49 protein-coding genes, 4 tRNA genes and 1 pseudogene (2 of these 54 only partly in view) are annotated in these 57,671 nt (G+C 57.2%); 20 read left to right on the top strand and 34 right to left on the bottom strand.

The features are described 5' to 3' along the window. The 10 genes and pseudogenes from fliI to WA411_RS11890 all read right to left on the bottom strand — a co-directional run. Window positions 1-853, bottom strand: partial view of a flagellar protein export ATPase FliI gene (gene fliI / locus WA411_RS11935; RefSeq protein WP_209400990.1) — the 5' portion only. The gene continues 545 nt to the left of window position 1, outside the view; 853 of the gene's 1,398 nt are visible here — the first part of the coding sequence; it begins with the start codon at window positions 851-853; its stop codon lies off the left edge, out of view. Further along, the gene (locus tag WA411_RS11930) at window positions 834-1,727 is read right to left on the bottom strand and encodes a flagellar assembly protein FliH (protein ID WP_291906741.1); all 894 of its coding nucleotides are present in this window, start codon (window positions 1,725-1,727) and stop codon (window positions 834-836) included. Before WA411_RS11930 ends, fliI begins: the two co-directional genes overlap by 20 nt. After that, window positions 1,727-2,770, bottom strand: coding sequence for a flagellar motor switch protein FliG (fliG, locus tag WA411_RS11925; RefSeq protein ID WP_153633620.1), 1,044 nt, complete (start codon window positions 2,768-2,770; stop codon window positions 1,727-1,729). Before fliG ends, WA411_RS11930 begins: the two co-directional genes overlap by 1 nt. Beyond that, entirely contained in the window at window positions 2,763-4,466 is a 1,704-nt protein-coding gene (gene fliF, locus WA411_RS11920) for a flagellar basal-body MS-ring/collar protein FliF (RefSeq protein ID WP_136631529.1), read from the bottom strand. The genes fliG and fliF overlap by 8 nt, the downstream gene beginning before the upstream one ends. Before the next feature lie 15 nt (window positions 4,467-4,481). Next, the gene (fliE, locus tag WA411_RS11915; protein ID WP_069183179.1) at window positions 4,482-4,850 is read right to left on the bottom strand and encodes a flagellar hook-basal body complex protein FliE; all 369 of its coding nucleotides are present in this window, start codon (window positions 4,848-4,850) and stop codon (window positions 4,482-4,484) included. Window positions 4,851-5,068: 218 nt separating this feature from the next. Then, window positions 5,069-6,532: a sigma-54-dependent transcriptional regulator gene (locus WA411_RS11910; protein WP_222464867.1), complete on the bottom strand. Its 1,464-nt coding sequence runs from the start codon at window positions 6,530-6,532 to the stop codon at window positions 5,069-5,071. 12 nt (window positions 6,533-6,544) lie between these two features. Beyond that, complete coding sequence (locus WA411_RS11905; protein ID WP_291906733.1) at window positions 6,545-7,783, bottom strand: sensor histidine kinase; 1,239 nt, start codon at window positions 7,781-7,783, stop codon at window positions 6,545-6,547. Window positions 7,784-8,013: 230 nt separating this feature from the next. Next, window positions 8,014-9,397, bottom strand: a pseudogene (locus WA411_RS11900) (sigma-54 dependent transcriptional regulator). A 70-nt stretch (window positions 9,398-9,467) separates the two neighbouring features. Continuing rightward, on the bottom strand, window positions 9,468-9,797 hold the full coding sequence (locus WA411_RS11895; protein WP_153633624.1) for an SOS cell division inhibitor: 330 nt from the start codon (window positions 9,795-9,797) through the stop codon (window positions 9,468-9,470). 17 nt (window positions 9,798-9,814) lie between these two features. After that, on the bottom strand, window positions 9,815-11,173 hold the full coding sequence (locus WA411_RS11890; RefSeq protein ID WP_291906729.1) for a DUF1329 domain-containing protein: 1,359 nt from the start codon (window positions 11,171-11,173) through the stop codon (window positions 9,815-9,817). A gap of 224 nt (window positions 11,174-11,397) precedes the next feature. On the opposite strand from WA411_RS11890, the gene WA411_RS11885 reads away from it, so the two are divergent. Further along, window positions 11,398-11,910, top strand: a complete 513-nt coding sequence (locus WA411_RS11885; protein ID WP_291906727.1) for a DUF6586 family protein — start codon at window positions 11,398-11,400, stop codon at window positions 11,908-11,910. 51 nt (window positions 11,911-11,961) lie between these two features. Next, entirely contained in the window at window positions 11,962-12,222 is a 261-nt protein-coding gene (locus WA411_RS11880) for a hypothetical protein (RefSeq protein WP_008177453.1), read from the top strand. 4 nt (window positions 12,223-12,226) lie between these two features. Here WA411_RS11880 and WA411_RS11875 read toward each other — a convergent pair whose 3' ends face one another. Continuing rightward, window positions 12,227-12,718 carry a cell division inhibitor SulA gene (locus WA411_RS11875; protein WP_069183172.1) on the bottom strand — a complete coding sequence of 164 codons (492 nt, stop codon included), beginning with the start codon at window positions 12,716-12,718 and terminating at the stop codon, window positions 12,227-12,229. A 42-nt stretch (window positions 12,719-12,760) separates the two neighbouring features. Further along, the gene (gene lexA, locus WA411_RS11870) at window positions 12,761-13,372 is read right to left on the bottom strand and encodes a transcriptional repressor LexA (RefSeq protein WP_174805002.1); all 612 of its coding nucleotides are present in this window, start codon (window positions 13,370-13,372) and stop codon (window positions 12,761-12,763) included. Window positions 13,373-13,611: 239 nt separating this feature from the next. Between lexA and WA411_RS11865 the strand changes: the two genes are divergently transcribed. Genes WA411_RS11865 through WA411_RS11855 form a run of 3 tightly spaced genes read left to right on the top strand, consistent with a single transcriptional unit; the run spans window position 13,612 to window position 16,076 of the window. Continuing rightward, on the top strand, window positions 13,612-14,613 hold the full coding sequence (locus WA411_RS11865; RefSeq protein ID WP_291906720.1) for an amidoligase family protein: 1,002 nt from the start codon (window positions 13,612-13,614) through the stop codon (window positions 14,611-14,613). Beyond that, window positions 14,606-15,340 carry a gamma-glutamyl-gamma-aminobutyrate hydrolase family protein gene (locus WA411_RS11860; RefSeq protein ID WP_069183169.1) on the top strand — a complete coding sequence of 245 codons (735 nt, stop codon included), beginning with the start codon at window positions 14,606-14,608 and terminating at the stop codon, window positions 15,338-15,340. The genes WA411_RS11865 and WA411_RS11860 overlap by 8 nt, the downstream gene beginning before the upstream one ends. Window positions 15,341-15,371: 31 nt before the next feature. Next, window positions 15,372-16,076 (top strand): SIMPL domain-containing protein, encoded by a 705-nt coding sequence (locus WA411_RS11855; RefSeq protein ID WP_291906717.1) that lies wholly within the window; start codon window positions 15,372-15,374, stop codon window positions 16,074-16,076. 2 nt (window positions 16,077-16,078) lie between these two features. Here the strand turns inward: WA411_RS11855 and WA411_RS11850 are convergent, their stop codons facing one another. Continuing rightward, on the bottom strand, window positions 16,079-19,840 hold the full coding sequence (locus tag WA411_RS11850; protein WP_291906715.1) for a translocation/assembly module TamB domain-containing protein: 3,762 nt from the start codon (window positions 19,838-19,840) through the stop codon (window positions 16,079-16,081). Continuing rightward, window positions 19,837-21,486: an autotransporter assembly complex protein TamA gene (locus tag WA411_RS11845; RefSeq protein ID WP_291906713.1), complete on the bottom strand. Its 1,650-nt coding sequence runs from the start codon at window positions 21,484-21,486 to the stop codon at window positions 19,837-19,839. The genes WA411_RS11850 and WA411_RS11845 overlap by 4 nt, the downstream gene beginning before the upstream one ends. A 291-nt stretch (window positions 21,487-21,777) precedes the next feature. Here WA411_RS11845 and WA411_RS11840 point away from each other — a divergent pair, with 291 nt between their 5' ends. From WA411_RS11840 to WA411_RS11820, 5 genes are all read left to right on the top strand, one after another. Continuing rightward, window positions 21,778-22,785 carry a hypothetical protein gene (locus WA411_RS11840; RefSeq protein WP_209396857.1) on the top strand — a complete coding sequence of 336 codons (1,008 nt, stop codon included), beginning with the start codon at window positions 21,778-21,780 and terminating at the stop codon, window positions 22,783-22,785. A gap of 45 nt (window positions 22,786-22,830) precedes the next feature. Next, the gene (locus WA411_RS11835) at window positions 22,831-24,321 is read left to right on the top strand and encodes an amidase (protein ID WP_291906710.1); all 1,491 of its coding nucleotides are present in this window, start codon (window positions 22,831-22,833) and stop codon (window positions 24,319-24,321) included. Window positions 24,322-24,423: 102 nt separating this feature from the next. After that, complete coding sequence (locus WA411_RS11830) at window positions 24,424-24,879, top strand: hypothetical protein (protein ID WP_291906708.1); 456 nt, start codon at window positions 24,424-24,426, stop codon at window positions 24,877-24,879. Beyond that, window positions 24,876-26,126 (top strand): hypothetical protein, encoded by a 1,251-nt coding sequence (locus tag WA411_RS11825; protein WP_291906706.1) that lies wholly within the window; start codon window positions 24,876-24,878, stop codon window positions 26,124-26,126. The genes WA411_RS11830 and WA411_RS11825 overlap by 4 nt, the downstream gene beginning before the upstream one ends. An 18-nt stretch (window positions 26,127-26,144) precedes the next feature. Continuing rightward, window positions 26,145-28,988, top strand: coding sequence for a bifunctional diguanylate cyclase/phosphodiesterase (locus tag WA411_RS11820; protein ID WP_291906704.1), 2,844 nt, complete (start codon window positions 26,145-26,147; stop codon window positions 28,986-28,988). An 85-nt stretch (window positions 28,989-29,073) separates the two neighbouring features. Here the strand turns inward: WA411_RS11820 and WA411_RS11815 are convergent. Then, window positions 29,074-29,150 (bottom strand) — tRNA-Met (locus WA411_RS11815). Between the two features lie 99 nt (window positions 29,151-29,249). Beyond that, a complete protein-coding gene (locus tag WA411_RS11810; protein ID WP_264766260.1) occupies window positions 29,250-30,587 on the bottom strand; it encodes an acetyl-CoA C-acetyltransferase in 1,338 nt (445 codons plus the stop codon). Between the two features lie 322 nt (window positions 30,588-30,909). Here WA411_RS11810 and WA411_RS11805 point away from each other — a divergent pair, with 322 nt between their 5' ends. Then, window positions 30,910-32,316, top strand: coding sequence for a 3-oxoacyl-ACP reductase (locus WA411_RS11805; RefSeq protein ID WP_291906700.1), 1,407 nt, complete (start codon window positions 30,910-30,912; stop codon window positions 32,314-32,316). 41 nt (window positions 32,317-32,357) lie between these two features. Here WA411_RS11805 and WA411_RS11800 read toward each other — a convergent pair. From WA411_RS11800 to WA411_RS11775, 6 genes are all read right to left on the bottom strand, one after another. Next, a tRNA-Val gene (locus WA411_RS11800) sits at window positions 32,358-32,433 on the bottom strand. A gap of 23 nt (window positions 32,434-32,456) precedes the next feature. Next, window positions 32,457-32,533, bottom strand: a tRNA-Asp gene (locus WA411_RS11795). A gap of 66 nt (window positions 32,534-32,599) precedes the next feature. Beyond that, a tRNA-Val gene (locus tag WA411_RS11790) sits at window positions 32,600-32,675 on the bottom strand. Window positions 32,676-32,837: 162 nt separating this feature from the next. After that, on the bottom strand, window positions 32,838-33,083 hold the full coding sequence (locus WA411_RS11785) for a hypothetical protein (protein WP_069183164.1): 246 nt from the start codon (window positions 33,081-33,083) through the stop codon (window positions 32,838-32,840). A 49-nt stretch (window positions 33,084-33,132) separates the two neighbouring features. After that, the gene (locus WA411_RS11780; protein ID WP_291905836.1) at window positions 33,133-34,005 is read right to left on the bottom strand and encodes a DUF2846 domain-containing protein; all 873 of its coding nucleotides are present in this window, start codon (window positions 34,003-34,005) and stop codon (window positions 33,133-33,135) included. 139 nt (window positions 34,006-34,144) lie between these two features. Further along, window positions 34,145-35,116, bottom strand: a complete 972-nt coding sequence (locus WA411_RS11775; RefSeq protein ID WP_291905837.1) for a hypothetical protein — start codon at window positions 35,114-35,116, stop codon at window positions 34,145-34,147. 296 nt (window positions 35,117-35,412) lie between these two features. Between WA411_RS11775 and purE the strand changes: the two genes are divergently transcribed. The 6 genes from purE (at window position 35,413) to WA411_RS11745 (ending at window position 42,809) form a co-directional block, all read left to right on the top strand. Beyond that, complete coding sequence (gene purE / locus WA411_RS11770; RefSeq protein WP_153633634.1) at window positions 35,413-35,904, top strand: 5-(carboxyamino)imidazole ribonucleotide mutase; 492 nt, start codon at window positions 35,413-35,415, stop codon at window positions 35,902-35,904. A gap of 168 nt (window positions 35,905-36,072) precedes the next feature. Then, entirely contained in the window at window positions 36,073-37,191 is a 1,119-nt protein-coding gene (locus WA411_RS11765) for a 5-(carboxyamino)imidazole ribonucleotide synthase (protein WP_136631544.1), read from the top strand. A 71-nt stretch (window positions 37,192-37,262) separates the two neighbouring features. Continuing rightward, complete coding sequence (gene sodB, locus WA411_RS11760; protein WP_136631545.1) at window positions 37,263-37,841, top strand: superoxide dismutase [Fe]; 579 nt, start codon at window positions 37,263-37,265, stop codon at window positions 37,839-37,841. A 288-nt stretch (window positions 37,842-38,129) separates the two neighbouring features. Continuing rightward, entirely contained in the window at window positions 38,130-40,190 is a 2,061-nt protein-coding gene (locus tag WA411_RS11755; RefSeq protein WP_291905844.1) for a putative bifunctional diguanylate cyclase/phosphodiesterase, read from the top strand. 22 nt (window positions 40,191-40,212) lie between these two features. Beyond that, on the top strand, window positions 40,213-40,800 hold the full coding sequence (locus tag WA411_RS11750) for a LemA family protein (RefSeq protein WP_069183158.1): 588 nt from the start codon (window positions 40,213-40,215) through the stop codon (window positions 40,798-40,800). Window positions 40,801-40,811: 11 nt separating this feature from the next. After that, a complete protein-coding gene (locus tag WA411_RS11745) occupies window positions 40,812-42,809 on the top strand; it encodes a M48 family metallopeptidase (RefSeq protein ID WP_291905846.1) in 1,998 nt (665 codons plus the stop codon). A gap of 4 nt (window positions 42,810-42,813) precedes the next feature. Here WA411_RS11745 and gspD read toward each other — a convergent pair whose 3' ends face one another. The 6 genes from gspD to WA411_RS11715 all read right to left on the bottom strand — a co-directional run bounded on the left by gspD (window position 42,814) and on the right by WA411_RS11715 (window position 49,371). After that, the gene (gspD, locus tag WA411_RS11740) at window positions 42,814-44,766 is read right to left on the bottom strand and encodes a type II secretion system secretin GspD (protein ID WP_291905848.1); all 1,953 of its coding nucleotides are present in this window, start codon (window positions 44,764-44,766) and stop codon (window positions 42,814-42,816) included. Between the two features lie 32 nt (window positions 44,767-44,798). Continuing rightward, window positions 44,799-45,653, bottom strand: a complete 855-nt coding sequence (locus WA411_RS11735) for a type II secretion system protein N (protein WP_291905850.1) — start codon at window positions 45,651-45,653, stop codon at window positions 44,799-44,801. A 1-nt stretch (window position 45,654) separates the two neighbouring features. Beyond that, complete coding sequence (gene gspN / locus WA411_RS11730) at window positions 45,655-46,446, bottom strand: type II secretion system protein N (RefSeq protein ID WP_291905852.1); 792 nt, start codon at window positions 46,444-46,446, stop codon at window positions 45,655-45,657. Window positions 46,447-46,610: 164 nt separating this feature from the next. Continuing rightward, window positions 46,611-48,263 (bottom strand): chaperonin GroEL, encoded by a 1,653-nt coding sequence (groL, locus tag WA411_RS11725; protein ID WP_153633641.1) that lies wholly within the window; start codon window positions 48,261-48,263, stop codon window positions 46,611-46,613. A 78-nt stretch (window positions 48,264-48,341) separates the two neighbouring features. Then, the gene (gene groES, locus WA411_RS11720) at window positions 48,342-48,629 is read right to left on the bottom strand and encodes a co-chaperone GroES (RefSeq protein WP_008171363.1); all 288 of its coding nucleotides are present in this window, start codon (window positions 48,627-48,629) and stop codon (window positions 48,342-48,344) included. A gap of 193 nt (window positions 48,630-48,822) precedes the next feature. Then, on the bottom strand, window positions 48,823-49,371 hold the full coding sequence (locus WA411_RS11715; RefSeq protein ID WP_291905861.1) for an FxsA family protein: 549 nt from the start codon (window positions 49,369-49,371) through the stop codon (window positions 48,823-48,825). Between the two features lie 161 nt (window positions 49,372-49,532). On the opposite strand from WA411_RS11715, the gene WA411_RS11710 reads away from it, so the two are divergent. Then, complete coding sequence (locus WA411_RS11710) at window positions 49,533-50,294, top strand: SDR family oxidoreductase (protein ID WP_291905863.1); 762 nt, start codon at window positions 49,533-49,535, stop codon at window positions 50,292-50,294. Window positions 50,295-50,335: 41 nt separating this feature from the next. Here WA411_RS11710 and WA411_RS11705 read toward each other — a convergent pair whose 3' ends face one another. From WA411_RS11705 to WA411_RS11695, 3 genes are all read right to left on the bottom strand, one after another. Beyond that, window positions 50,336-50,641 carry an MGMT family protein gene (locus tag WA411_RS11705; RefSeq protein WP_291905865.1) on the bottom strand — a complete coding sequence of 102 codons (306 nt, stop codon included), beginning with the start codon at window positions 50,639-50,641 and terminating at the stop codon, window positions 50,336-50,338. Further along, window positions 50,641-51,978: an AmpG family muropeptide MFS transporter gene (locus tag WA411_RS11700; RefSeq protein ID WP_291905867.1), complete on the bottom strand. Its 1,338-nt coding sequence runs from the start codon at window positions 51,976-51,978 to the stop codon at window positions 50,641-50,643. Before WA411_RS11700 ends, WA411_RS11705 begins: the two co-directional genes overlap by 1 nt. Before the next feature lie 78 nt (window positions 51,979-52,056). After that, window positions 52,057-52,539 carry a YajQ family cyclic di-GMP-binding protein gene (locus WA411_RS11695; RefSeq protein ID WP_069183150.1) on the bottom strand — a complete coding sequence of 161 codons (483 nt, stop codon included), beginning with the start codon at window positions 52,537-52,539 and terminating at the stop codon, window positions 52,057-52,059. Window positions 52,540-52,650: 111 nt separating this feature from the next. On the opposite strand from WA411_RS11695, the gene WA411_RS11690 reads away from it, so the two are divergent. Both WA411_RS11690 and WA411_RS11685 read left to right on the top strand, forming a co-directional pair. Continuing rightward, window positions 52,651-53,622, top strand: a complete 972-nt coding sequence (locus WA411_RS11690) for a response regulator (protein WP_291905869.1) — start codon at window positions 52,651-52,653, stop codon at window positions 53,620-53,622. Window positions 53,623-53,920: 298 nt separating this feature from the next. Then, window positions 53,921-54,946 carry an AraC family transcriptional regulator gene (locus tag WA411_RS11685; RefSeq protein WP_291905871.1) on the top strand — a complete coding sequence of 342 codons (1,026 nt, stop codon included), beginning with the start codon at window positions 53,921-53,923 and terminating at the stop codon, window positions 54,944-54,946. On the opposite strand, the gene WA411_RS11680 is transcribed toward WA411_RS11685, so the two are convergent. From WA411_RS11680 to fliD, 3 genes are all read right to left on the bottom strand, one after another. Continuing rightward, complete coding sequence (locus WA411_RS11680; RefSeq protein ID WP_291905873.1) at window positions 54,943-56,154, bottom strand: argininosuccinate synthase; 1,212 nt, start codon at window positions 56,152-56,154, stop codon at window positions 54,943-54,945. The genes WA411_RS11685 and WA411_RS11680 overlap by 4 nt on opposite strands. Before the next feature lie 173 nt (window positions 56,155-56,327). Continuing rightward, the gene (gene fliS, locus WA411_RS11675; RefSeq protein WP_291905875.1) at window positions 56,328-56,726 is read right to left on the bottom strand and encodes a flagellar export chaperone FliS; all 399 of its coding nucleotides are present in this window, start codon (window positions 56,724-56,726) and stop codon (window positions 56,328-56,330) included. A 36-nt stretch (window positions 56,727-56,762) separates the two neighbouring features. Then, window positions 56,763-57,671, bottom strand: the 3' end of a protein-coding gene (gene fliD / locus WA411_RS11670; protein ID WP_291905877.1) for a flagellar filament capping protein FliD. 1,083 nt of this gene lie beyond the right edge of the window; the window shows 909 of its 1,992 coding nt (coding positions 1,084-1,992); its start codon lies beyond the right edge, outside the window; the stop codon is at window positions 56,763-56,765.

The raw sequence follows: 57,671 nt of genomic DNA, 5'->3' as shown, positions 1-57,671 counted from the left end.
GGTAGCCTTTGGTCGCCGGAGGCTCGCCCACAGCAAGCGCGATCTCCCGCTGGGCCTGGGCGTAACGGGTCAGGGAATCCATGAGCAGGAGCACTCGCTTGCCCTGGTCCCGGTAATATTCGGCAATCCGGGTGGTCAGCATGGCGGCGCGCAGCCGCATCAGGGGGGAGTCATCGGCGGGCGCGGCCACCACCACCGAGCGTGAAAGCCCCTCCTCGCCCAGGATATCCTCGATAAATTCCTTTACCTCGCGGCCCCGTTCACCAATCAGGCCCACGACCGTAATGTCGGCATCGGTAAAGCGGGTCATCATGCCCAGGAGCATACTTTTACCCACGCCGCTGCCGGCGAACAGACCCAGGCGCTGACCCTGGCCGACGGTCATCAACGCGTTAATTGCCCGAATACCTACATCCATCGATTGGCGCACCGGCGCACGATTCAGGGGATTAATGATATCGCCTGTGAGCGCTACGCGGGCTTCGGCCTGCAAGGGCCCTTTTCCGTCCAGAGGCTCACCACTGCCATCCACAACCCGACCGAGCAACTGGGGCCCGACCGGAACTCGGCTGGCGGCGGATAGCGGCACGACCCTGGCACCGGGCTTGAGCCCTTCAATGGCAGTGAGCGGCATCAGGTAAACCCGGTCATCCTCGAAACCCACCACCTCTGCTTCAACATTGCCGGTGTTCTGGCCGAAGATCACGCAGCGGTCACCGACAACCATGGGGCAGCCGACACATTCCAGTGTCAGACCGACCATTCGGGTCAATCGGCCCGAGAGTTCCGGCTCCGGTTCGTTGCCCAGAAAGCCCTGAAAGCGGTTCAGACGGTCAGCGAGGTTCGAGGTCATCACCGTCACCTTCATCTTGCGCCGGCTTCGAATCACCCGAGGAATCCCCGGCATCCTGAGAATCCAGGACGTCCCGGTGGAAACCGGTCAGGTCTTCCATCATCGAATCCAGCTCTTCGGTTTCTCCGCCCTCGCTGTCGTTCATCTGCTGGTCCAGCATGCTCTGAACCGCCCGCTGGAAGCGTTTTTCGACGGTGAAGTCCACAAGGCTGTGACGGGTCTCTACCTTGCAACCACCAGGTAGAATGCTGGCGTCTTCAATGACTGAAGCAGAGGCATCCAGACGCGCGGTCACCTCGCGGACCATCTCACAGTCTTCGGGATTTATATGGATCCGGATATTCTCGGCAGTGGAGGGCAAGGCTTCCATGGCACGGCGAACGACATGCCGGATCTGGGAGGAGTCGATGGTCAGTTCGCGGTAGACCACGGCCCTCGCCAGAACCGTAGTCAGGTTCACCAGCGAGGTTTCCAGCTCGTCTTCGTGCCGCTTGATTGGCTGCAGCAGCTCACCCAGCAAATGCTCAAGCCGGTCGAGCTTGGCGTCGATCTCCTTGCGGGTGTCATCGTACCCCTTGGTCTGGCCCTGTTCCCTACCCTCTGCCAGGCCGGTTTCCAGTCCTTCCCGGTGCCCTTCTTCCTTCCCGGCCTTCAGACCGTCCTCGTAACCCTGATCCCGCCCCTCTTTAAAACCGTCTTCACGGGCGGCCTGACGAATCTCATCGATGTCCGCTGCCGTCAGGGGTTTGACCTCGCGCTCCTCCTCCCGGGGCACTTCATTGCCACGGGCATCGAGTAAGGGCAACTCCCAGCGCTCATAGGCGGTCAGCTGCTCCTTGGGAATACGATTGACGTCTCGGCTGGAATCTTTCATTACATCATTTCTTCGCCGGCCCCGCCGAGGGAGATTTCACCGGCCTCGGCCATACGGCGGGCAATGGTAATAATGTCCTTCTGGGCCGACTCGACTTCGCTGACCTTGACCGGCCCCTTGGCCTCAAGATCATCCTGCAGCAACTCCGCAGCACGTTTGGACATGTTCTTGAAGATCTTCTCCTGGACCTCTTCGTCGGCACCCTTGAGGGCCACCACCAGCACTTCCGAGGATACTTCCCGCAACAACGCCTGAATACCGCGATCGTCCACTTCCTTGAGGTTGTCGAACACAAACATCAGATCCTCAATGGTGCTGGCAAGATCCGGATCCATATCCTTGATGGAATCCATCAGATTGCCTTCAATGCTGCGATCCATGAAGTTCATAATGTCGGCTGCGCGTTTGACACCACCGATACGGCTGGTCTGTGAAGCGGCACCGCCGGAGAACTGCTTCTCCAGAATATCGTTGAGCTCCTGTAACGCCTGGGGCTGGATACTCTCGAGAGACGCCACCCGCATCATGACGTCAAGGCGCACTTTTTCGTCGAGGGTACCAAGAATTTCGGCCGCCTGATCCGGATCCAGATAGGAAATGACAATGGCCTGAATCTGCGGATGCTCGTAGCGGATGATGTCACCCACCGCACGGGGCTCCATCCATTTGAGGGTATCAAGGCCCGTGGTGTTGCCTCCAATGAGTATACGATCGATCAGGCTCGATGCCTTGTCGTCTCCCAGCGCCTGGGTCAGCATCGTGCGGATGTACTCATCATTGCCAACACCCAGACCGGTCTGGCCGCCCACGGCGTCAACGAATTGATTCATCACATAGGTAACTTCGTCCTTGCTGACGTCCTTCATCTGGGCCATGGCCACGCCCACACGCTGAACTTCCTTCGGCCCCATGTGCTTGAGGATCTCGGCAGCGTCCGCTTCGCCCAGTGACATCAGCAGAATCGCAGCCTGTTCCACACGCGGAATCTTCCGCTGTGGCTTCTTCGCCTCACCGCCACCCTGTTGATTGGTTTGCTCAGTCATCGACATTCACCCACTGGCGCATTACCTGTGCGACCCTCGCAGGATCCTCGGCAATCAGACCTTTCAATGCGTTCAGCTGCCTATCATAGCCGTCTGTGGCACCCGGCAAAAGCAGATCATCCTGAGCAGACATGGCCTTGCGTAACTCATCTCCGCCCTCGATATCGTCAAGACCACCGTAACCGCCACCGCTGCCAGAATCCAGACCGCGCTCGCGCTGGCCACCACCCGACAGGCTCTTGAGCGTGGGGCGCAACAAGCCAAGCACCAGCACCAGAATGACCAGACCTGCCAGCACCTGCTTCATCAGGTCCCAGAACCAGGGCTGCTCCCAGAAGGCCGGGGCCTCAAACTCGACCGCTTCTTCCGGTGCAAACGCGGTATTCATCACCGTAACGCTGTCTCCGCGGGCGGCGGAGTACCCCACCGCATCCCGCACCAGCATGCTCAGACGCTGCAGTTCCTGCTCCGGCCAGGGTTCGTAGCTGACTTCGCCGGTCTGGGGATCAACCACTTTCATATCATCCACCGCCAGAGCAACAGTGACGCGCTTCACTCGTCCCAGTTCCTGGCGTCTGTAGCTGACAGTGCGATCCATTTCGTAGTTCCGCGTTGACTCTCGACGCACGTTCACCGGTTGGGGCGCAGCCTCTTCGCCATCAGCACCGGCGGCCTGTTCCGGAACAGTGGCATCGGCCGGGGGCTGATTCGCCAGCGCTCCGGGGATGCCGCCCTGGGCACCAGCTGCACGCTGTTCGGTGAGTTCCCGCTCGCTGCGCACCGCCTGCTGTTCGGGGTTGAACAGTTCTTCCGCCTGCTCCACCGAGGAAAAGTCCAGATCTGCCGAAACTTCCGCGCGGTAACGGCCGTCTCCTACAATCGGTGCAATCAATGACGCCACACGCCGGGTCAGACGCTCCTCGACCTTGGCGGTGTATTCATATTGATCCGCCATCTGGTCGGCGGTGCTCTGACTCTCCTTGCCAGTCAGCAGATTGCCGTTCTGGTCGACGACGGTGACATGCTCTTTGCTCATCATGGGAACGCTGCCGGCAACCAGATTCACAATGGCGTTGATCTGCTCCTGCTCCGGCCGGCGGCCGGCAAACACTTCGAGGAATACCGAAGCCGACGGATCGCGTGCATCACGGACAAAGACCGAGCGCTCCGGAATTGCCAGGTGCACCCGGGCATTCCGCACGCCGCGCATACTGGCGACTGTTCGGGCAAGCTCCCCCTCAAGCCCGCGGCGGTATGAAATGGTTTCCATGAACTGGGAGGTGCCAAGACCGCGTTCCTGATCCAGCAACTCGTAGCCCATGGTTTGACGATCGGTAACACCCTCCGCCGCCAGTTTCAGACGAGCGTCGTAAACCTGCTCGGACGGCACCAGCAATGCGCCGGTACGCGGATCCATCTTGTAGTCGATGCCGCTGTTGTCGAGGATGCTGGTCACGTCCTGAGGGTTGTAGGAGGAAAGGTCGCCAACTACCGGCTGATAGTTCGGTTCCTGGGCCCAAAGCACGACCGCCAATCCCAGCGCTACGCTGGCGGCAAGCCCCACCATCAAACCGATCTGACGCAGCAGATTGAGCCGGTTGAAACCCATGAACAGGTCGCTACGGCTCTCTGGTGCGTCGCCCTCGCGAGCTGCCGGCATGTTGGAGGGGTTGGATTCTGCAGGTACGCTGGCCATGACTCTGCTCCGTTATCAGATCGGCATGTTCATAATGTCTTCGTAGGCCCGAACCACCCGGTTACGTACCTGGGTCAGCGCTTCGAAGGAGACAGAGGATTTCTGGGCGGCGATCATCACGCGGGTGATGTCGACATTCGGATCGCCCATGTCGTACGCGGTTCTTAGATCCCCCGCGGTTTTCTGGAGGTCGTTCACGGTGTTCACGGCATTGCTCAGCATGTCATTAAAACTGGGCGTTTCCTGGGTTTCCTGAACCTGGCGGGGACCGTCTATCCGGCCACGAACCGATTGATCCTGTTCGATTCGCTGGTTCTGCATCATCTGGGAACGCAGGGACCGGATATCGGACAAAACACTGTTGATGTCGGCACGCTGAACCATAACTCTCTCCTGGCTCCGCCCTCCCCGGGACGGATTTGCTCTTGGGGTGCTGTTATCCCCAATTAAGCAATTGGCAGGCCAAGTAACTTTCTATATTTATTATCAGACACTTACGAAGAACATCCGTCGTACAGGAGAAATCACTGACGGACTTTTGACGACAGATAAAAAAATGGCACCCTGACGGGTGCCAATGAAGGAGTTCGTTTTGCAGGGGGTCAGACCAAGGCCATTTCGGCGTCCAGATCGATACCGGCGTCGCGCATCTGGGCCAATTTGTACCTCAGCGTCCTGGGACTGATGCCCAGCTGCTCGGCGGCCCGGTTGCGACGTCCACGCTCTTTCCGAAGTGTCTGGATAATAATACGGAATTCCTGCTGCCTCAGATCATCTCCGAGCGAAACCGCGCCTTCCGGCTCTCCAGCCTGCCCATGAGGCGGCTGATTGATGGCAGAAACGGCGGGCTCTGACATCTCCGCGTCACCCGCCGGGTTGGCGACAGGTTCAGGATACGAAACCGGCTCCAGGCTGCGAAGGTCCGGTCGCCCGGTAATGCCCAGCTCCAGACACAGGTCCCCGGCGTGAATAACATTGCCCTGGTGCAGCACCAGGGCTCGCTGGATTGCGTTGTCCAGCTCCCGGACATTCCCAGGCCACTGATGATTCATAAGCGCGCTCTTTGCGTCCTGGGCGAAGGCAATTCCTGTCAGCTTCATTTTTCGGCAGTGCTTTTTAAGCAGTGACGTGGCGAGCGGCATGATGTCCAGCGGACGCTCCCTGAGCGGCTGCCAGTGCATCGGGAAAACCGTCAGGCGGTAATAGAGATCCTCCCGGAACTTGCCTTCGCGCACGTAATCTGCGAGATCGCGGTTGGTGGTCGCCACCACCCGGACATCGAGACTGATGGTCTTGCGACCTCCAACCCGCTCCACTTCGCGCTCCTGCAGAACCCGCAACAGCTTGGACTGAAGCCCAAGATCCATCTCAGAAATTTCGTCCAGAAGGATAGTGCCACCGTTGGCCTGCTCGAATTTACCGGGCGACGAGGCAACAGCCCCGGTAAAGGCACCTTTCTCGTGACCAAACAGAATGGCTTCCAGCATGTTCTCGGGGATGGCGGCACAGTTTATGGCCACGAAGGGCTGATCCGCCCGTGGGGACTGCTGATGGATATACCGGGCGAGCACTTCCTTGCCAGTTCCACTTTCCCCGGAGATCATGACGGTCGAGTCGCTGCCGGCCACTTTGGTCGCCAGCTGGAACATGCGCTTGCTGATCGGATCCTCGGCCACCGGCTCATCGCTGGCTTTTTCGCGGCCGCCACCCACAATTTTACTGACAGCGTCGACCAGGAACCGTGGCTCGAAGGGCTTCACAAGGTAATCGATAGCGCCGGCCTGCATGGCCGAGACCGCATCGCTGATCTGGCCATAGGCCGTGATCAGCATCATTGGCAAGCCCGGATACAGCCGCTGGACCTCGGACAGCAACTCATGCCCAGACAGGCCCGGCATATTGACATCGCTGACCACCATATCAACCGGGGACTCTGCCAGTCGCTGAAGTGCCTCGTTGGCATTTGACGCTTCCCGCACCCGGAATTTTGCCAGTTCAAGGGTGGTAACCAGCGCTTCCCGCAGGTCATGGTCGTCCTCAACAATCAGAATCTGGGCCTTTGCCATGGTTGCCTCCGATCAGTTTCTGTTACGTAATTGCGGCAGGCGCAAGGTAGCGATGGCGCCGCCCTGCTCTGGCGATTCAATGGAAAACCGCCCCTGATGCGCCTTGATGACGGCTTGCACCACCGCAAGGCCGAGCCCCGTACCATGGGACTTGGTTGTGTAAAAGGCTTCGGTTAACCGGGCCGCGTCCGAGTGCTCGAACCCCGGTCCGTTGTCCACAACGCGAATAACCAGCTCGCTGTTCTCCTCGGTTACCCGAACTGCAACCTGGGTCGCTCCGGCCTCAAGACTGTTATTCACAAGATTGGTGCAGGCGCCGACAAGGGCGTCCCGGTTACACATGAGACGGCAGTCGCCGGAAATTTCGTTCTCGAGAGTCACCTCTGCGCCGGGAGCCGGCTTCAGCCCCTCCATTGCGGACGCCAGAGCCGAGACCAGCTTGCCGGCAGACAGCTCCTCTGCCAGCCGGGTTTCGCCCCGGGCGAATATGAGCATATCCCGCACCTGCTGCTCCAGGTGAGTCAGTCGAGACATCAGACGCGAAGCGCAGCGTTGACGCATTTCTTCATCGAGGTCGTCCTGGCTCAGGTGGCCACCATAGAGAATTGCCGCAGACAAAGGCGTACGGATCTGGTGTGCAAGGGATGCCACCATCTTGCCCATGGCAGACAGCCGCTGGGCGTGTGCCAGCTGCGCCTGGAGATGTCGGGTTTCAGTGAGGTCGGTCAGAAGGATCAGCTGGCCGGGCTGGTTTTCCATGGTCCGGATCTCAATGCTGACCCTGCGACCATCTTTCAGGGAGACTTCGTGGCCATCGTCCCGCCGGGGGGCAAAACAGCGATGGATGACATCCACCCACCGGGTGCCGTCCAGGGGTTCCCCGAGAAGCGCAATGGCGGCGGGATTGGTCTGCGTCACCACGCCCTGGCTGTCCAGCACCACCACGCCCGCAGGCAGTGCGTTCAACAAGGTCGACAGACGGTCTGCCAATCGCTCTTTCTCCTCCAACTCCTGCTGACGCTGGAGCGATTCCTGGTTCAACTCGCCGGAAAGCTGGTTCACCCGGGACTCAAGGGTTCGGTAGGAGTCGGTAATCTGTCGCGACATACGGTTGAACAGCTCGAGGGCGGAATCCACCGCCGCGTCGTCCTGCTGCGGGAACAGGGCCGTAACCTTGTCGTTTACATCCGCCGCCGCGTTGGCTTTCGCGCTGCCTGCGCCGGACTGAAGAACAAACTGTGCCTGACTCATAACCTGACTCCCCGATCGGTCCGTCGGATCGGACCTCCTGATTCGGATACTTCGTTTACAGGTCACTAAGCCAGCACCGTGCCAACTTAATTTTTCCTTTATATATCAGCAGGAAAGAGAATCCAGAAAGAGGCGAATGACAATTTTACGTCGGTCAAAAACAGAAACGGCGCCTCAGGTTACGAACCTTTGACACCGTCTCAAAAACTCGAAAATGCGAACTATCCAGTTCACGAATCCTCGGATTCCTCTTCTCTCAGCCCGTACTTACGCACCTTCTCTACCAGTGTGGTTCGACGAATACGCAGCTTTTCGGCAGCCCTGGCCACGACACCGCCAGCCTCGTCGAGCGCCTGCTGGATCAACTGCTTCTCGAGGTTCGAGAGGTAATCCTTCAGATCGATGCCGTTCACCGGCAGCAACGCAGGGGCATCCAGCCCGACCAGTCCCGGAATACCGGAAGGCATGCCGGTGTCCTCGACCGGACGGGTGCATGATCGAGAGGCGTTCGACGAGATTGGCCAGTTCACGCACGTTGCCAGGCCAGTCGTGGCGGCAAAGACTCATGATTGCGGCCGAATTCATCCTCAGCGAGCCGCGCTTCTCTTTTTCCATCCGGGAAATAAGCTCGTTGATCAGCAAGGGAATGTCTTCCACCCGATCACGCAAAGCAGGCATCTCAATGGGAAATACATTCAGGCGGTAATAGAGATCTTCCCGGAAATCCCCGGACTCGATCATGTCTTCCAGATGCTTGTGGGTTGCAGCAATCACACGGACATCGGCCGATTGGGTCCGGTTACTACCCACCCGTTCGAAGGTACGCTCCTGCAGAACCCGAAGAATCTTTACCTGCATATTGAGAGGCATGTCGCCTATTTCATCCAGAAACAGGGTACCGCCCTCAGCCATTTCGAAGCGCCCTACCCGGGCTGTGATAGCACCGGTAAAGGCGCCTTTCTCATGGCCAAAAAGTTCGCTTTCCAGCAGTTCGGCGGGGATGGCGCCACAATTTACAGGCACAAACGGCTTATCCCGTCGGGAAGAGTGATAGTGCAGGTTTCGGGCAACCACTTCCTTGCCAGTACCGGATTCGCCGGTGATCAGAACGCTGACGTCCTTATCGGCTACCTGTTCCATCAACTGACGGACCTGCTGGACCTTGCGACTGGTTCCCACGAGGCTACGGAAGAGTTGAAGACCGCGCTGTTGGCCTCGCTCCCGGGATCGACTGAACTGATCGCGGAAGACCTGGGCGCGGTAGAGCGAATCAACAAACTTCGTGTAATTAAGCGGCCACTCCATGCGGGCAATAATGCGAGCGCCGGCATCTTCGGAAAGGCCTGAGAGTTCGGGGTGTCCAACCAGCAGTAACGGAACGCCCTTAACCGCATTGCAGACTGTGGTGATGGTCTCCGTGACTCCGGCATCTTCGCCATTTACCACCGCGACCGCGATGTCCGAAAGGCTTTCCTCGTCGCCACTACTCAAAAGTGCCCTGGCTTCATCGCCTGCAAGGATCTGTTCCTCGCCGATGAACTCAAGAATGGTGACCATGTCCCGCAGTCTTGAATCATCCTCGCTCAGCACCAGCACTTTGTTATTTTTAGACATTCAACCGAATCTCTTGGGGGATTTGTGCGGTATTTAAGACTGTAAGGGCGGCAGAGTCAATTTTATGACGCTATTTCGGTCGATTTGAAGAAACGTTCTGATAGGCCTTCGCTGCGCTGCGATTACGGTTAACACCTTTGAGGCCGTCCTCCGCTTCCTTGCGGGCAATACGCGCGGATTCGTCCGCGGCGTCAATAAACTGCTGCAATTCCTGCAAGCGGAGCCGCACCGGCTCCGCCTCGATCTCACCCGCTTCCAGGGCAGCCATCAGCGGCTCGACTGCCGGCTTCACCTTCTCGTTGAGACTGGCCATCGCTTCCCAGTCTTTATCTGCCAAAGCGCGACCAAGCCTGGCCATCAACTGGTCGAGATGATCAAGGTGCGCTTGCGGGTCTGCCATATCGGCCTCCTTGGTGATCAACGGCGAGCGGCTCTACGGGCAGCGGAAGCAGTAAATTCATTACCCCGGAACCCCGGGCTGAAATCGTACGCCGGGAAGCCATCATCCAGCCCATCAATGTAGTAACGCTCCGCTTTCAGGTCGTAGGTCATCTCCATGGTAGTCCAGAATACGGGCTCACTGTAATAGCTGATATTATGGGCCTCCGACACTCGCCACAGGTTCCCTTCCGCATCGTACTCCTCGGATGCCAGAATCTGCCAGCTGTCTTCGTCCACGTAGAACACGCGGCGATCGTAGATGTGACTGATCCCGGTCCTGCGTTTCGACTCAACCACCCAGACCCGGTGCAGCTCATAGCGGGTCAGTGCCTGATTGATGTGGCCCGGACGAATCACATCATCGGCCTCCACCTGCGGCCCGTGTAGCTTGTAGGCATTGTAGGGTACGAACAGCTCCCGCTTGCCTTTCAATTCCCAGTCGTACTGATTGGGTGCGCCGTTGTACATATCTTTCTGGTCAACCGAACGCAGTGACGATGAGTTCGGCAAGTCCGTCTCATAGGCCAGGTTTGGGGACCTGCGAAGCCGGCGCGAGCCGGAATCATACCGCCAGGCCAGCCTCGGCGAGCGCACCTGATCCAGGGTTTCGTGGACCAGTGTGATGGTGCCGGCCAGCGAAGAGGGTGCAATGGTGTCAGTCTTCAGGTAGAAAATCTTGTTATCGATTTCCGCCAGTTCCGCCCCTTTCTGACTATAGGCAAAGAAATAGTCGTAATCGTTTACCACCGGATTGTACGAACCGTCCCTTTGGGGCGTTGCGGACGCACTACGCAGGGAAATCTCTTCGCCGCGGTAGCGAAGAATGTGGTTCCAGATGACCTCCAGACCGTCTTTGGGGATCGGGAATGGGCTGGTCATAATGGTGTCACGAACACCGTTACCGTTGTCCAGCAACTGAGCTGTCAGGGCATTTTCACGAAACTTGTCGTAAACGTGCTCGGGAAACGCTGCCGTTCGGCGAGTCTGATAGACCGGCATGAAAAAGTCCGGCCCGTACTTTTCCAGCATGGCAATATGGCCATCAGAAAGCTTGTCGCGGTATAGATGGACATTATCGGCGGTTATGACGAAGAGCGCCTCGTCTTCAGGAAAGGGATCAATCTCAACCTGCCCCTCGCGCCAGCCGTCCGGGGGCGTTGCAAGACCACCGGTCCACTCGGGTATGCTGCCTGACCTGTTGCCGGCCCGTTCGGCTCCAACTGGAGTGAGATCATCACCCAACCGCTGCGCTTCGGCGGTCGTGACTTTGGACAGAGCCTGTCCGGAAAAACCGAGAAAAACCAGGGCGACACCTGCAACGATGTGGCTTCGCATCCCTTACACCTCCAGAAGTTCATGCTGTTGGGCAGCCGCAACGATCAGAACTCGCACAGCCGGGCGCCTTTTTGCCAAATTCAAACGGTCGTTTCAAGTGAATGTTTGTATTTAATTGTGAAACCTCCCCTGGCAGACAGTTGAAGAAATTTGCCGCCGAAAATGGTATGCTGTCGTATTAATTTTCCGGGGTTGCACCCGCGCTGGGGGATTGAAGGTATTCCATGGCCTCGCAATGGCACTCGCAGGTTTCGCAAAAACTCTTTCTCGCCCGCACTCTGCTGGGGCAACTGGATCGACCAACAGTCGAGAGCGAAGGCCACCCCCCTAACGAGGCCGAACAGGCTTTGCGCCGGGAAGCCGCGATCCAGGGGGCGATCGAGTTACTTCTCAGATCGCGGAAATTATTGCTGGTGATGATTGCCAGGTTGTACCAGAGAAAATCAGAAGAGCCTGCCACCCTGGATGAACTGGCCTCGCTGATCGGACCGGAACCGAATGAAATAGGTCGGCTCAGAGACCTGGAACAGCGCTCAGGCAGCTGGTGGAACCATCTGGAACAACTGGAACGCTCTCAGAGCCGACCGCCAGCAACCAAAAAAACCGTGAGCGCGGAGAACATTATTGCGGTAGCCGCCGACACCGGCCCGGATCGCTCCGCGGCGGCCTTGCTGAAAACACTGAATGCCGTCAAACACTTTGCCGACGATCTGGAAGACCAGCACAGCGAGTGGTGAACCACTCCAATTGCCGGTTACACTGATCTGATTAACTTGAAGGTTTACTGAATGTCACCATCGTTTTTTGAAATTGTGCAACTGACCAACGGCGATTACGCCCTGCGCCGCATTGACGATGACAGTGCGCCACTGGTGAAGATCTCATTCTCGGAGGAAGCCCGGGAAATGATGGAAGACCGTGATATGTCTGTTGCTAAAGCAATGATCGCCGCAGGTATCGAGGCGGTCGGAAATGTTGCCCACGATATCGACTGGGAAGACGACGAACTGGACGCTTCAGACGCCCAGCCCTCCTACACTCTCCACTGAGTCATTAACGCTGCCTGAGAACGACCCCATGGCTGTTGCCTTCGGCAGAGGCTTTTTGCAGGGACTCAAAGGCAGCGCGGCCCAGTTTACGGGTCCACATGACCACAGCATGGCAGGTGCCTGCACTGAGGGCTCGCTCGGCCAGTTCCTGCGCGGAATAATCCGACGTTGAACGAAGCACTAACAACTCACCAGCCACGATCCCATGCATTTTCTGCCACTTGCTGACCAATGCCTGAGGCGGATCAATCCAGGCCAGCCAGCGCTTTTCCTGGTTCAGCTGCGTCAGCATGGGCAACAGCAACTGAAAGTTTTCCACCTGGCCTTCCGGCAAGATGATTTCCGTCACATTGCCAGAGACCTTGGTCTCGTTGGATTCCGGAGAACGTCGGGCACGAATGACAGAGCGTCGCTCGCGGGCGGCGGTTGCCGGCACTGAACAGGACAGAGCATTGGGATTGTAAGCCAGATTCTGATTAAAGCTCATTTGTTCCATAATTCACCCGTTTTCCAATCTATCAGAGGTTATCCGTACTGATCAGTGCAGATCAGAGCGTCGGATAACACCCACACCCAGGCCTTCGATGAACAATTCCTGCTCGGTAAGGTCTACTTCAATGGGTGCGAATTCTTCGTTCTCGGCAATCAGGTAGACTTTCGAGCCTTCCTTGCGGAAACGCTTTACCGTAACCTCATCGCCGACCCGGGCAACGACCACCTGGCCGTTGTGAACATCCTGGGTGCTGTGCACTGCCAGCAAATCGCCATCAAGAATGCCGATATCTTTCATACTCATGCCCCGGACCCGCAGTAGATAATCTGCCGAGGGCGAGAAGAACTCGGGCTGGAGCGTGCAGTGATCCTCAACGTGCTCCTGGGCCAGGATCGGACTACCAGCGGCAACCTGCCCGATCACCGGCAGCCCAAGATCCTCCTCTGCCTCTGGCAGCCGGATACCGCGGCTGGCCCCTGGCACCATCTCAATGGCCCCCTTCCGAGCCAGCGCACGAAGATGCTCCTCTGCAGCATTGGCCGAACGAAAACCCAGTTCAGCTGCGATTTCAGCACGAGTTGGCGGATAGCCGGTCTCATCGACGTAGCGGCGTATGATATCCAGTACCTGTGACTGCCTTGCTGTGAGTTTCATCAAGCTACTCCGTTGTATCGGGGTCGGTGCCAGTATCCGCAGTCCGGGAATGCCTGCTCCGGATAGCCTGCTCCGGATAGCCTGCTTCAGGCGCCCTGTTTTTTTATACAGTAAACTGACTATATACAGTGTTTTATCCAGTGTAAAGTCAGGCCCGTGATTTTCTTGCATTGGGTTAACCATGAAGATCAGCAGCGGTGTGATATGGTTAGTGTTCAAGCCCTCGCAAGTCAGGAAGTAGCATGACGCAAGCCAGTAGTTGCAGGATGCCTGATATCCTAGAGACAAACGAAGGCCGGGAACGCCGCGTGGGTGTCGAGATCGAATTGTCTGGTCTGGGCTACGATGAACTGGTCACCCTGGCAGCAAGCCTTCTTGAAGGGACGCCGGTGCTCCAGTCACGCTACGTGACCAAGCTGGAGACCGCACTCGGCGAATTCACGGTGGAACTGGATTCCGACCCGATCAAGGACCTTGATCTGGCCGATGAACGCCTGCCTCAGTCGATCCGGGAACTGGGCGGCCAGGCGATGGATGTGATTGATGCTGCCGCAGAACGGGTTGTGCCCCTGGAAATCATCAGCCCACCCCTGCCTTTCTCCAGCCTGGAGACTATCGAATCTCTCGTTGAAGACCTCAGGAAAGCAGGCGCTCTGGGCAGCCGGGATGCCATCTATTTTGCCTTCGGCCTCCAGTTGAACCCGGAACTGCCCGATCTCAGCCCGGAAACAATGGTTCGATACTTCCAGGCCTTCGCGGCGCTTTACGACTGGCTCAAGGACCGGCATCAACTGGATGTCAGCCGCAAATTCACCACCTATATCGAACCCTGGCATGGGCGCTATACCGAGCTTTTGATGGAAGACAACTACCGGCCCAACCTGGGTGAGCTGATGGAGGACTACCTGGAGTTCAACCCGACCAGGAACCGGGCGCTTGACCTGCTGCCGCTGTTTGCTCACCTGGACAGTGAGCGTCTTGAGCGCCATGTTCACGATCCGCGGATCAAAAGCCGGCCAACCCTGCACTACCGGCTGCCGGATTGCGACATCGATAATCCGGATTGGCATTTTTCTACCGTGTGGAACGATTGGGTGGTACTGGAGCAATTGGCCAACAACCCGGACGACCTGGCGGACATGCGGCGACTGTTCCGGGAACGGCGGAAGCTCAACCTGCATAACCTGACCCACAGCTGGCAGGAAACCACCGACGACTGGTTGGCCAAGAACGGGTATGTCTGAGCCGTTTCCCGAACAGGAACTTGAGGTTCCCGGCCTGACCATTGGCATCAGTGGTCCTGCTCGCAAAAGCCTGGCCCATCGCCTGATCAGCCTTGGATTGCGTCTTCACGGCGCTCGTACCCACTACATTCGTCCCGGGTCGCGGGTGGCCGTAGCAATGCTTGATGGCCTGGTGCTCTCCGGCGGCACCCATGTCCATCCTGAGCGATATGGCCAGGAACCCCAGGTTACCGCAAACTATGATCGCAAACGGGATGCGACCGATCAGTCGCTGCTGGAGCAGGCCGAGGCCATTGGCATTCCCGTGTTGGGGATTTGCCGCGGCGCGCAATTCATTAACGTTTTTCATGGCGGATCGTTGTGCCAGAACGTGACCCCGCTGAGGGTCAACACCCGGCATCGGCCTCTGCTGTTGCCCCTGCAAACGGTGCGACTGGTAACGCAAAGCCGGCTTGAACAAGCCATGCGCTCGCCTGTGATCGGCGCCAACCGCATTCACAGCCAGGCGATCAAACGCCTGGGCCAAAATCTGCGTGTAACCGCCGTGGATAATGATCTTTTTGTACAGGCCATTGAAAGCACGCAAGGTCAGTGGCTGACGGGCATCCAGTGGCATCCTGAATATCTGCTTTACCACGGTGGGCACCGGCGCATTTTTGGCCAGTTCGTGGATGCCGCCCGCCGATTCAAACTGGCGCGCCTGGAACCGGATTCCGGCGAAGCCTGATCCATCAACGGTTGCCAAAGGAGGCAATGTCATGAACGGAAGGAACCCCAAGCTCCGTTTTAACCTGAAATCCCGTTTCCTTATTGCCCTGGCTCTCACAGTGCCAACCCTGGCGATGGCGGGCGAGGTGACGCTCACCGGTGAAGGCAGTGTCCGATACGAGCCGGACAGCGCCAGGCTTCAGTTTACTGCCAGTGCCGAGCACGAATTGCCGCAGAAGGCTACTGAACGTGTAGCTGCGCTGATGGAGCAATGGCGGGAGGGGATTGGTAAATACCGTGACCAACTCAACGACTATTCAGACGCCACCGTGAACCTGTACACCCGAACCTTGCCTGCTCCGGAGCGGGAAGAGGAGCCTCGTAAACAGGCCGTGGCTTCACAAACCATCAGTTTCAGCATCAGCGACCTTAACCTGCTCAACCCCCTCCTCCAGCAAGCCCAGTCTTTGGGCCTGGATTACCATCTGGGCCCACACCAGTTCTTCCACTCGGATGAGACCGGGATGGAGCAGGAAGCACTTGCCAGGGCAATCGCAGACGCGAAGGCCCGGTGCCAATTCGTGGCCAATGAGCTCGACCAGACCTGCGGCGATGTTGTCACCATCAACATCAATGGCGGGCACCGCCCGGTTCCGATGATGATGGCCGAGGCCAAATCCATGTCGGATACAGTCGCAAGCGTGGGGGAGCGGGAAATCCGCGCTTCGGTGAGCGCGACCTTCGAACTCGATTGAGTTTAGAAATCCCGCGTGTAGAAAATATCCAGGGAGGCCGCCAGACCACTGGCCGCCTCCAGGTAGAAGAACCGGCCCAGATCGTAACGAAGTGCGACGGTGGAGATTGGCTCGAAAATGCCAACGCCGTACCGGACGCTCAGCTCGTCCGTCAGATAGCCGCTCGCCACCACGGACGTCTGCTCTCCGGAGCCCTCTGCTTCGAGGGTGAGCTGACGAATGCCGAATTCCTCGCCAATCTGGCCAGTCACCTTGTTGGCCTGAGTCAGACCCAAAGAAAGCGCCGCCCGGGTCATCTGACCCTCATCGCCCTGGCTTCGAGGAGCTCTACCAAGGATTACGTACGACAGTGCGTCAGTCTGTGGCATATCAGGATTAGAAAACACCTCGGTCTCCGGAGACTGCACCGGCCCCGTCAGACGGATACCGGCAACCACGGTATCAACCCGCCGCACGGCTTCAATATCCAGATAGGGCTGAGCAAGATTGCCAACGAACAGGAGCCTGGCACGCCTGAGTTCGAGTTCCTGACCGTAGGCCTCATACTGGCCATTAACCAGCTGGAGTGTTCCCCGGGTATCCATATCGTTGGTGATCCTGAGGGACCCTTCGAGATCGCCTGTCACGCCGAAGGCCGAAAACGTCACCTGATCCTCACCCACCAGGACATTCACATCCATGTTCAGTGAGCGAACTACGGGTTCCTCCTTCTCAACACCTACGATGACTTCGTCTTCAGAAACCGACACGGCCTGCTCAGGTAGCCCCTTTATCTCGATGTCCCCTCTTGGGACTGCAACCTGTCCGGTGATTTCCAGGGTGCCTTCACGGAAAACCAGGGTCAGGTCCGGCTCCACCTCAACCTGGGCATAGGGCTCCACACTGAACGGTACGCGCTCCCCGGAAATCGTGATTTTCCCCCGCGGCGCCTGTTGCCAGTCGACCTCGCCATCCAGGATGGTCTGACTCCGGGCATTGCTCTGGATCCTGCCGCTGATCTGTGCCGAATAGCCCGAGAATTCAATAGTGGCAGTCATCTCCTCAATGGGCAGCGGCAACCGGGGATCTGAAACCCGTCCATCCACCAGATGCAATTCGCCGGTCACAGCCGGCTTCATCAACGGGCCCGAAAGCTGACCCTGGCCATTCACTTTCCCCGCCACCTCATCAAGCCCGGACAGCAATCCTGCAAGGGCGATATCAAGCCCTTCCAAATTGAACGAACCCTCGACGTTGCGATTTACGGAGTTCGGGTCCAGCCCCATGTCCAGCTCAAACCTGCCCAATTGGGGGCCAGCGAGACGAACGGCGACATCGGCCTGTCGAGGTTTGAGGGTGACCTCGGTGGTAAAGGCATCATAGTCGAGGTCTTCCCACTCACCATCGACCAACAGCTGGAATTCGCCATCACCGGCATCAAGATACACGCGACCATCCGGCCCTTCCGCCGTGGTGGTAAAATCGATCTCGCCATTTAACCGCGCATTCCAGCGCACGGTTTCCGGAAACAAGGGCGCCAAAGCGAGCGTTGGGAACCGGCTGATTCGGTAGGCGATATCGGGAACCGGAAGCAATGTCTGATCGTCGGCGCAAACGGTGCTTTGTTGCCAACGCCAACAATGGCTGCCAAAGGTCAGTTCACCGTTGGCACCATAGGCGAGGGTCGCTGGTGACTCCAACTGCCATCGCTGCGACTGTTCCGGAACATTTATCACCCCGGTTGATAGCTGCCCCTGCCAGGTTTTCCATTCGGAACCAGCACCACCCTCGAAAGCCAGCTCCAGGTCGGCTTCGGAATGCTCAGCCCTCAGGCTCACGGTGTGCTGCCCCTGAGTGCCATTCGCCTGGAGCGTGAGCGTTTCAAGCTCCTGACCGCCCCCACCTATATTCTCCGCTTGCAACTGGCTTGTGAGCCTCAGCCCGTCGTCCAGGTCGGCCTCAAGGCTCAGGGTTTCAATGGTCAGCTGGTCGCGCCAGGCAAGGTTTTGGCCGCCCGCTCTCAACTCTCCCACCGGACGCTCCGGCGTTCCTTCAGCCATCAGGGTCGCTTCCAGATTGCCGGTCAGGCCGGGGAGTACGATCTCGGGCTCAGGCAGGCTCATGGCCAGATCGCCCCGCAACAGCTCGCCCCAGGTACCACTTCCTTCTACCCGGTTGGCACCGATCGCCAGACTCAGCCCAGACAACTCCCAGCTACCGGATGAGGTATCAAGGCGCCCTTCGAGGGATGCAGGATTGGAACGCCAGTCACCCTCGAGGTTCCAGGTAGCGTTCATGGCAGGAATGGGACCGTCCCCGAGCTGCCCTTCGGTAGTAACATCGCCACTCAGGCTGGCTTCGAGAACCGGCACCCAGTAACCCGGATTGAAATTCTGCAGGGCCAGGGCTGCCTGCCAGGACAGCGGGCCGGCAAAGTTGACCGATCCGTTTCCGGTCAGCGACCCGGCGCCGGTGCTGATTCTCAAATCGGTCAGCTTGGTTTGCTCGTTGTCACCATCCACCGTGGTAGACAGATCAGCACGGCCCTGAGGGCCGTCAACGCCCGCTTCAAGCTCCGCATGGTAGCTTCCCTCTCGCCAGGACACCGTGCCATCCAGCGATTGGAGCGTAACTGCCGGCGCATCAAGGCCGGGGACCAGGGTGTACCAGGGAAACCCGCGCAAGCGGACATCGGCACTGGCCTCCAGGACCTCACTCCAGGCCACACGTCCGTTGGCCACCACCGTATTCCGTTCACTGCCATTCGAGCTATCCGTGGCCAGTTCAATACGGATGCCCTGTGCCGCCTTTGTAGTCACGAGGCCCTCAAGCGCCAGCTGCACCGGCCCGGTTGTACCGGGCAGTCGTGCTCGCCCCTGTGCACGGAAACCTTTCTGCAGACTGCCACGGGCCTCCACAGACCAGTCGTTGAGCACCAGGGTCTCCGGCAGCGCCTCAGCTGCCCGGAACTGGTCCGAGGTTATCCTGAGTCTTGCTGGCAGGCTGGGATCGAGCGGCGCGACCTGCCCCGAGAGTTTGGCATTCAGATAGCCGCGACTCGTGGCTGCCACCATCAGATCCCGCACGCTGCCAGAGAATGTTGCATCCAGCGTCCACTGGTCACCGTAGGGAGGTGGAACCTCTGCCCTGACCTCAAGATTGACGGGCCAGTCCCGTCGGGTTTCTATCCGGCCGTTGGCAGAAACCGTGTAATCACCCAACCGATACCAGGCGCGCTCGATGGTCCAGTCAGCACCCGATCCGCCCGCGTCCAGCTCAAGCCGGTCCCAGACCCTGTTGCCATTGAAGGTGAAAGGGCCCATCCGGACGCCGCTGACATTCAGCGCCAGAGGCAAGTCGAGCCCAGGCAGCGTTATTGCGCCTCCATCCCCCGATTTATCCGCCGGGGGCAACTGGGTAACCGCAAGCGTCTCTGCTTTCAGACCGTCAACACAAAGCTGTTTCCTGAAGAGGCAGGAGGGCGACCAGTCCACGAAAGGCGATTCAACAATAACCTCTACCCCATAACCTCGCCATTGCAGACGATCAGCCTGCCACTGGCCAAACAATGAGCCACGGTCGTTTTCGACCTGCAGCCCCGGGACCTGTTCAATGACCCACGCGGTCCCGGTCTCGGAACGCAAGGCCAGCAGAACCGCTGTCAGCAACAAGATGGGAGCGAGGATCAACACCCCGAGACATACAATCAGCCAGAAGCGAAGCCGGTGTGAGCGGGCCGGCTGGTCCTGTTGGTTGTCTTCGTGTCTGTCCGGTGTCTGCGTCAAAGCTCGGGCCCCATGGAAAAGTGAATCCGCCACTCCCCGCCAAATTCGCGATCCAGCCCTTTGGCAACGTCGAACCGCAACGGGCCCACCGGGCTGATCCAGCGAACGCCAATGCCAACGCCGGTTGCCAGAGGATCATTCAGATCATTGATGGCATTGCCATGATCGACGAACACCGCAGCCCGCCATTGGTCGGCAAACTGGTACTGATACTCACCGCTACCCACCATCAAAAAACGGCCGCCCACCGGCACACCATTTTCGTTTTCAGGCGAGAGTGTTTCATAACCATAGCCCCGGACGCTTTGATCGCCACCGGCAAAAAAACGGAGGGACGGCGGCACATCCGAGAACCGGTTTGTGGCAACGGCTCCTGCCTGAAACCGGCCGACAAATCGGTGCTTACCAGCTAAGGTAAACAAGCCCTTAACCAGCGCATTCACGTGCAGGATATCCACATCCGAGAGCACAGCCCGATGCGAGCCGGTAACATCAAACTGCAAACGATAGCCGCGGGAAGGGTCCAGGGGCGAATCCGCGTGAATCTTGGAGTAGCCTGCGCCTGGGAGCAGAAGCGTGCTCGTGCCCTTCTCGTCGTTGCCGATATTGAACCGTTCGCCTTCCCAACGTAGTGAGAGCACCTGGAGCCAGCCATTATCAAGTTGATGCTGCCACTGCTGGCCGAGGGTCAGAAGTTCCGATTCAACATTCTCGATATCTTCCCGCTGATATCCGGCCGTCAGACGGATCAGATCCGTCATGGGTGGGTCCAGAGGCAGTTCGTACCAGGTACTCAGATTCTGACGTGGCACCGAAAGCTCCGTTTCCGCACCCCGCTTGTGCCCCATGGGATTGATCCAGTGCTCACGCCAGGTCCCCCGGAACCTGGGACCAACATCAGTCGAAAACCCTACACCTGCGGCAACTGATCGTGCCTCGCGCCGAGACAGCCCAACGCTTACGGGGATAACTCCGTTTTCAGCGGCTTGCGGTGAGATATTGATGTCGACATTGCTAAAGTAACCGCTGTTCAGAAGGTCCTTGTTCAGCCGCGCAATTTCGTCGGCATGATACGGCGTTCCCGGTTCGAAGGTGACGAAATTCTTCAAAAGGTCAATCTCGAACCAGTGCCCCTCCTCAAAGGTAACTTCCCCAAGTCTATAACGCTCGCCGCTCTCATAGATCAGCGTAATATCAGCTATGCGCTTCGTCGGGTCCACTTCCAGAGTACGGGTAACAAACTTTCCGTCGAAATAGCCCCGCCGGCGGGCACGATTCTGAATCGTGTTTCTGAGGTTGGCGTATTCACCATGGTCCAGAATATCGCCTTCGGCGGGATGCACCGGCAGATCAGAGGTCAGTCTGGGATCAGACGCAGCTGCACCTCTCATTTCAACCGTTCGGGACCTGACTGTTACCGGCTCACCCGGGGTAATGGACAGCGTTAGCGTCGCCGTTGTGTCCGAGTCGCCCCCTTCAATCCGCCAATCGATCACGGGCCCGTAATAGCCCAACGCTCGCAACGCTTCGCGGGCCTGATTGACAGCTGTGGGGGCATACCGTCTCAGGTTTCCGGTGCTCCGACCTTCGACTTCGCCGATAAAAGCCTCAACATTCGATTTCAGCTCCGGATAGTCTCCTTCCATGTTAACAACCACCTGTTGCGCACAAACCCACGAGGGCTGCCAGCAGAGCAGGAGGATCAGAAGCCGGACCCGGCCCGAATTCACGACTTGGTAGATTGATAGCATCCGGCTATTTCAGTGTTGGTGGTAACAAGAAGGATTTACGTTAAAGCGTGGGAGTTTAATGGCAGACGGTCAAGTTAATCCATGGTTGACCCTCAGGCACGCGTCAGGCGGCGCGAGGGCAAGTCGTTTGTGGCTTCGAAATAAGCTAACCTGTCAGATACTTAGCAACAGACCGGACCCAGGCGAATGCTGAAAATAAATCGAGAAAACCTGAAATCCAGTCACCAGCTTATCTGGTTCATCATTGATTTCCTGATGCTGGGGCTGCTGATCATCAACCTAGCCTTCATTATTTGGGACTCGATCTACAACTTTGTCGCGGTTCAGAATCTCCTGAAAGAACACGCCCCCGCTATTCAGTCCGCCTACCACCCCATTCATGAACGCTTCATCTTTTACGATCTGATCTTTGTCAGCATCTTCCTGACCGAGTTCTTTGTTCGCTGGGGTTATGCCATAAAGGCCAAGGTGTATGACCGGTGGTACTTCTACCCGTTCATCCACTGGTATGACCTGGTGGGCTGTATTCCCGTAGGAAGCCTGCGTTTCCTGCGTATTCTGCGGGTGATCTCGATCATCTACCGCCTGCACCAGTACAAGATCATTGATATCACCAGCACCAAGATCTACCGGTTCGTAAATTTTTATTATGAAGCCTTCATGGAAGAGCTCTCGGACCGCATCGTGCTCAAGGTTCTGAGCGGCGTGCAGCAGGAGGTCAGACGCGGCTCACCGCTATTCGACAAGATCCAGGAGGACATTCTCTACCCCCGGAGGGACATGCTTTCAGACTGGATTTCCAAGCGCGTTGCTGAGGCAGCTCAGGAGGGCTATGTACCCAACCGCGGAGCGCTGCGCAGCTATTTGGAGGACCGGGTCGATAACGCGCTCAAGCAGAATCTTGAACTGTCGCGGCTGAAATACCTGCCGGTGGTCGGCCCCACCATTCAGGAGACCCTGGAAGAGGCCGTGGGAGACATCGTTGCCAACGTTATCCACCAGATTATGGAAGACCTGGCCTCGGCCTCCAATCACGCCTTTATTGAAGACATCGTGAACGTGTTCCTGCCGACACCCGGCGAAGTGAGAGCCGACGAAACCCAGAACGAAGCATTGATCAATCTGATTATTGAGATCATCGATGCGATCAAGGGGCAGGTTAAAGTGAAACACTGGCGGTCCGAGCTGCCTTGACGAACTGGCGAGATTTTCCAGAAACCAACAACAAAGAGAACATCCATGGATGCATCGCACTTGCCACTGCACTACCAATCCGCCCATGACCTTTTGGCGCAGCTGGAGGCGGGCAGTCTGACCAGCGAAGCCCTCACTGCAGCAATTCTGGACCAGATCCGGAAGCACAATCCCGCCATCAATGCCGTTGTGACCCTGGATGAACAGCGGGCACTCGCCAACGCCCGTCAGGCCGATGAACAACGGGCAGCTAACGCGGTGAAAGGCCCTCTCCATGGACTGCCGCTTACCCTTAAGGACACCTGGGAAGTGGCTGGTATGACTTGCACCGCAGGCGCGCCGGCCCTTAGAAACCACAACCCGGGATACCACGCTGATGTTGTGCAGAGGCTGGAAGACGCCGGCGCCATTATTCTGGGCAAGACCAATGTGCCCATCTACGCCACGGACCTCCAGAGCTACAACAAGCTGTTCGGGGTCACCAACAACCCCCACAACCCGGCTCACACTCCGGGGGGCTCCTCGGGCGGCGCAGCGGCTGCTCTGGCCGCTGGCATGACACCCCTCGAAGTGGGCAGCGACCTGGCCGGCTCCATTCGCACGCCGGCCCATTTCTGTGGTGTGTTCGGCCACAAGCCAACCCGCTCCCTGGTCTCGTTTCGCGGCCACATTCCCGGACCGCCCGGCACCCAATCCCGGCCCGACCTGGCCGAGAGCGGCCCAATGGCCCGCAGCGCCCGGGATCTGGAGCTTCTGCTGAAAGTCATTGCCGGGCCACGGCCAGCCGAAGAGCGAAGCTGGGCGCTTCAGATGGCACCGTCAGTGGTTCAGAGACTCGACCAGGCGCGGGTCGGCTTCTGGCTTGAAGACCCACTGTGCCCGGTAGAGCAGGAACTCACCGAAGGCTATCAGGCCCTGGGAAAATCACTGGCAGAGCAGGGCGCACTGGTCACCGAAGCAAAGCATCCTTTACTGAGCCTTGAGCATATCCTGCCCGCTTACTTCAACCTGCTCGGCACTCTGCTCAGTACCTCCCTGAAACCTGCGCAGCGCCGGCAAATGAAATGGATCGCGCGACTCGAACCCTGGCTCAAATTCCTGGGCCCGATGACACCATTTATTGGTGAATACGGAAGGGGCGTGAACCAGCCCGTTTACCAGTGGATGGCCTGGAGCGAAATGCGGGAGAAAATGCGCGCCGAAATCGAATCCCTGTTTCAGGAAGTGGACGTTCTGCTGACGCCGGTCACACCAACCACCGCCATCCGACATGACCACACCCACCCTGTCTTCAAACGCCGAATCACCGTCGCCGGCCAGCCAAGGGCCTACATGGACCAGTTCTGCTGGATCGCCCTCGCCACCCTGCTTGGCCTGCCGGCCACCTCCGTTCCGATTGGCCGGACGCAAGAAGGTCTGCCGTTCAATGTTCAGGTGATTGGTGCGCCGGGGATGGACTTGACCACAATTGGTTTTGCGGGACTCTTGGAAGAGGCCGGGTTGGCCGGATTTGAGCGGCCAACCCCGTTGGGGTGATGCGGTGCTAAAAAAAGACGCATTATTCCTGTAGTGCTTATTGACACTCTGATCGACACTGGTACTTTGCATTCATAAGGATTTTTAGCCCGGCGGTCGCTAATGACAACAAGAATTCCTACAGCAAAAAACAAGCCGACCGCTCTGTGTCTATTCCTTACACTCTGGCTGTTTACAGTTGCTCACGCCCACGGTGAGCAGAAGATTATCGTCAATCAATCCGTACCGATTTCAGATCCCGACTGGATCTATCTGAATCAGATCTTCGCGATGCAAATCAGAAAGTGGCCGGACGACAGCGCCATCCAGGTTTTTACCCTGCCAAGTACCTCGGAACTCCATCGGGATTTCACAGTAAAACAGCTTAAGATCCAGGCACATCAGCTCGACCGTATATGGAATCGCATGCTGTTTACCGGCACGGGAAAGGCGCCAACGGTGGTTGAATCAGAGAAAGAGATGCTGGAAATGGTGAAATCTACACCCGGCGCTATCGGATATGTGTCGGGAGAGTATCCGGTGAGTGATGTAAAGCTTTTGTCAGGAGCGCAAGAATGAACATACGTCTGATCAGCCTCCTGTCCGTTCTGTATTCTTTCGGATTGCCGGTAAACGCGCTTGAATTACCCCTTGGTTCCGAAATACACGGTTTTTTCAGCCAGTCTTATTTGGTGAGCCCGGACAATCCATACGCCGGGACAGACTCTGAGGACGGCTCGTTCAAATTTCGCGAGGTAGGGATTAACGGATTTACCGAATTTTCACCCGAGCTCCGTATCGCAGGGCAAGCCCTGAGCCGATATCGGGATAAGTCGGATGACGGAGATGTTCGTATCGACTTTCTGCTCGCTGACTACCTGTTCTTCAGCGATCAGTACAGCTCGGTAGGAGTCAGGGTAGGTCGGGTGAAGAACAAAATTGGTTTATACAATGACACCCGAGACATACCCTCGGCACGCCCGGGATTCAATGTGCCAGAGTCGGTTTATTTTGAGGCCTTTCGTGACACCCTGCTCTCTACGGACGGTATGAACTTCTACGGCACCTCGTTACTAAAGAACAACCTTATACAATGGGAACTAACTATTGGTAGAAAGGACGTAGACAGCGAAGACTTCGAATACTATACCTTTGCTCGTCCCGTTCCATCAGCCGACAGCGCTGACGTGCCTTTGAAGCTGTTCAGCATAAGTTTCATTCCTGCATTCGACCGGGATTTGAAGTTTGGTTTGAGCGTCGCCGACGTTCGTGCTGACCTCGAGGGCACCCTCTCTGTAGCTGAAGCTCAGCAAGCGCTCGTGACTGCGCCACCCAACGACTTTTTTGTTAACCCGCAAAACTATGTGACCGCAGCAGGTATTGATGGCCTCCTGACCATTATATCCGCGCAGTATAACTACCGAGATTTCGCTCTGGCCGCCGAGTACCTGAATTTAGAGAGTGATTTCGATGCTGAATTGGTGGGTAATCGGTTTTCCGAGAGCTCAAGTACCGAAGCGTATTATCTCCAGGCGGAATGGTTCACCACTGCGCAAACGTCCGTTTTTACGCGTTATGAGGAGCTGTACCTGAAACGGAGCGATCGCTCCGGTGCAGACTCCGCAACGGATTACAACCCTTACCGAGGTTTTGGACGAGGATGGACGCTCGGAGGCAAATGGTCGGTAGGTAAGGGCTGGTCAATCTCAGGGCAAGCCAGTTTTAATGAGGGTACCGCCTGGCTACCAAATTTCGACGGCATTGAGAATCACAACATCAAGAAACACTGGAATTACTATGTCTTCTCGGTAAATTACCAGTTCTGATAAATCGGTAGCCCCAACATGCTGCTCAGCCTGAAGTGGAAAGCCGTTGTTTTTTTGAGTCTGGTGCTGATCGTTGTCACCGGTGCGTGGGTCATCCAGCAAATCAACCGAACGGTGGCGAGTTACGAGAACAGGTTGGCGGAGGGAGAGGTTCGCCAGCAACTCATTCTTGATCAACTACTTGACGATAATTTTCTCAGACTCTCTCAAGTCGCCCAGTTAATTACGGAAATTCCAGGAATTCAGCGGGCGACTGACCTTGCCGCCCGCTCCGGACTGCCCCAGGATCTTGAAAAGCAATGGGTCCTGCTGAACATCAATACTGGTATTGACTACATAGCTTTGTATTCGATTAACCGCGAACCCATGGGCAACGCTTTCAATCAAACGCAATTTCGTAGCCCGGAAGCCCTTCAGACTGCCGTCACAGATGCCATGCAAGCAAATGGTCGGGCGGAGCCCCAGTCATTTATATACTGTGGATTTGGCTGCTCTCAGTTTGTGATAGAACCCTTCGTACTCGAAAACGGTGCAGAAGCATTGATTGTTGTTGCCCAAAGCATCGCGGACGTAATCCAGAGATTCCAGCAACTGTCCGGAGACGACCTTGCGGTCCTCCTACCTCTGGGATCCGAGCCTGACCAAATAACCGGCGAAGACCGAATTTTTGAAAACTGGGAGTCCAAGCTCTGGGCGGCAAGCCAATTCAAAGATACCCAGACGTTGCTTACCTTTACCGAGAACGTTCATTCGCTAGATCAACTTGACTCCGAAGACGCCCTTACCTTCGGTAATCAGACGTTTTCATTCAATTTCCTGACTTTGAATTATAACCAGTCCGGTGACCTCCGCCCCTCTCTTGTAACCGTCAGCGATGAAACCAGGCATTACGACACCATGGTCAACTCGTTAAAAACCAGCTTGCTGACTGGCCTACTTGCATTACTTGCCTCCGAAATTGCGCTGCTCCTTTTGATGCTCGGTCCGCTCAGGCGATTAGCCTCTGTAGTCGACGCATTGAACTTTCTTCCACAGCACGAATACCAGAAGGCCTTGAGTGTAATTGAGCGCGACTCCTCTAACCTGTTCCGAGACGAGTTATCATTGCTCGAGAACAGCACCCGGTTCGTCACTCGAGAGCTCGAAGCTCTGCATATTGAGGTCGGAGAGAAAAACCGGTCTCTCCAGGATCAGATCGCCATCATCTCCCGCTCCCGGGCCTTTCTGGAACGCCTGATAGACAGCTCCCATCTTTTTATCGTCATCCAGACCTTCGATGGCGAAATTTTGAGCAGTAACTCAAAATTTAAGAAAATGTTCAGTCGTCCAGTACATAACTTCAATGATTTCTTCGCTTCCCGAAAAAGTCTGGACGACTTTCTCCAAAAACTAAGTGAACTCAAGAACAGCAGTAGGGATGTCCTACAGTTCGATTGCGAGTTCGTTAGCGACCGGGGGGGCATCATTTATCTGGACTGGACCTGCTGCATCGTCGAGGACGAGCGTGGACAAAGTGTCATACTCACAACCGGTATTGATCTCACCCAACGCAAACGAGATGAAGAGGCATTGGAGTGGCTGGCCAACAACGATCCACTGACTGGCATAGGGAACCGCCGAAGTTTTCAAACTGACTTGGGGAAAGTGCTGGATCTAGAATGCGAGGGCGCAATTGTATTCATCGACGTCGATCGCTTTAAACAGATCAACGATCTATACGGTCATACTATTGGAGACCAGGCGCTTATCCAAATCGCCGACTCCCTCAGGAAGAGCGTTCGCTCCAGCGACTCTATCAGCAGGCTCGCAGGTGACGAGTTCACCATTGTTCTTCCAGATATGCACCGAGAGCAGCTACCCGATTTCCTGGCCAAACTCTCTGGATTGCTGAACGGCCAGCTTCTGATTCCAACAGAGGGCCGCACCATTGAGTACAACGTCAGTGTTGGCGCTGCTCTGATCCCTGAGCATGGTGCAACGGAACAGGAGCTCATCGTCCACGCGGATATGGCAATGTATCAGGCCAAGAAAAAAGGGGGCGGGCAATGGCAGATCTTCGACCCCTCAAGTGGTGATCTGGCGGATCTACGACGCGATCACGACCTTTCATCTCTGCTTCGGCACGCGTTGAATCGCGACGATTTGTTCGAACTCAACTTCCAGCCAATTCTGTCTATCAAACATCAGACCGTGAGCCACTACGAAGTTCTGCTTCGGTTGAGAAATGCAAACGGAGAGGCGGTATTCCCGAATGATTTTATACCTGCAGCTGAGAGAATGGGGCTTATACAGCTGATCGATCATTGGGTTCTGGAAAGAGCCATTGACAGGATGTCCACTGATCGGTGCGCAGGGCACTCTTACAGTCTTTCAGTCAATGTTTCAGCGCCGACTCTGCAATCGCCGGAATTTCCAACCAGGGTAACAGACCTTTTGCAGAGCTATGCGCTAGACCCGGCTCTACTGGTCATTGAGCTTACTGAAACAGCCTACATCGAAAACTTCCAGATGGTGCTTAACAACCTGAAAGATCTCAGCAATAACGGAGTCATGGTTGCATTGGATGATTTCGGCGTCGGGTTTTCCTCATTCAGCTACCTGAAAAAGCTACCTCTGAGTTACGTCAAACTGGATGGCTCCTATATCCTTGGTCTGATCGAGAACCCTGACAATCAGGTGTTCGTGGAAAGTCTTACAAGGATGGTCAACGCCTTTGGGATGGAAACCATTGCAGAATTCGTTGAGGACGCAGAAACGCTGGCAAAGCTTGATAAGCTTGGTGTGGCCTATGCCCAAGGATACTTTATCGGGAAGCCCACGCCACAGCTTGAGGATATGCTCGCGAAAAACGAACACGCCTGATTCGGCAGCACTGAAAAGAGTCGGGGACTGAAAAGCACTCTCTTGAACGAAATAAAGCCCGCGATAGCGGGCTTTATTTCAAAAGTGGTAGCGGGGGCTGGATTCGAACCAACGACCTCCGGGTTATGAGCCCGACGAGCTACCAGACTGCTCTACCCCGCATCAAACTGGTTGTTTATCAGGGAACCCCTGATCAACGTGGCGCGCATGATAAGGGGTGTGATCGACACTGTCAAAGGAAAGTTCCGGGTTTAACCAAACCTACCTCTCCAGAATCGCAGTAACCCCCTGGCCACCCGCAGCGCAGATGGAAATAAGGCCCCGACCGCTGCCCTTCTCCTCCAGCAACTTGGCCAGAGTAGCAACAATGCGGGCACCGGTGGCCGCAAAGGGATGGCCGGTCGCCAGGCTGCTGCCTTTCACATTGAGTTTGTCGCGGTCAATGCTACCCAGGGGCTTGTCCAGACCCAGGCGCTCCTTGCAGAAAGCCGGATCCTCCCAGGCTTTCAGAGTGCAAAGGACCTGAGCGGCAAAGGCTTCATGGATTTCATAGAAATCGAAATCCTGCAGTGTCAGCCCAGCCTTCTCCAGCATCCGGGGTACCGCATAGGCAGGCGCCATCAGCAGGCCTTCCTTCTTGTCCACGAAATCCACTGCCGCAACCTCCGAGAACGTCAGCCACGCCTTAACCTCGTAATTATTGGCCTTCGCCCACTCCTCACTGGCCAGCAGCACGCAAGACGCGCCATCCGTCAGCGCCGTGCTGTTGGCCGCAGTCATGGTACCGTTTTCCCGATCAAAAACCGGCTTGAGCGTCGCCAGCTTCTCCAACGAGGTATCCGGCCGCAGAATGTTGTCCTTTTCCAAACCTGCCATCGGCGTCATCAAGTCGTTGAAGAAACCCTCCTCATAGGCCTTGGCCAGCTTCTGATGGCTCTCGACGGCCAGCTTATCCTGATCCTCCCGGGCAACGTCCCACTCCTTCGCCGTCACCTGGGCATGCTCGCCCATCGACATGCCGGTGCGGGGCTCGCCATTTTCAGGGACCTCCGGCTTGAGATGCCCCGGCCGAAACCGCCCTAGAATCTTCAGCCGCTCGCCCGCAGTCTTGGCCCGGTTCAAATCCAGCAAAATCTCCCGGAGCCCCTCACCCACGCCAATCGGCGCATCGGATGTGGTGTCGGTTCCACCGGCGATGCCACACTCGATTTGCCCCAGGGCAATCTTGTTGGCCACCAGAATCGCCGCCTCCAGCCCCGTGCCACAGGCCTGCTGGATATCATAAGCCGGAGTCTCCGGAGCCAATCCACAGCTCATCACCGCCTCACGGGTAAGATTAAAATCCCGCGAGTGCTTGATAACCGCCCCGGCAGCCACCTCGCCCAGCCTCTGCCCCTCAAGACCATACCTGTCCACCAGCCCCCGCAGAGCCGACGTCAGCAACTCCTGGTTACTGATCTTGCTGTAGGCTGTATTGGAACGAGCGAACGGAATCCGGTTACCGCCCAGCACAGCCACGCGACGAATAGCCGAAGGGCCAGCACTGGTCTTCTTTGATGTAGCGGTTTTCTTACGTGGAGTATTCGATGCTTCTGCCATGATCAATTCATCCGTTTTGAAGTAACCGTGATGTCAGGGGGAACATTGGGGGAAGGCTTCCCAGAACCGTGGAGCGCCAAGGATGGCGCGACCGAGCCCTACATGGATGTATTCACGGGCGTGTTCTGGGAAGCCTTCCCCCAATGTTCCCTGCACCCAGGCTGAGTTGTTAATGTCGACAGTTTAGCTACAACCCGAAATGCCTCATTGGCACCCCTGACAACACCCTACAGGCATTGAGTCAATCCAAAAACTATCCGATTCTTTACCCTGTAGGACGATTCGCATCCAGCAACCCGAATGCAAAACAAGGAAGCCACCCATGTCTGACCTCTATCTTAGAATAGTAAACACCCCGGTAGGTAAAACCGCCGCACAATCCCTTGGCCTGCCAGCACCAGTGCCCCTGAAACGCCTCAAACGCACCGACCAGCCCTTTATTGAGGGCGACGTCCTCATTGGTGCAGCAGCCGGCGCCAAAGCCATCGCAGCCATTGGCAGCACCCTCAGCGCCAGTGCCGCCACACTGCACCATGCCAGCGGCAACGAGCGCCTGAACGATTCATCCAAAGCCGGCAACAAAGCCCGACCATTGGACCTGGGGTCGGAAATCGACCACACATTCTCGGCCCTGGTGTTCGACGCCTCTGGCCTGAAAGGCCCCGACGACCTTCGAGCGCTTTACGACTTTTTCCACCCCACCATCAAAAAGCTCGGCAGCAACGCTCGCGTTCTGGTCGTTGGCCAGAACCCCGCCACCTGCAGGAAAGCACCCCAGGCCGCGGCTCAGCAGGCACTTGAAGGGTTTGTTCGCAGCGTGGGCAAGGAAATCGGCAAGAAAGGCTCAACGGCAAACCTGCTGTGGATGGCGCCCGGAGCAGAGAAACAACTGGAGTCCAGCGTTCGATTCTTCCTGTCTGCCCGCTCTGCCTACGTGTCCGGCCAGGTCGTCAAGATCGGCAAAAGCGATGCGGCGCCGGCAACCAATCCCGTCGCCCCGCTGACCGGCAAGGTAGCATTGGTCACGGGCGCCTCCCGCGGCATCGGCGCCGCCATCGCAGAAACGCTGGCACGGGACGGCGCGACCGTCATTGGTCTGGATATTCCGCCAGCCATGGAAGACCTTCAAAAGGTCACATCCGCTATCAAGGGCAAGGCCCTGGCCTGCGACATTACCGACGACAAAGCACCAAAACTGATCGCCGACTTTATCGACGAGCATTTCGGCGGGGTGGATCTGGTGATTCACAATGCGGGAATTACCCGCGACAAGACCCTGGGCAACATGCCTGAACACTTCTGGGATATGACCATCGCAGTAAACCTGACGGCCGAAGAGTTGATCGACGAGGAACTGGCCAAGCGTGAGCTTATGAAAGACAACGGGCGCATTGTGTGCATCTCTTCCATCAGCGGGATTGCTGGCAACTTCGGGCAGACTAACTACTCAACCGCCAAATGCGGAGTCATCGGATACGTGGAAGCCATGGCCCGGCAACTGAAAAACGGGGTGACCATCAACGCCATTGCTCCCGGGTTTATCGAAACCCAGATGACAGCAGCGATGCCGGTCACTATCCGCGAGGCGGGTCGCCGGATGAACAGCCTTTCCCAGGGCGGACAGCCGGTGGATGTGGCAGAAGCCATCGCCTGGTATTGCAGCCCGGCATCCAATGGAGTGAACGGCAATGTTGTGCGGGTTTGCGGGCAATCGTTGATTGGCAAATAAAAAAAGGGCCGATCCTTGCGGATCGGCCCTTTTTCGAAATTTGGTGGGTGGTACTGGGATCGAACCAGTGACCCTCGCCTTGTAAGGGCGATGCTCTCCCAGCTGAGCTAACCACCCGGGAATACTTTCTAAGTAAAAAATGGCGGAGCGGACGGGACTCGAACCCGCGACCCCCGGCGTGACAGGCCGGTATTCTAACCAACTGAACTACCGCTCCGCATCAATTCGGCCCTCGGGCTCGAACCTGAAACCGGATGGGGTGATCCGGTGATGCATTTGAAAGTGGTGGGTGGTACTGGGATCGAACCAGTGACCCTCGCCTTGTAAGGGCGATGCTCTCCCAGCTGAGCTAACCACCCACTTTCAAGCCTTTCAAAAGGCATTCACTTGCTTGGCAGCCGTGCTGTCTCAACCAAGTGAGAGGCGCATTTTAAGCATTTGGCTGGCGGTGTCAAATATTTTCCCGGAATTTTCTTTAAAAACCTGCAAGCCATTCAAAAGCGTACAGTTTTTAAGCAAACTCACTTCCGCCGCGAGGTTTTGACGGCCCGCACAACCGGACGATCCTGCCCCGCCTGCTGAGCTTTCTCCTGCAGGGACAACTCGCTGACACGGCTGCGCCTGTCTTCGGGCACGGCTCGATTGGCCAGGGAACAATTCAGGTCATCCAGCCTTTTTTGCAGATCGCCCCAGCTATCGAGAAGTTGGGGAACAACATCGTCCGCAAGCTTTTCAAATCTGAGTTTAAGAGAATCCTTGAGAGCCATTGTTTTTGAATTTCCCGCGTCTTTCACCTGACGTCAGTGTAGTCAGCGCTCAGAAAATCCACCAGCCACCTCCGGATTCTGCCTCTTCCCTTCGCTCACGCTCCTGCTCCAGTTCCGCGTACTCCCGCTCCAGTTGCTCAATCTTTTGATCTGTCTCCAGGGGAACGGTGGGGCCACCACCGAATGGCCAGAACCAGGAAGCGGATTCGTACTTGCCTTCTTCCTTCATCCGCTCGATCTCAAGCTCCCGCTCCTCTTCCAGCAACACCAGTTGCCGCTCGTAATCCATGTCTTCATTCACTTCCACAATCGAAGTTGCAGCGTGGTTCGGTGCCAATAGATCACTGTTCAGGAATCGAGTGGAAACGATCTCATCTGCCTGCATGGCATACTCCCGGGTAACCAGCTGCAGGTCACCCTGGGTCAGCGGGTGGTCCGGATCCAGATCAGGGTGTCGCTGGCCCGGCTCGGAGAGCTCGTTATAACGCAGGTAATAAATCTTTCCGGGCTCGACTTCCAGCGTGGCATCGGCGATCAGGCTCAGACTGAAGGAGTTCATCCCTTCCAGCCCCAGCAGCGGCCGACGCATGGCGATATGGCGCTCCCCGGGGCTCACCTCCAGCCAGGTGAAGCTGTCGTTACGGATGTTGAAATAGTGGGTATCGTCTATGTAGACACTTGGGGCTTCGATCTCGTCTGCAGCCCACTGGGAATGGGTCCGATAGAAATACAGCACGGCGTTGCGCCGGTCCCAGCTGTCGTTATCAATGTGGACGAAATCATGGCCGGAAACCGGGTGCAGGAACGAACCGACGCTTTTACCAATGGACTGATAAACCGTACACCCGGACACCGCCAGCAACAGAAGAAACGCGACCAGCGGCCGGAGCAAGGGAAAAACGGAAGGCACTCGGGTTTTCATTGTTGTTAACTCTTCATCCTGATTGCGAGTTGCCTGATCATAACAACTGCAAATCCGCAGAAATGAGAGCTACCGCAAGGGATGGCTACAAACCGTTACAAAACCCGAAATGCGATGACCGAAACGCCTTGCGGGACAATTACTGCCCGCTGACCTGACTCCGCAGCTGGTTCACTTCTTCAGACAGCCTAACCAGGCGGGAAGTCAGCTGTGAACGGGAAGCATCAATCGACTCGACTGTTCGCTTCAGGCTGGCCACCTCGTTCCGGAGTGCCTGAACCCGGCCATCGCCGGCCAACTCATCCGTCTCCCGCTCCAGAGCCGAAATCCGCCCCTCCATACCACTGATTCCAAGCTTCTGCTCCTGCTCGAATCGCCGGATACGGCTCTCGATCACCTGATCCACATCCGCCAGTTGCTGACTCAGTTTCGTCAACTGATCCGTTGCCTGCCGGCTGGCCTCCCGTAGTGCCGCAATCGACGTCTCCGTCTGCTGCTTCAAAGCGGCAATATCGGCAGAGAGCGATGAGCGGGTCTTCTCTACCGACGCCTCAAGCGCACCAATGGCCTGTTTGCCTTCCGCAAGACCGGATTCCAGCGCAGCAATCCGCTCCTGCTGCTCATCCAGACGCTTCTTGTTGCGCTCATTGGCAATCGCCCAAAGCTTCCGGATCTCACTGTCTGCCGTATCCAGGCGCTTGGTGTGCGCCGCGATCTGCTCCTCCAGAGTCGCTCCCCGCTCCTGCAGGTTCTCCCCAGTTTCCGAAAGCTCCCCCTCAAACCGGGCCAGCGCCAGCTTGCTCTGACGAGCCCAGTAATCTGCCTCCTCAAGCTGCCCTTCCAATGCCTGAACCCGCTGCTCCTGCGAATACCAACCGGCACCGCCCGCCACGGCCAGCACGATCAAGAGCACCCAAAGCATGGCCAAGCTGCCACGACCACTGCCGCCGTTACCGCCTTTACCCCCTTTGGGAGGCTTTGCTGGCGCCGACGGTTCGCCTTTCCCAACGGACGATGGCCTGGACTTTTTCTCGGCAGGCTTTTTCGGCTCGGCACTACCAATCGGTCGTTCAGCCCTCAGCTCATCATCATCTGGACGGATGGGTTCCATTACAGCTCCTGACTATGGACGGTTAAAACAATAAGGTCCGATAATACCTGTACTTATGCGCAGGTAAAAATGAAGCCTTACCAATCTTTATTCTTGCAAAGGGTCGGGGGCAGGATGGAGGCGCTTTCCGGAAATGTCTGAAGCCATGGATGGCTTCAGTCAAGCGCACAGGGATGTGCTCGTAGCGTTTTCCGGAAAACGCCTCCATCCTGCCCTACTCCGAAGCCATAAGTTTGCATGGTAGGTAGGCAAAACATACAATGGCCGGCTTTCCAATTATCACAGGACTGTTGCATATGCAGCCGCTTGTAGGACTCATCATGGGCTCCAAATCCGACTGGCCCACCATGGAACACGCCGCCAACATGCTCGAAAAACTCGGCGTGCCCTATGAAACCAAAGTCGTCTCGGCCCACCGCACCCCGGATCTGCTGTTTGAGTACGCCAAAACCGCCGCAGACCGTGGCCTGAAGGTTATTATCGCCGGCGCTGGCGGCGCCGCGCATCTGCCGGGCATGGTTGCTTCACAAACCGCCCTGCCGGTCCTGGGGGTGCCTGTTCAGTCCAAAGCCCTGAACGGTCTGGATTCGCTACTGTCCATCGTCCAGATGCCGGGTGGCATTGCCGTCGGCACCCTGGCCATTGGCAAAGCCGGGGCCACCAACGCTGGTCTGCTGGCAGCACAGATTATCGGCACCTCAGACGACAATGTTCGCAAGGCTGTGGAACAGTTCCGGGCCACACAGACCGAAACGATTCTGGAGAATCCCGACCCTCGGGACCAGTAACGCAACATTGGGAGAAAGAAGCAGGCGGGACCTTGTGTCCAAAACACGCTACGAGCACATCCATGTGCGCTTGTTTCGGGCCGTCCCTGGCCCTCAACAGTTTTGGACACAAGGTCCCGCCCGCTTCCCATACTTTTGCAAAATGCCGACAGAGGCAGGAGAACACAAATGAGAATTGGTGTACTGGGCGCCGGCCAACTCGGAAGAATGCTGGCACTGGCCGGATACCCACTGGCCAAGACCTTTGTTTTCTATGACATGTCTGGCAGCCCCAGTGCCGGCCTTGGTGAGGTCATCATCGACCGGGACGGCGAATACCTGGATGATTTCCTCTCTCGCGTCGATCGCGTTACCTACGAGTTTGAACACCTGCCGGTCGAGGTGGCGGAGAAGATTGCCGCCCACAAACCAGTGCATCCCTGCCCCCGGGCATTGCAGGTGTGCCAGAACCGGGAAGCGGAGAAGACGCTTTTCGGCCAGCTGGGCATTCCCACGCCAGAGTGGAAGATTGCCGACAGCGCAGCCTCACTGAAAGCCGCTGCCGAGGAGCTTGGCTGCCCGGTGGTGGCGAAGTCCAACACCGAAGGTTATGACGGCAAGGGCCAGGCTGTGCTCAGAACGCCCGAGGAAGCAGAGGCGGCATGGGCGTCCATTGGCCACCCCCGCCTGATTGTGGAAAAGTTTGTCGACTTCCGCCGGGAAGTATCGATTATTGCAGTGCGCGCTGAAGACGGCGAACTCGCGTTCTACCCGATGGCTGAGAACACTCACCACGAGGGGATTCTGCGGTACTCGATTGCACCGGCACCAAAACTCGAAAAGCATGTTCAGGAAGATGCGGAGCGCTACATAAAGGCACTACTGAACGAATTGGACTATGTCGGCGTATTAACCCTGGAGCTTTTCGAAACAGCCGATGGTCTGGTGGCCAATGAAATGGCCCCGCGGGTTCATAACTCCGGGCACTGGACCATCGAGGGCGCGATGACGAGCCAGTTCGAGAACCACATTCGTGCGGTCAGTGGCCACCCGCTGGGCAACGTGGCACCCCGTGGTCTCAGTTGTATGATCAATATTATTGGCGAGCATGGCGAGATCGAGCGCATCCTTGAACTGCCCTACGCGCACGTTCACCTCTACAATAAGGGGGAACGACCGGGCCGGAAGCTGGGCCATGTGAACATACTGGCCGACAGCTACGAGGAACTGGTTTGGCGGGTTAAGAACTGTGCGCAGTTTCTGCCCGGCAGTCCCGAGTTTAAAAGTTCTTTGACAGCAAAGGGTTGATATAGCTCAAAGCGCCCTTATATTGGGCGAGTGAACATCCACATAAACAGAGAGACAGGGAGAACGACCTCATGGCATTTGAACTTCCCGCACTGCCTTATGAAAAGAACGCACTGGAACCGCACATCTCTCAGGAAACTCTTGAGTACCATTACGGCAAGCATCACAACACCTACGTCACCAAGCTCAATGGCCTGATCGAAGGTACTGATAACGCCAACAAGTCTCTTGAAGACATTATCAAGAGCGCCAGCGGCCCGCTGTTCAACAACGCCGCACAGGTTTGGAACCACACCTTCTACTGGCACTGCCTGAGCCCGAACGGCGGCGGTGAGCCGACCGGCGCAGCCAAGGAAGCCATCGAGAAGGCGTTCGGTTCTTTCGAAGACTTCAAAAAAGAATTTAACGACAAGGCCGCCAACAACTTTGGTTCTGGCTGGACCTGGCTGGTGAAGAAAGCCGACGGCAGCGTTGCCATCGTTAACACCAGCAATGCGGAAACGCCGCTGACCGGCGCCGACAAGCCGGTGCTGACCGTCGACGTTTGGGAGCACGCTTACTACATCGACTACCGCAACTCCCGTCCGAACTATCTGGAAGCTTTCTGGAACCTGGTCAACTGGGATTTCGTGAACGAAAACCTGGCTTGATCGAAGCCCTGCTTCCAGACACAGACTGCAAACACCGCACTGTGTTAAAACGCCCGCCCCTGGCGGGCGTTTTTGTATCTGTCATACCTGAGCAATTACAATTTGATACAAGCACACCCTGAAATCTTTGAAAAAATCGCCGATACTCCATGAAGATATCGGAACTCTGAACCATACTTAGCACCAACAATCAGGGTGAGGCCCCAAGCACATCACCCGAAGTGCGACATTTTCGCCCTGAACAGTGCGGAACGCTCGCCCTGCATAACCGGAACAAGACAGGCTTGAATGCAAAAATCCTTCGAGGTTGAACATCGCCTGGGCTATCGAATCTTACGGTGGATTCTTGCCGTAGCCCTTGTCAGTGGCGTTATTGTCAGCACCATACAGGTCATCCTGGATGCCCAGCGCGTGTCCACGGGGCTGGACAGCGACGCTGAGCAGACCATCGCAATGGTAAAAGACGCCGCCACCCAGGCAGTATTCAGCATCGATGCCGAGCTCGCCCAACAGGTAGTTGACGGTCTCTTCGCCAAGGAAGCGGTTCACACAGCCCGAATCGTTCATCCAGACGGCGAGCCACTGGGCAATCGCGACCGCCCGTTGCAGCAAACCGCGTTTCGCCCGATTACTGATCCCTTCTTCGATGATGAACGCCTCTTCCGCGAACCCCTATTCCGGGAAGGTAATCCAGAAGACGTCTATGGTTATCTGGATGTTCACTACGATACAGCACCGGCAGCGCGCACCTGGCTGGACAGGGCGGCGGTCACCTTCGCTTCTGGCATAGCGACGGCCCTCATCCTCGGAATGGTGCTGTTTTATGTCTTCCATCTGCTCCTGACGCGCCCTCTGCTGCGGATTGTTAGTTCCGTGAAACAGGTAGACCCGGCACACCCGGACGACCGCCTGGTCACAACGCCACCCGGCCATCAGAGCGACGAGCTGGGTCTGTGGGTAAACGCCACCAATAATCTGTTGGTCGCCATTGGTGACAGCCAGAAACGTCATCGCGAGGCGGAGGATCGGGTGAGCCGTCTCTCCCGCTACGATCAGCTTACCGGCCTGCCCAGTCGGGATACCTTTATGGAATTGCTGATACGGGACATTGAAGAGGCCAACAAGCGCCACTCACAACTGTCTCTGATTGTCTGCGGTATCGACGACTTCAAATCGGTGAATGAGCAGTGCGGGTTCCGCTCTGGCGATCTGATCCTGCAGACTGTCGCAGACCGGCTGACCAACAAACTGGACAACGCCCGCTTTACCATTGCGCGTCTTGGCAGCGACCAGTTCGTGATCGTGCAGAAAGGACTCCGGGACGGCTTCCAGGCCGCAGACACGGCCGAGCGGATTCTTGCCTGCATCAGCGCCCCCATGCTTGTGGAAGATCAGAGCATTTCCATGACTGCCACCATGGGGGTTGCACTGTACCCGTCTGACACCAACCAGGCAGACCGTCTGCTCCAGAGTGCCGAACAGACCATGACCCTGGCCAAGCAGAACGGCCATAACCACTTCCAGTTCTACGTCGCCAGCATTGACCAGGAAATCCGCGACAGGAAGCAGCTGGAAAAGGACCTGTCCCAGGCACTGGCCAACCATCAGCTGCATCTGGTTTACCAGCCCCAGATCAACCTGGAGAGCAAACGGGTGATCGGGGCTGAGGCGCTACTCCGTTGGGAACACCCGGCTCGGGGTATGGTGCCTCCCGACACATTCATACCTGTCGCCGAAGCGAATGGGTCTATCGTTGAAATCGGCCAGTGGGTCCTGGACCAGGCCTGCTGGCAGGCGGCTCGGTGGGCAGCCGATGGCACGCCACTGCGTATTGCCGTTAACCTTTCGGCAGTACAGCTGCGCCAGGAAACCATCGTCGATGACATCCTCGATACCCTGCGAAGACACAAGATTCCTGCCGGGCGGCTGGAGCTTGAGGTGACCGAAACCAGCTTCATGACCAACCTTTCTGATGCCGTGGCCAAACTCCACAGGCTGAACAGAGCCGGGATAAGCATCGCAGTGGACGACTTCGGCACCGGCTACTCTTCGCTCACCTACCTGAAGCAGATGCCAGTTCAACACCTGAAGATCGACAAACAGTTTATCCAGGATCTGCTTGTCAACGAAGAAGACACCCGAATCGCCAACACCATTATCGATCTCGGCAAGAGCCTGAACCTGTCGGTGGTTGCAGAGGGTGTGGAAACGGCAGAACAGGAATACTATCTGAGCCAGCGCGGCTGTCAGCTGGCTCAGGGTTATTTTTTCAGCAAGCCGCTGCCGCCGCGTGAATTTGAGACCTTCGTAAAAGGTTTCCACGAGCAAATCGTGGAAAATAACGCCTGACCCATTACCCTGAGGAGTTGCCATGGGAACCACCGTTATCGGCCTGATTGTCATTGCCGTCGTTGTTTTCTACCTGGTCTTTATCTACAACCGTCTGGTTTCCCTCCGTAACCAGTTCAAGAACGGGTTTGCCCAGATTGACGTTCAGCTGCAGCGCCGGCACGACCTGATCCCGAACCTGGTGGAAGCGGCAAAGGCCTATCTTACCCATGAGAAAACCACCCTCACCCAGGTGATGGAAGCCCGCAACAATGCGGTCAGCGCCCAAAAAGATGCCGCCAAGGATCCTGGCGATGGCACCAAGATCCAGCGACTGGGCAGCGCGGAAAACCTGCTGACCAAGGCACTTGCCAACTTTTACGCCGTGGCCGAGAACTACCCGGAGCTGAAGGCCAACGAAACCATCCAGCAACTGATGGAAGAACTCTCCAGCACCGAGAACCGTGTCGCCTTTGCTCGCCAGGCCTACAATGACGGCGTGATGAGCTACAACATCTTCCGGGAGCAGTTCCCCAACAACATCGTTGCCGGCATGTTCGCGTTCAAGGAAACGTCGCAACTGGAACTGGAATCACCGGAAGCCCGTCAGGCACCGAAAGTGGCCTTCTGAGGCCCTGAGGCATGGCTCATCCCGGTTTCTTTCAGCGCCAGGCCCATGCCCGGCGCAACACCAGTCTGCTGGTCTTCCTTTTCCTGACGGCGGTTGCGTTTATTACGCTCGCCGTCTGCCTCGTAGGGTATTTCGTAACCCGCAGTGAATCCTCAGGCCTCGCCTTCCACCACTGGCTGCTCTCCAACCATGGCCTTTTAACGGCCGTTACCGTTGTCGGGCTGATTGTTCTTGGCTCCCTGCTCCGCTGGGTCGACCTAGCCGGCGGCGGCGACCGGGTTGCCAAAATGGTAGGTGCACGACCGATTGATCCGGATACCCGGGACAGCGACGAGCGCAAACTGCGCAACATTGTCGAGGAGATGGCCATTGCCAGCGGTGTGTCTGTACCGGAACTCTACGTGATGGACCAGGAAACCGGTATCAATGCCTTCGTGGCAGGCTACACGCCCGGCGAAGCCGTCATGGTCGTCACTCACGGTGCCATCACCCAGCTATCCCGGGACGAACTGCAAGGCGTGGTCGCCCACGAGTTCAGCCATATTTTCAACGGGGACATGCGGCTGAACGTCCGGCTCATTGCTTTGCTCGCCGGCATCCTGATGATCGGTCAGATTGGCGGCTTCCTGCTTCGAGCTTCCTTCTATCGTGGCCACAGAGTGGGTCGATCCCGGGACGGAAGGGCCCAGGCGGCCATGGGCATTATCGGCCTGGCGCTGTTCGTGATCGGCTATGTGGGGGTTTTCTTTGGCCGGCTCATACAGGCGGCCGTCTCCAGGCAGCGAGAGATGCTGGCCGATGCCTCCTCCGTGCAGTTTACCCGCAACCCCGAAGGCATTGCCGGCGCACTCTTCAAGATCGGCATGAAGGGCGGTTACCTGGACACCACCAGCCACGCCAGCGACATGAACCACATGTGTTTCGGCGAGAGTGCCCGGATGAAGTTTACCTCGCTGCTGGCCTCCCATCCGCCCATCGACGAGCGCATCAATGCCATCCAGCCCGGCATGCTGGCCAGATTGCGCAGCCGGCTGAGGGATACCGAACCCGGCGCCGACCTTTACCGCAGCTCCGCATCGGCGCCTGAAACCGGCGCATCCGGATTCACCGGGGCGGCATCCGACATCCTTGGACCGGTCACCGGCAAGAGCGGGAGAACCTCGCCCCTGGCGTCGAGCCCGGAAACGCCAATCAAGCCGGGGCGGAAATTCTCAGACCAGGTTGGAACCATCAACCGGCAAAGCGAAGACTTCGCGCTGCGCTTCCTGGAGCGCCTGCCAGCCACTTTCCGGAACCTGCTGTACACCCGGGCCGGCGCCTCACAACTTTGTTACGCCATGCTGATCTGTGGATTGCCCCGACCGCAGCAGGAGGAACGACTGAACCTGCTGCCGGCTCACCCGGTATTGGGCAGCCAGCCGGACCTGCTGGAAAAGCTCTTACCCGCACTGAAAACCATCGGGGAGGGCGTCCGTTTTCCTGCCCTGGAGCTTGCCATGCCGGCGCTGCGCAAGCTGGATCCGGAAGAACGGGAGATGCTGATTACCAATGTCCAGAAGCTGGTTGCGGCGGATAATCGGGTCACCCTGTTCGAACTAGCCTTGACCAGTTTCCTGTCCCGCCATCTGGGCGAGGAGGCAGCCAGAGTGGTTCCGGTTCGCTACAAGAGCTACAAACCGGTCATGCCGGCCCTCCAGCGACTTCTGAGCCTGATGGCAAGGGCGGGGTCTGCGTCCCAGGCTGACGCCGAGAAGCTGTACCGGGAAGCCATGGCAGGCCTCATGAATGCGAAGGAAGGCAATGGGCCAGTTCTGGAGAAAGTATCCATGCGCCAGCTAAGAGAGGCCTTAACGGCCCTGAACGGCCTCTCGCCTTTGCTGAAACCGGCGATCATTGATGCCTGCGGGTACTGCATCACCCGCGACGGCAAGGTGGAAACGCGGGAGTATGAGTTGATGCGCCTGGTGGCGGATCAGATGGACTGTCCGATGCCGCCACTGGCTGTCTGAGGGATTACTGGACTCGGGAGCTCCCGCCTTCGAACAGCGCGTCCACCGTCGGGCGCTGTTCTTCCGTCGGTACACCCAGTTTTTCCCGGATGTTCAAATTCACGTCCCATAGCTGATCGAATTTGTCGGAGGTTGCTGCAACGGCCTCCTCTTTGCCCAACATAATTTTCGGGCGCAGGAACACCAGCAGGTTACGCTTGACCCGACGCTCCGATTCCGATGAGAACAGGCGCCCGATGAACGGAATATCACCCAGCAGGGGCACCTTGCTCTTGTTGACCTGGTAATCATCCCGGGTCAAACCGCCCAGGACGATGGTCTCCCCGTCATCTGCGAGTACCGTAGTCTTGATTTCCCGCTTGTTGGTAACGATATCCGAGGCGTCCTCGATACTGTCCGCCACGTTCTCCGTGGTCTGCTCTACCACCAGACGTACCAGGCCATCGGCGCTGATGGTCGGGGTAACCTTGAGGGTCAGGCCAATATCACGACGCTCGATGGTGGTAAACGGGTTAGTGGTGCCATCGCCGGTGACTGTTGACTGGCCAGTCCGGAACGGCACGTTCTGCCCCACGATAATTTCCGATTCCTGGTTATCCAGGGTAATTATGCTGGGCGTGGACAGCAGGTTGGCTGCTGCGGAAGTGGACAGAGCCTGCAGGAGAATTCCCCAACTCACGCCATCCTCGTTCCGCTGGCCGGCGCCGACGGTGATTCCACCCACTGCGGGGGTGATGGCTGACTCGGTCAGAATCGCGCTGAGTACCTCGCCCAGGCTCCGACCCACGTTGCCGAAGTTGGTACCGGCGACCGGTGTGGATTCGCCGGACTCGTCACCCACGGCAACCTGAACGCCCAGATCCTGGCCCAGTTCGTCACTGATCTCGACAATGGCTGCCTCAATCATCACCTGGGCACGACGCACATCCAGCGCGGCAACAATCTGTTCGGCTTCCTGCATCAAAGAGGGCTCACCACGAACCACCAGCGCATTCAGACCCTCATCGGCGAAGACCGCGAAGCTACTCTGAGGCTTCGCGCCACCCCCGGCGCCACCCGAGCCAGCGCCCTCTTTAACCAGCTCGCCCATAACCCCCTTGAGAATCTCAGTGAGGTTTTTGGCGTCGGCGTGTTTGAGCCTCAGGACTTTGGTGGTACCGCCGGTTGCCGAAGGCTGATCCAGCTGCCGGATCAGGCCGCGCATCTTGTCCCGGAAGGTTTCATCGCCCCGCAAAATCAGCCGATTACTGCGCTCATCGGCGGTTACACTGTATTTTCTGGCGGCATTTTCGCCGCCGGCCCGGCCCAATTCATCGGGAGCCAGTTCCTGCAGCAGAGTGACCATATCACCCACCCAGGCTTCCTGAAGCTGGATAACCTCCACTTCGTATTTAGAGGGGCTATCCAGTTCCCGTACAATCTGCTCGATTCGCTGGATGTTGGAAGAGTGGTCGCTGATGATCAGCGCGTTGGCAGCGGCTACACCGGCCAGGTGGCCATACTTGGCCACCAGCGGGCGAAGAATCGGGACCAGCTCCAGGGCATTTGCGTTATCAATCTGTATGACCCGGGTGATCAGCTGTTCCGAGGGCGTTTCCGGAAACCGCTCCAGAATCTCCGCCGACTGCTTGGCGTCAACCTGCTGCACCACCTTGATCACTTCTTCGCCAGGAATGGCCGTAAACCCGTGGACGTTCAGGACCGCCAGGAACAGGTCGTAAATCTCATCCTTGTTCATGGGCGCGCTGGAGAGCACGGTTACCTTGCCCTTCACCCTGGGATCCACCACAAAACTGTACCCGGTAATATCGGCCACCTGGGTCACGAAGGCGCGGATATCGGCGTCCTTGAGATTCAGCCGCCATGTCTCGGCTTCCTGCCCGTGCGCCATGGACATAAAGGGCAGGAGAACAAGCAGGACAATAGCCCGCAAAAGATTGGTCTTGTGGTTATACATCTGGCGATTTCGTCCTGTTTCAATGAACCCGATCAGCGCCACTGTTCGGGTATGGCATAACTTATGGTGAGGATGGATCCGTCACGCTCGATTTCAATTTCCAACTGTGCCTGACCGCGCCAGTTCTCAAGCAGGGCCTTGTCCTGATTGATATCACCCAGTCGCTGGCCGTTGATCGCCGTTATCACGTCACCGGCCTGCAGGTTGACAGCATTCAGCATGGCATTGGAGCCGTCGTATACGTACCCGGACATGCCGCTGTCATCCACCGGACTCAACCCAAAAGGCGCGAGAGCAGCAATGCCCTGGCTATCAATCTGTTCGCGGGCGCTGGCCAGAAACTCATCCGGTCCTGATTCTGCCGGCTCGGCAGTTACTTCTGCAACCAGATCTGAAGACACCTGTTCCTCAAATGTCAGGGTCTCGTACCGTCCGCCCCGACGAATCAGAATTCGACCGGGTTCGACTTCGGCAAGCTCGGCGTTCCCGGGCAACATTTCCCCGACCCGGTAATACGCCGTTTCACCATTGCTTCCAGCAACTATAGCACCGGAGTCCTCCGGGCGCTGCGCTACCAGCACCCCTTCGAGCCGAAGCCGAAGGCGGGTTTCCGGAGCCGAGCGGCGAACGGCTTCCGCCACCTGAACCGGCTGCTCCGAACGCCCGAAGAAATCGTAAACGGCCATGGAAGTCGTCAGACCGCTGCCCCCGGCCATGTTACCCGCACGGTTCGACGCTGGCGCACTTGGGACCGGCCTGTCCTCCCAGGCGAACAGCCAGGTCATCCGGGCGAGCGTGACAGCCAGATACACCACCAATACCAGCAACAACAGGTTCGCCAGAGTCCGCGAAATCCGGCGCTGGGCCGGGGTACTTAACATGGCCATACTATCGCGCCCCCGGGACAAGAGGCTGGCGCACCCGGAACACCACATCGCCGGGGCTGGCAGAATCCGGCCAGGGCTGACCTGCCAGGTCCACCATTCGCTTGTAGACACGCAGTTCCAGCATTCCGTTCCAGAACACCGTGGCATCTGCCGCCGGACCCTGTCCGCCCTGTTCGGAAACGCTCAGGGCAACGCCCCCCTGGGTGGTATCCATAGTGGCCTGCATGGGCGGAAACTCCGCCCGACCCCGCTGGTCGCCCATGGGCCAGGTCACCAGACCGCCATCCCAGCGCCCCAGGCCTTCAGCGCGTGTAATCCGGTTATCGGCCCAGGCCATAGTCAGCCGGTCGATCATCACCTCGCCTTCGATCATTGCACCGCCACTCTGGCGAATCAGGTCTTCAAACTCGGCTACCATAACCCGCCCACTCGCATCCAGCTGCGCACTGGCAGGCCAGCCAATCGTAACATCGCCATTAAGCGAGGATTGTGACGACTCGACAGAAATTGTCATTGGCCATTTCAGGCTGGTGACCTTTGGCATGTGAAGACGCCAGTCAACACGCAGCGGGAAGCCGGCAACCACAACCCCGGCCTCACCGTCCCACACTTTTCCGGCAACCTGTCGCACCTGAACCTGGGGCGGCAAAGAAACGTGAGCAGAAGCCTGCTGCCAGACCCACCCAGCAGGTACCAGAAAGACCAGTGACAGCAGATAAATCAGAACGCCCAGCAGCAGGAGCAGAAACACCTTGCCGGGGCGAAGAAAAGTTTTGGGTTCAGCGTCACTCATTCGGCGTTGCACAGATAATGGACCGGAAGCCGAGTCTAGCAAAGGCATTGCCCAAGTTCATGACAAAAAAACAAAAACCCCGCGTTGGCGTGAACCAACGCGGGGTTTTCAGTGGTGATCGGGCAGCGCCCCAAAACTTCGGAGCGCCTGGGATCAGGCCGGCATTACATCATGCCGCCCATGCCCCCCATGCCGCCCATGCCACCCATGTCCGGCATACCGCCGCCGGCTTTCTCGTCTTCCGGCTCATCGGCAACCATCGCCTCGGTGGTGATGATCAGGGACGCAACGGAAGCAGCTGCCTGCAGCGCGGAACGGGTAACCTTAGCAGGATCCAGAATACCCATTTCCAACATGTCGCCATACTGCTCAGTAGAGGCGTTGAAGCCGAAAGAGCCTTCGCCTTCACGAACCTTGGCAACCACCACAGAAGACTCACCGCCTGCGTTGTACACGATCTGGCGCAGCGGAGCTTCCATGGCACGGCGCAGGATGTTCACACCGGCTTTCTGCTCTTCGTTGATGGCATCTACCTTGTCCAGAGCCGCAATAGCGCGGATCAGGGTAACGCCGCCGCCCGGCACAATGCCCTCTTCAACCGCAGCGCGGGTGGAGTGCAGTGCATCTTCAACGCGGGCCTTCTTCTCTTTCATTTCCACTTCGGAACCGGCACCAACCTTGATGACGGCAACACCGCCAGCCAGCTTGGCAACACGCTCCTGCAGCTTCTCCTTGTCGTAATCGGAAGAGCTGTCTTCGATCTGCTTGCGGATCTGCTCAACGCGAGCTTCGATGTCCGCCTGTGCTCCTGCACCGCCGATGATGGTGGTGTTTTCCTTGGTCACGTTGACACGCTTGGCTGTGCCCAGGTCATCCAGGGTGGTGTTCTCGAGAGTCAGGCCGACTTCTTCGGAGATCACGGTACCACCGGAGAGAATCGCGATGTCCTGGAGCATTTCCTTGCGACGATCACCAAAGCCAGGCGCCTTAACAGCGTTGACTTTCACGATGCCACGCATGTTGTTCACGACCAGAGTTGCAAGCGCTTCGCCTTCGATGTCCTCAGCGATGATCTGCAGCGGCTTGCCAGCCTTGGCTACAGCTTCCAGCACCGGCAGCAGCTCGCGGATGTTGGAAATCTTCTTGTCGACCAGCAGGATGTAAGGGTCTTCCAGCTCGGCAGACATGTTGTCCTGGTTGTTGATGAAGTACGGAGACAGGAAGCCACGGTCGAACTGCATACCTTCAACCACATCCAGCTCGTCTTCCAGGCCACGGCCTTCTTCAACGGTAATGACGCCTTCCTTGCCAACCTTTTCCATCGCGTCGGCGATGATCTTGCCGATGGTCTCGTCGCCGTTGGCAGAGATGGTGCCTACCTGGGCAATCATCTTGCTGTCGTCGCAGGGCTTGGCCATCTCGCGGATCGCTTTGACCGCTTCGGTCGTGGCCTTGTCGATGCCGCGTTTCAGATCCATCGGGTTCATGCCGGCAGTAACGGCCTTCACGCCCTCGTTAACGATGGACTGGGCCAGAACAGTTGCAGTGGTGGTACCGTCACCAGCCGTGTCGTTGGCCTGGGAAGCCACTTCTTTCACCATCTGAGCGCCCATGTTCTCGAACTTGTCAGCCAGCTCGATTTCCTTGGCCACGGAAACACCATCTTTGGTGATGGTCGGCGCGCCGAAGGACTTTTCCAGAACCACGTTACGGCCTTTCGGGCCGAGGGTCACTTTAACCGCGTCTGCCAGAACATTGACGCCCGCGACCATGCGCTTCCGCGCGCTATCACCGAATTTAACGTCTTTTGCTGCCATGTCTTCTATTCCTGTTCGTTAAACCGAAGTAACTGAATTAATCGGATTAATGAGAGTTCGTGCGATTCGCCTCAGCGATCACTCAAGCACGCCGTAAATGTCGCTCTCGCTCATGATGAGGAGCTCTTCGCCGTCGATCTTGACGGTGTTACCGGCGTACTGGCCGAAGACCACGGTGTCACCCACCTTGACCGCCAGTGAGCGGGTTTCGCCGTTTTCCAGGATGCGACCGTTACCAACGGCAATCACCTCACCCTGGGAAGGCTTCTCTTTGGCGTTACCCGGCAGCACGATGCCACCCGCAGTTTTCTCTTCTTCTTCCTTACGGCGCACGACAACACGATCGTGTAGCGGACGAATTTTCATTGCTCGGTTTCTCCAATAGTCAGATTAATGTGGCAATGACATTGTTGATGTTGGTCGGATCGGCAAAACCGGACCCGACAAATTGCCCGGCTGGATAACCAACTGTTTTCAGTGGAAATCAGCCTGCAGCGAACTTGTGGTTTCTATTTGGGGTAGCGGGTAGGTGTTTTCAACACCCCGGAGAGAATTTTTTTCACTTTTTTTCGATCCGGTCCCGATCGGATTCCGTCTCGTCCTGATACTCGCCTTCTATGATGTCGCCATTACTGTCCCGGTCAAACGGGCGTTGCCGACCGGAGGGATTTTCGCGGCCACCGAACGGATCCTGCCCGAAAGGGTTCGACCCGCCGCCGGCTCGGAAATAAAAGCTGCTGCTCCGGCTTTGCCCAGCCACGACCATACGCTTGAGCGCCTGGGCTGCCAGCCAGTGACGGGACCCGGGAATCAGGCACAGGAAACCCACCGTATCGGTAATGAAGCCCGGCGTCAGTAGCAGAGCGCCGCCAATGGCCAGAATCAGCCCCTCGGCAACCTCCCTGGCAGGCAATTCACCGCTGTTCAGCCGCTGATTGGCCCTCAACAGCGTGGCAAGGCCCTGCTGGCGAAGCAGCCACGCACCGATCACAGCAGTCAGCAGCACCAGCCCGATGGTATTGAGCACACCAATCATGCCGCCGACCTGGATCAGAACCGCCATCTCGGAGATTGGCATGATAATGAATAAGAACAGAAACACTGACATCCGGACCTCAGGGTCTGAGCAGGAATTTCAGAAGGTCTGGTATACTCGCAGCCCTTCCGTTTTAAAAAGAAGCCATTTAAATGGCCCGACACACCAGTTTTACCGGTGAAAAGACGCACAGCAACCGTAAAACCACCTGATAACAGTAGTTAGGGCAAAACATGAAACTTCAAGATTCCGTGATTGCAATTACCGGCGGCGGCCAGGGCCTTGGCCGTGCTATGGGCGAATACCTTGCCGCCAAAGGTGCCAAAGTCGCGCTGATCGACCTGATGCCGGAAAAACTGGATGAAGCAGTTGCCGCGTGCAAAGCCGCTGGTTCCGAAGCCAGAAGCTACGTTTGCAACGTCGCCAAAGAAGAAGACGTTGAAAAAACCTTTGAAGCCATCGTGGAAGATTTCGGCCACCTCAATGGCCTGGTCAACAACGCCGGTATCCTCCGCGACGGTCTGATGGTCAAAGTAAAAGATGGCGAAGTCGAGCGCCGTATGGAGCTGTCCCAATGGCAGGCCGTAATCGACGTCAATCTCACCGGCGTGTTTCTCTGCGGCCGGGAAGCTGCGACCCAGATGATTAAAAACGGCGACCAGGGCGCGATCATCAACATCGCTTCCATTTCCCGTGCCGGCAACATGGGCCAGAGCAACTACTCCGCCGCCAAAGCCGGTGTCTCTGCCCTGGTTCCCGTGTGGGCCAAGGAGCTCGCCCGCTACGGTATCCGCTGCGCAGGTATCGCCCCGGGCTTTATCGAGACCGAAATGACCGCCTCCATGAAACCGGAAGCCCTGGAAAAAATGACGGCCGGCATTCCGCTCAAGCGCATGGGCAAGACGGAAGAAATTGCCTCGGCGGCCGCGTTCATCTTTGAGAACGACTATGTTTCCGGGCGGATGATTGAGGTGGATGGGGCTCTGCGGCTCTGACCAGTCGGCCTACCGCCAAATGGGGCGCCCAAGGTGCCCCATTACCATCGAAACCTCGACATCGAAACCCGCCCATCAACGACCTCGACACCCTCGGCCTCGAGCCGGCTTACCTGCTCAAAGTATTTCTCGGACCCCACGGGAAAGGCAATCTGGCCGTTACTACGAATAACCCGATACCACGGCACGACATGGCCTTCTGGCAGCTTACCCAAGGCCTTTCCGATATACCGGGCCTGACGACCCAATCCAGCCATCTCTGCAACTTGCCCGTAACTGACCACCCGACCCTTCGGGACGGCCAGTACCACTTGCCAGATTTTCTGGTCTTTTGTTGGTTCGGACATCAGGAGCTCACCGCTTCTGCGTCAGGCTTTGATTCATGTCGAGGCGCTAACGCATCCAATCGATCACCATGTCGAATCATGAAAATGGCCAACAGAATGGCCGGCACACCCATGATGCCCGCCACCAGGAAGAACTCTGCGTAACCGAAACCAGCCACAACTATGCCTGAGAAACCACCGATGAACTTGCCAGGCAGGGTCATCAGCGAACTGAACAGCGCATACTGGGTGGCGGTAAATGAGGCACTGGTCATGCTGGAGAGCCAGGCAATGAGAGCCACGTTGGCAATGCCGCCACTGAGGTTATCGGCGCTGACCACCGCGGCCAGCGTGACGATGTTGGGCGGGTACTGGGCCAGCACGACGAACAGCAGATTGGTGGCTGCGGTCATGACTGCGCCCAGCAGAAGAATCCGGCGAACGCCGTAGCGAACCACCATAACCCCACCCACCAGCGAGCCGGCGATGGTCATGAAGAAACCGAAGATCTTGGTCACGTCCGCCACCTGGGTTTTGCTGAACCCCATAAAATCCAGATAGAACGGATTGGCCATCACGCCCATGGCGATGTCGGAGATCCGGTAGACGGCAACCATAAGCAGAATAATCAGGGCCAGCTCTTTGTACCGGCGGAAGAAGTCCAGGAAAGGGCCGGCCACGGCGGCGTAGAACCATCCAACCAGTCTCGCTACGCGGGGATTCAGATGGGTGAGCTTGGCGGCTTCATTCTCAATCTTGTGAGCAATGTCCTGGGCGGCGGCAAAGTGATTTACGCTGGGCTCGCGAACAATCAGCACCGTGAGCGCGCCAACGCCTACCAGGGCGGCCATTACCTCATAGGACACCTGCCAGGACCAGAATTCCGCCAGGTAAAGGGCACCGGCGCCGGCCACCAGAAGCGCCAGCCGGTAGCCAAAGATATAGGTTGCAGCCAGGGCGGCCTGCAACCGTTCCTCGGCAATCTCGATACGATAAGCATCAATGGCCACATCCTGGGTAGCTGAGGAGAAAGCCACCAGCAGGCCACACAGAGCCATCATTTCAGGCGCTGCCGTGGCATCCACGTGAGCCATCAGGTAAAGCCCCGTGGCGATACCCGCCTGCGCAGAGATAATCCAGCTTCGCCGCTTGCCCAGCAGCCGGTCCAGCAGCGGCAGTTTCAGACGGTCCACGACCGGCGCCCAAAAAACCTTGATGGAATAAGTGATGCCTAGCCAGCTGAAGAAACCGATGGTAGCCGTTTCCACCCCGACATCCGCCAGCCGCGCATTAAGCGTGGAAAACACCAGCAGGAACGGCAGACCCGCCGAAAACCCCAGGAATAACAGGGCGATCACCTGCCACCGGGTGTAGGTGTAGAGCGTATCCCGAATCAGGGTCAGGCGGGTGCCGGTGAAGATGGTAAAGCCTCCGGATCAGTCGCGGAAATTATTGAACTGAAGCGGGATATCCAGCTCAGCCTCGCGCAACATGGCGATGGCTCCCTGAAGATCATCACGCTTTTTGCCGGTCACCCGCACTTTATCGCCCTGGATACTGGCCTGGACCTTCATCTTCTGATCCTTGATCATCTTCACAATCTTCTTGGCCATATCGGTCTCAATCCCCTGCTTCAGCAGCAAGTGCTGTTTGACCAGCTTGCCAGACTTGCTGTCTCCGTCCTCTGCCAGGGCGCGGGCATCGATATTCCGCTTGGCAAACGCCATCCGCAGCATGTCCAGCAACTGCTCCAGCTGGAACTCCTGCTCCGCACTGATCGTAATACCCTTGTCGTCCAGCTCAATGTCGGCTTCAACGTTCTTGAAGTCCCAGCGATTGCCCAGTTCCCGCTTGGCCTGGTCGACCGCATTGGTGACTTCGTGCATATCGATTTCTGAAACAATGTCAAAAGAAGGCATGGTCGTTATTCTCCAACAGGGTAAGAAGGTATACTTCTTCAATTTGCTGGGGATGATACCAACCCCCGGCATCTCCCGCACCTGACAACGGACTGGTAAAAGTAGATAACAATGCCCAATCTGGACCTTCCCATCCTCGTAGTAGACGACGCGAAATTCAGCAGTATGGTGGTTGGCCGCACGCTGCGAAATGCCGGATATCGCGACGTACGCATCGTGAACAACGCACCGGAAGCCCTCAAACTGATCGAGCAGCGCCCGGTAAGCGTGTTGATTGCGGACTGGCTGATGCCCGAGATGGATGGCCTTGAGCTCACCGACCAGGTGCGACAACAGGACGAGCAGAACAACCACTACACCTACGTGATCCTGCTCACCGCCCGGGAGAGCGTCGAAGCCCTCTCTGAAGCCTTCGACCGGGGCGTGGATGATTTCATCTACAAGTCCGACATGACCAAGCAGCTGATCCCCCGCATCTTCGCGGCGGACCGAATGGCTGACCGCCAGAACACCCTGCTACGGGCCAACTCTCTGCTGATCGAGAACAACCGGGAACTGGAATCCACCAACATCATTGATCTGGAAACCGGCCTCTGCAACACCAAATACGGTCGCGAGCGACTGACCAAGACGCTGCGCCACGCTGAATCCCGGGGCGGTGCCTCTGCCTATGTACTGTGTGGCATTCGCAACTGGCAGGAGCTCAAACGCAAGCACCCGCCCACGGTCATGAGTGAGCTGGCCATCGGCATCGCTCGCCGGTTGAGCACCCTGATTCGTCCCATCGACGCCCTGTGCCGAGTGGGCGACAACCAGTTCGCCATCATTGCCTACTTCCCGAACAGCGACCACTGCACCACCACCGCCTTCCGGCGCGTGTTCGACGGCATCAACCACAAGGCCCTGAAAACCACAGCTGGTTATATTTCCGTGGAAGCCGGCATGGTGCTGTGCAAAGCCGACGCCCAGAACGGCACGCCCTCAATCCAGGAAATGGAACGGGCCGCGGTGCAAGGGCTGGTGGATGCGTACGATACCCGACGGTTTACCGAGACTGCGCCGGAGATTGGAGCGACCGCCTGAAGGGGCGACACACTCGGTAACACTGATACACACTTCACAAACAGACAGGAAGGCCCGGAAGACTTATTCTGCAATTGTGGATTTAAGCAGTATCCCCCATGGCGGAGGAGCCGAGTAGTACCTCCGCCGCCATATGGGGAATCGAATCCACCGGATTAACGAATTTTTCAGGCACTTTCGTTCTTTCCTTGTTTTTAGGCCAGCTTTTTAGCTGGCCTTTTTATTTTCTGCCCCAGACGTTTCCGCAACAGTTCCGTTATACTCCCGCTATAACGATTCCAAAAACAGTGCTGTAACCATGAAAACCCTCGGAACCGCCTCTGTCGCCGCCCTGCGCCAATACGTTCGTGCCGCCGAATCCGCCGGCGTGGACGTCACACCGCTTTTCAACAAAGCCGAACTGGACCAGAACATCCTCGAAACCGACGACGGCCGAATTAACGGCGAACAGTTCCAGCACTTTATTCATCTGCTTTGTGAACAGACCGGCAACCCCATTCTGGGCCTGGAAACCGGCGACTTCGTTCAGCCAGGCTCCTACAGTGTACTGGGCTACATCACCATGAGCTGCGCCACCCTGGGCGAAGCCGTGGCACGCATTGCGCCATTCGAAAAACTCGTCGGAGACATGGGCACCACCAGCCTCACCATGAAAGGCGAAGACATCAAACTGACCTGGAACTGCAACTACACCGATCCCGTCGTCCGCCCGCAACTGGTGGACAACGTATTTGCCTCCTGGGTGAACTACGCCCGCTGGCTTGCAGACAATCAGGAAGCATCACCAAGCTCGGTAAAACTCCGCCGATCCTCGCCGGGTTCCGAATTTGAAACGGCCTACCGGGAGCGCTGGCACTGCCAGGTCACCTTTTCCGCCGAGGAAGACAGCATTACCTTAAAGAAAACCCTGTTGGAGACCCGCCTGCGGCAACCAGACCCCCTGCTCCGCAAAACGCTGGAAGCCCATGCCCTGAGTCAGCTGGCGTCCCTGGATACCGACAGCGACCTGACTTCGAAGGTCCGGCACAGCATTCAACAACAGCTGATGCACGGCATAACCCGGCAAGACATGGTGGCCGAAGACCTGGGGATGACCAGCCGGACCCTTCAAAGAAAACTCGGCCAGGAAGGGGTCTCTTACCAGAAACTGCTGGACGAAGTGCGGCAAAAAATGGCCGAGGATTATCTACGAAACAGCGAGTTGGCCATTCCAGATATTGCGCTAAGGCTGGGATATAGTGAAACCACGTCGTTTCACAGGAAGTTCAAAGCAGTGACGGGGAAGACGCCCGGAGAATTCCGGGCGTCCGTAGAGCAGACTTAAAGCTTGCGGCCTTTGCCGGCAGCAATCCGCAGGCGCAGCGCGTTCAGCTTGATGAAGCCCTCCGCATCCTTCTGATCGTACGCACCCTGATCTTCTTCGAAGGTGGCAATTTTCTCATCGAACAGAGAATCCTCAGACTTACGGCCAACCACATCCACATTGCCCTTGTAGAGCTTCAGACGAACAGTACCGTTTACATAGTTCTGGGTCTGATCGATCAGCGCCTGCAGCGCCTCACGCTCCGGAGACCACCAGTAACCGTTGTAGATCACCTCGGCGTAGCGCGGCATGATGCTGTCTTTCAGGTGTGCCACTTCGCGATCCAGGGTGATTGATTCGATGGCACGGTGGGCACGCAGCATGATGGTGCCGCCCGGGGTTTCGTAGCAACCGCGGGACTTCATGCCCACGTAGCGGTTCTCGACAATATCGAGACGGCCAATGCCGTTGGCACCCGCCAGCTTGTTCAGGGTTTCCAGAACCACGTGAGGCTTCATGTCCTGACCATCAACGGCAACAATGTCGCCCTTCTTGTAGGTCAGCTCTACGTAAGTCGGCTCATCCGGCGCGGCTTCCGGAGACACACTCCAGCGCCACATATCTTCCTCGGCTTCCGCCCAGGGATCCTCAAGGTTGATGCCCTCGTAGGAGATGTGCAGCAGGTTGGCATCCATGGAGTACGGGCTCTTGCCCTTCTTCATTTCCACCGGAATGTTGCGCTCTTCGCAGTACTTTAGCAGCTTCTCACGGGAATTCAGATCCCACTCACGCCAGGGCGCAATCACTTTCACACCCGGCTTCAGCGCGTAGGCACCCAGCTCGAACCGCACCTGATCGTTGCCCTTACCGGTCGCACCGTGGGAAATGGCGTCGGCGCCGGTCTCATTGGCGATATCGATCAGACGCTTGGCAATCAGAGGACGGGCAATGGAGGTACCCAGCAGGTACTCACCCTCATAGATGGTATTCGCGCGGAACATCGGGAACACGTAATCGCGCACAAACTCCTCGCGCAGGTCCTCGATGTAGATTTCCTTAACGCCCAACGCCTCGGCTTTCGCCCGCGCCGGTTCAACTTCCTCGCCCTGGCCGATGTCGGCGGTGAAGGTCACCACCTCACAGTTGTAGGTATCCTGCAACCACCGAACGATGACGGAAGTATCTAGGCCACCGGAATAGGCCAGCACCACCTTTTTGATATCAGACATGCCCTTGCTCCAGACTGAACAGAATGGATGTGTTGAAAATAAGGGCGCTATTGTACGGGACAGCGGGGGGAATGGCTATTGGGCCGGGGTATTAGGCAGGCTGCGTGTTCGAAACAGGGGTCAGATGAAAGCCTTCATCTGACCCCGACTTTAGCAAGGCTGAGCGTGCCGGTTCAAACAGCCTGCTGCTGCCCAATAGCCTCTTCACGAATGCCGTCCCAGCCTTCTTTGACGGAACGGAGAAGAGTCAAAACCTCATCCAGCTTTTCCACGTCATTCTTCGCACTGGCTTGCAGAAGCGTCCGCTCCATGTAGTCATAAAGCGCCTCAAGACGCGCAGCCAGATCGCCACCCTGCTCAAAATCCAGGAAAGAGCGGAGTCCACCAATAATTTCGATGGCCTTATTGATCAACTGTGCCTTTCCAGAGTAATCCTTTGCCTGAATCCGGGACTTGGCCATGTTAATTCGCTCAATCGCACCGTTGTACAGAAGCTGGATCAGCCTATGGGGGTCCGCATCTGTGATGCTGGTTTGGGTGTTTACGCGCTGGTATGCCTGTAAACCGTTCATACTCGACCTCTTGGTTCGCTAATCGGCCCGTGCCAATCAGTTGTTGTTCCGGTTGTTTTGGGGTGCAAGCGCAGCAAGCTGCTGACTTACGTAATCCTGGGTGCTGTTGAGTTGCGAAATCAGTGAGTCGGCTGCCGTGAATTGGCTAACCAACCTCTCACGATAAGCAGCAATTCGCTCCTCAAGGCGAACCTGGCTCTCCTGAATTTGCTCAAGCTCTCTGTTAAGACCTTCGGTTCGGGATTCGATGGCACCGTCCGCACCAACAAAACTGGTCACCAAATCAACGGTTCTTTCGGCTACCCCTTCAACAAAGGTGATCGAGCCACGGCTTCCGGTCTGGTCTCCCAGAATCCGGACCTGGAGACCAGACGCACCGCCATTGCCATTCCCCAGAAAGAGCACTTGGCCGTCGCCTTCCGCCGTTCGACCACCGATGGTGCCAGCCACATCGACACCCGATGTACCCGTGGCAGCGGAAAGCCCATAAGCAGAACCGTCTTCCACTGATGTTAGGCTGACGTTGGAATCACTGCCGTAATCGGAAGAGGCAAATGTCAGCTCACCACCGCTCCCAACGCCAACTTGGACATTCGAGCCAGACGCATTCAGAGCATTATTGGCATTCAACTGCGCCTGGATTTCATCTGCCAGTTCTTGAGCGGTGTTGTAGGTTTGCTGAGTGAGCTGAATGCTCACCGAGGTTTCCCCATTAACCTGAAAAGTCAGCTCGTCATTGCCGGCGTCGATGGCAAACGGCACACTCGAAATCGCAGTCCCGGAGAGTGAGCCTTGTGTCGCGGCCTGGGTGATATTGATGTCGTACCTGCCTGGCTCAGTGTTCAAACCACTGCGAACAAACTCAACCTGGCTATCAGTTGTCCGGCCTTGCTCAGCAAACAATGCTGTTACATCGTCCGGATTATTCTTCAGTTGCTCTTCAAA

The organism is Marinobacter sp. CH_CUG1437-1, from assembly GCF_037029655.1.
Lineage (GTDB): Bacteria > Pseudomonadota > Gammaproteobacteria > Pseudomonadales > Oleiphilaceae > Marinobacter > Marinobacter salsuginis.
This window is presented reverse-complemented; position numbering and strand designations above follow the sequence as displayed.

Excerpts from the sequence above, each read along its gene's own strand:
- WA411_RS11930 (WP_291906741.1), bottom strand. The coding sequence starts at position 1,727 with ATGAAAGATTCCAGCCGAGACGTCAATCGTATTCCCAAGGAGCAGCTG.
- fliG (WP_153633620.1), bottom strand. The coding sequence starts at position 2,770 with ATGACTGAGCAAACCAATCAACAGGGTGGCGGTGAGGCGAAGAAGCCA.
- fliF (WP_136631529.1), bottom strand. The coding sequence starts at position 4,466 with ATGGCCAGCGTACCTGCAGAATCCAACCCCTCCAACATGCCGGCAGCT.
- fliE (WP_069183179.1), bottom strand. The coding sequence starts at position 4,850 with ATGGTTCAGCGTGCCGACATCAACAGTGTTTTGTCCGATATCCGGTCC.
- WA411_RS11910 (WP_222464867.1), bottom strand. The coding sequence starts at position 6,532 with ATGGCAAAGGCCCAGATTCTGATTGTTGAGGACGACCATGACCTGCGG.
- WA411_RS11905 (WP_291906733.1), bottom strand. The coding sequence starts at position 7,783 with ATGAGTCAGGCACAGTTTGTTCTTCAGTCCGGCGCAGGCAGCGCGAAA.
- WA411_RS11895 (WP_153633624.1), bottom strand. The coding sequence starts at position 9,797 with ATGGCAGACCCGCAAGCGCACCTTGATCATCTCGACCAGTTGATGGCC.
- WA411_RS11890 (WP_291906729.1), bottom strand. The coding sequence starts at position 11,173 with ATGCGAAGCCACATCGTTGCAGGTGTCGCCCTGGTTTTTCTCGGTTTT.
- WA411_RS11885 (WP_291906727.1), top strand. The coding sequence starts at position 11,398 with ATGGCCTCGCAATGGCACTCGCAGGTTTCGCAAAAACTCTTTCTCGCC.
- WA411_RS11880 (WP_008177453.1), top strand. The coding sequence starts at position 11,962 with ATGTCACCATCGTTTTTTGAAATTGTGCAACTGACCAACGGCGATTAC.
- WA411_RS11875 (WP_069183172.1), bottom strand. The coding sequence starts at position 12,718 with ATGGAACAAATGAGCTTTAATCAGAATCTGGCTTACAATCCCAATGCT.
- WA411_RS11865 (WP_291906720.1), top strand. The coding sequence starts at position 13,612 with ATGACGCAAGCCAGTAGTTGCAGGATGCCTGATATCCTAGAGACAAAC.
- WA411_RS11860 (WP_069183169.1), top strand. The coding sequence starts at position 14,606 with ATGTCTGAGCCGTTTCCCGAACAGGAACTTGAGGTTCCCGGCCTGACC.
- WA411_RS11855 (WP_291906717.1), top strand. The coding sequence starts at position 15,372 with ATGAACGGAAGGAACCCCAAGCTCCGTTTTAACCTGAAATCCCGTTTC.
- WA411_RS11845 (WP_291906713.1), bottom strand. The coding sequence starts at position 21,486 with ATGGAAGGAGACTATCCGGAGCTGAAATCGAATGTTGAGGCTTTTATC.
- WA411_RS11840 (WP_209396857.1), top strand. The coding sequence starts at position 21,778 with ATGCTGAAAATAAATCGAGAAAACCTGAAATCCAGTCACCAGCTTATC.
- WA411_RS11835 (WP_291906710.1), top strand. The coding sequence starts at position 22,831 with ATGGATGCATCGCACTTGCCACTGCACTACCAATCCGCCCATGACCTT.
- WA411_RS11830 (WP_291906708.1), top strand. The coding sequence starts at position 24,424 with ATGACAACAAGAATTCCTACAGCAAAAAACAAGCCGACCGCTCTGTGT.
- WA411_RS11825 (WP_291906706.1), top strand. The coding sequence starts at position 24,876 with ATGAACATACGTCTGATCAGCCTCCTGTCCGTTCTGTATTCTTTCGGA.
- WA411_RS11820 (WP_291906704.1), top strand. The coding sequence starts at position 26,145 with ATGCTGCTCAGCCTGAAGTGGAAAGCCGTTGTTTTTTTGAGTCTGGTG.
- WA411_RS11810 (WP_264766260.1), bottom strand. The coding sequence starts at position 30,587 with ATGGCAGAAGCATCGAATACTCCACGTAAGAAAACCGCTACATCAAAG.
- WA411_RS11805 (WP_291906700.1), top strand. The coding sequence starts at position 30,910 with ATGTCTGACCTCTATCTTAGAATAGTAAACACCCCGGTAGGTAAAACC.
- WA411_RS11785 (WP_069183164.1), bottom strand. The coding sequence starts at position 33,083 with ATGGCTCTCAAGGATTCTCTTAAACTCAGATTTGAAAAGCTTGCGGAC.
- WA411_RS11780 (WP_291905836.1), bottom strand. The coding sequence starts at position 34,005 with ATGAAAACCCGAGTGCCTTCCGTTTTTCCCTTGCTCCGGCCGCTGGTC.
- WA411_RS11775 (WP_291905837.1), bottom strand. The coding sequence starts at position 35,116 with ATGGAACCCATCCGTCCAGATGATGATGAGCTGAGGGCTGAACGACCG.
- purE (WP_153633634.1), top strand. The coding sequence starts at position 35,413 with ATGCAGCCGCTTGTAGGACTCATCATGGGCTCCAAATCCGACTGGCCC.
- WA411_RS11765 (WP_136631544.1), top strand. The coding sequence starts at position 36,073 with ATGAGAATTGGTGTACTGGGCGCCGGCCAACTCGGAAGAATGCTGGCA.
- sodB (WP_136631545.1), top strand. The coding sequence starts at position 37,263 with ATGGCATTTGAACTTCCCGCACTGCCTTATGAAAAGAACGCACTGGAA.
- WA411_RS11755 (WP_291905844.1), top strand. The coding sequence starts at position 38,130 with ATGCAAAAATCCTTCGAGGTTGAACATCGCCTGGGCTATCGAATCTTA.
- WA411_RS11750 (WP_069183158.1), top strand. The coding sequence starts at position 40,213 with ATGGGAACCACCGTTATCGGCCTGATTGTCATTGCCGTCGTTGTTTTC.
- WA411_RS11745 (WP_291905846.1), top strand. The coding sequence starts at position 40,812 with ATGGCTCATCCCGGTTTCTTTCAGCGCCAGGCCCATGCCCGGCGCAAC.
- gspD (WP_291905848.1), bottom strand. The coding sequence starts at position 44,766 with ATGTATAACCACAAGACCAATCTTTTGCGGGCTATTGTCCTGCTTGTT.
- WA411_RS11735 (WP_291905850.1), bottom strand. The coding sequence starts at position 45,653 with ATGGCCATGTTAAGTACCCCGGCCCAGCGCCGGATTTCGCGGACTCTG.
- gspN (WP_291905852.1), bottom strand. The coding sequence starts at position 46,446 with ATGAGTGACGCTGAACCCAAAACTTTTCTTCGCCCCGGCAAGGTGTTT.
- groL (WP_153633641.1), bottom strand. The coding sequence starts at position 48,263 with ATGGCAGCAAAAGACGTTAAATTCGGTGATAGCGCGCGGAAGCGCATG.
- groES (WP_008171363.1), bottom strand. The coding sequence starts at position 48,629 with ATGAAAATTCGTCCGCTACACGATCGTGTTGTCGTGCGCCGTAAGGAA.
- WA411_RS11715 (WP_291905861.1), bottom strand. The coding sequence starts at position 49,371 with ATGTCAGTGTTTCTGTTCTTATTCATTATCATGCCAATCTCCGAGATG.
- WA411_RS11710 (WP_291905863.1), top strand. The coding sequence starts at position 49,533 with ATGAAACTTCAAGATTCCGTGATTGCAATTACCGGCGGCGGCCAGGGC.
- WA411_RS11705 (WP_291905865.1), bottom strand. The coding sequence starts at position 50,641 with ATGTCCGAACCAACAAAAGACCAGAAAATCTGGCAAGTGGTACTGGCC.
- WA411_RS11695 (WP_069183150.1), bottom strand. The coding sequence starts at position 52,539 with ATGCCTTCTTTTGACATTGTTTCAGAAATCGATATGCACGAAGTCACC.
- WA411_RS11690 (WP_291905869.1), top strand. The coding sequence starts at position 52,651 with ATGCCCAATCTGGACCTTCCCATCCTCGTAGTAGACGACGCGAAATTC.
- WA411_RS11685 (WP_291905871.1), top strand. The coding sequence starts at position 53,921 with ATGAAAACCCTCGGAACCGCCTCTGTCGCCGCCCTGCGCCAATACGTT.
- WA411_RS11680 (WP_291905873.1), bottom strand. The coding sequence starts at position 56,154 with ATGTCTGATATCAAAAAGGTGGTGCTGGCCTATTCCGGTGGCCTAGAT.
- fliS (WP_291905875.1), bottom strand. The coding sequence starts at position 56,726 with ATGAACGGTTTACAGGCATACCAGCGCGTAAACACCCAAACCAGCATC.